Source organism: Caballeronia sp. LZ032, assembly GCF_031451315.1.
Taxonomy (GTDB): Bacteria; Pseudomonadota; Gammaproteobacteria; order Burkholderiales; family Burkholderiaceae; genus Caballeronia.
The window spans coordinates 742279-786635 of sequence record NZ_JARUXP010000004.1; the positions used below are offsets into that span (position 1 = coordinate 742279).

Genomic DNA, 44357 nt, shown 5'->3' on the forward strand with positions numbered 1-44357 from the left:
GTTCGAATGCGGGATCTTGCGCGGCCCTGCTACTTCCCGCCAACCCATGCTTCAGCGATTGGCGTCGTTCCGTAATAGCAGATTTCACCGTCGAATTCGAGCGACACTTCGTCGGAAGGTCTGCAAAACAGCACCGGGGCAGCAGGAAATGTGCCGCGACGAAACGGGCGTTCACATTGAAGCGCAGTGACACAAGGCCACACGAAGCGCAAGGGCTTTGGAAGCCGGGAGCGCAGGCCCGGCGTCGCGCACTATAATCGGCGTGACTGTGGCATTTTCAGTGTTTCAACCCGGAAACCATTCTTGCCGCATGCAGAATGTTCACCGGTTCTTTCTATATGTGGAGATTTGATATGGCTATTCGCATTGGTGATGAAGCGCCCGATTTCACGGCAGAAACGACCGAAGGCACGATCCGCTTTCACGAGTGGATTGGCGACCACTGGGCGATCCTGTTCTCGCATCCGAAGGACTTCACACCGGTCTGCACCACCGAGCTTGGCTACATGGCGAAGCTCAAGCCCGAATTCGACAAGCGCAATACCAAGGTTATCGGTCTTTCCATCGACCCCGTCACGAATCACGCGCAATGGGCGAAGGATATCGAAGAGACGCAGGGCAGCGCGGTCAACTATCCGATGATCGGCGACGCGGATCTGAATGTCGCGAAGCTCTACGACATGATCCATCCGAACGCGAGCGGCGGCAGCCCGCGCACCGCCAACGACAATGCAACGATTCGCGCCGTGTTCCTGATCGGTCCGGACAAGAAGGTGAAGGCGACCTTCACGTATCCGATGAGCGCGGGCCGCAACTTCGACGAAGTGCTGCGTCTGCTCGATGCATTGCAACTCAACGCCAAGCATACGGTGGCCACGCCGGTGAACTGGAAGCCGGGCGATGACGTGATCATCCCCACTTCGGTGTCGGACGACGATGCGAAGAAGAAATACCCGGACGGCTTCAAGACACTGAAGCCTTATCTGCGCACGGTCGCGCAGCCGAAGTAAGCGTCGTTCACCTGGCATCCTGAAAGCGCCGGCCGCTGCAAGCGGCGCCGGCGCTTGTTGTTTCAGCTTGTGTTTTCAGAAAGGCATTGCTCAGTGGCGGCCCGTGCGGCGCTCGGGCGTGGTATCCACTTCACCGGGCCTGCGCAGCATCTTGTCGACTTCGCCCGCATGCAGCTCTTCGACCTGGATCATCTGCCGCGCATATTCCTCCAGCGCGACCGACCGGTCTTCCACAATCCGCAGCAATTCGCGATAGTGACCGAGCGCAACCTGCTCGGACTGTAGCGATTCGCGAAGGATGGTGGAGATGTCGAACGTGTGGGTATCGAGCAGCGGTCCGATGGTCAGCGACGGATACGCGCCGAGCGTGGTGATCCATTCGCCGGCCTGATGCGCATGCATCAGCGACTCGTCGGCTTGTGCGCGCAACCACGACACGATGGGAATACGGCCGAAGCCGAACACCAGAAACGAGTAGTGGGTATAGCGCACGACGCCTGCGAGTTCGGATTCGAGAATCCGGTTCAGGACGCCGACGACCTGTTCCTTGTCGAGTTCTGCCATTCCTGCCTCCGTGTCTTGAACGTACGTCAGCGCACGAGCGCACCGCAGGGCGGACGCGCATGCGTCCTCGCACACGAAGCTTCACCCGGGGCTTCACTCATTGTAGTCACGCGAACGGCGCATGCGAGGCGAAAGCGCTGACCCAGGGCTCGTAGAGTCGCGCAAGATGCGCTCCCGGCTTGCAGGAGCGTCTTTGCGGCAGTGCGGGAAGAACAGCTTGCTAGCGGGTGTCAGACGAGAACGTGTCAGACGAGCTCTTCGGTCCACAGCGAAGCACTGCGCGCGAGCACTTGCGTCATGGCCTCGCGGGCGGCATCGCTGTCATTGAGTTCGATCGCGCGCACGAGCCGGCCATATTCGCCGAGCTGGCTCTCCGGCACGCGTGGCAGCGCATGCGGCTGCGTGCGCAGCGCCGCCTTCATCGTCTTGATGCCGATGCGCACGACGCAACCCATCTGCCGCAGCAACTCGTCGCCGCTGGCATCGACGATGGCGGCCTGCAAGGCATCCTCCGCCGTGGATTGCAGCGCTTCGGTCGGGCTCGTGTGCAGCAGCTTCTGGAACGCCGCGTTGATGGCAATGCGTTGATGGCGGTTCGCGCGGGTCGCAGCCAGCGCGGCGGCGGGCGGATCGACCAGTGTGCGGAACTCCATGAGGCGGCGCACGAAGTCCGTATCGGGCTGGACGCGCAGACGCCATTCGGCAACCTCGGCATCCATCACGAGCCATTCGCTGACCGGCTTGATGCGCGTGCCGGTCTTGGGCCGCACGTCGAGCATGCGTCGCGAGATCAGCACGCTCAGCGCTTCGCGCATGATGGTGCGGCTCACGCCGTGCTTCTTCGAAAGCAGCACTTGCGGCGGCAGGACATGGTCCTGGTATTCACCGTTCACGATGCTTGCGACGAGTTGATTCACCACGCGCTTGACGAGCGATGCTTCATAACCATGATTCATGTTTTTTGTTCTCGTGAAATCGCCCACGCTTCAAGGCTTCCGGCCGCTCATCCCCGAACGGTTGATCCGCGCCTTTTCGAATTCCGGCAGCGTGCACCCCGCGCCCTTCCCTGCGCTTCCATGCGCCCGCGACGTGCCTGCCCTGCGGCCTGCCGTGTATTGATCCCCGGGATCACTGTCGACGATGCGCTTCCGAATGCGGCCAGATTCTGGCGCTCGGCTCCCCTGCGGACGGCATCGTCAATCCACTGAAAGAAGCGTATATCCGTATGGCCTGATTTAACAATATGGTTCACCGCGAATTCGACTGACTATGGTGCGTCCGCACACAAAGTTGCGACGATAGCCAACATCACGCGATTTGCTTCGACAAGCGCAAGCGTTTGCGCATCTTCGCTAGCGTTGCGCGTGGACCGGCCGCTTCGCTGTGTTACCGTGGCGAGCCAATGCAACGCCATGCAATGAGGAGAAGGCGAGATGAAAGTCGCGGTGATGGGCGCGGGCGCGGTTGGTTGTTATTACGGCGGCATGCTGGCGCGCACGGGTCACGAGGTCGTGCTGATCGCGCGGCCGCAACATGTCGAGGCGATCGAACGTGAAGGACTGCGGCTCGACACGCAACAGTTCGACGAGCGCGTGCACGTCGCGGCCAGCACGCACGCGAACGCGGTGCAGGGCGCGCAACTCGTGCTCTTCTGCGTGAAGTCCACCGATACCGAGAGCGCCGCTCGCGAACTCGAGCCGCATCTCGAACGCGACGCGTTGTTGCTCTCGCTGCAGAACGGCGTCGAGAATGCGGCGCGTCTGCGTGAGATGCTGCCGCAGGAAGCGGCGGCCGCCGTCGTGTACGTCGCGTCCGAAATGGCCGGTCCCGGACATATCCGGCATCACGGCCGCGGCGAACTCGTGATCGAGCCATCGACACGAAGCGAGGAAGTGGCACGCGCGTTCATCGAGGCGGGTGTGCCCACCGAGATATCAGACAATGTACGCGGCGCGCTCTGGGCCAAGCTCGTGCTGAATTGCGCTTACAACGCACTCTCGGCCATCACGCAATTGCCGTATGGAAAGCTGGTTCAGGGCGAGGGCGTCACGCGCACGATGCGCGACGTGGTAGATGAGTGCCTGGCCGTCGCAAAGGCCGAAGGCGTGACCATTCCCGGCGACGTGGATGCCGCAGTGAGCCGTATCGCGGAAACCATGCCGAGCCAGTTCTCCTCCACGGCGCAGGATCTTGCGCGCGGCAAGCTCAGCGAGATCGATCACCTGAATGGTCTGATCGTACGGCGCGGCGAGGCGCTGGGTGTGCCGACGCCGGCGAATCGCGTACTGCATACGCTCGTCAGGCTGGTTGAGAGCAAGGCGTCATAGGGATTTCCCTAGCGGTCTGGCACGCTCGATGCTGAGTATGAAGCACGCGCAGAAAAATCTCTGCGCGATGTCTACATACCGGAGGATCACCATGAAATCCTTGATCAAGGCCGTGGCCATTGCCGCCGTTGTGGTGGCGCCGGCCCTCTCATTCGCGCAATCCGATTCGACCGTGACGCGCGCCCAGGTGAAGCAGGATCTGCGGCAAGTGGAAGCAGCGGGCTATGACCCGTCGCAGTCGGATCAGACTTCGTACCCGCAGGATATCCAGGCCGCGGAGGGCCGTGTGCAGCGTCAGAACGGCAATGGGTATAACGCCGATATGAATGCGTACGGCGGAACGCGGGCCGGCACGTCGGCGTCCGGCATGCGCTCGATGCGCCCGATGGACAACGACGGCACCAAGCCGGTCTATTTCGGCCACTGATCCGTCATTGCCCCGGCAGCGGGGCTGCCAGGCGAGGCGCAGTCGCGGAAACGCGGCTGCGCCTTAGTCATTTGAGCAGGGATCACGCGAGGGCGCTACCATCATTTCGATCACGCGCATTGGGCGCGCCCTGCGAGGCTGAGACTCATGGACAAAGCCGTAAAGATTCCCGGACCGGATCATCCGATCACCATCGAACGCAGTCCCTTGCGCGTCATCGTCAAGGCAGGCGGCCGCGTGATCGCGGACACGACGGAAGCGCTTGGACTTCGCGAGAGTACGTATCCGGAAGTGCTCTATGTGCCGCGCAAGGATGTGGACATGGCGCAACTCGAACGCACACCACACAGCACCTATTGCCCTTACAAGGGCGAGTGCAGCTATTACAGCATTCCTGCGGGTGGACAGAAGTCGGCCAACGCGGTGTGGACCTACGAGACACCGTATGAAGCGGTCGCGGCGATCAAGGACCATCTCGCGTTCTACAAGGATCGCGTGGACTCGTTCGAAACGCTCGAGCGCTGAAACTCGCGCAGGCGAATCTCAGTCGAGTAACAGCCTGGCATGACGCTTCAGCACCGCGCTGAAGTCGTCCAGCCAGCCCACCGCCAGGCGCCAGCTTTGCCAGTGCAGATCGACATCGAAGCGCACGCCCGGCGACATCTCCACCAATTCGCCGCTTTCCAGTTCGCGCGCGACCAGGCGCCGCGGGCACATGCCCCAGGCCATGCCCGCGGTACACGCGCTCACGAAGCCCGCGCCGTGCGGCACCACGTGAGCGGGCGGATGGATGTCCGCGCGCGTCACGCGCCGGATGAAACGCCGCTGCAGCTCGTCCTTGTCGTTGAAGTTCACGCACGGCGCCTGACGGAAGGCATCGCGTGTGAGACCGCGCTCGAAATGCCGCGCGAAATAAGCAGGCGCGCACACTGCGCCATAACGCATGCGTCCGAGCTTCATGGAACGCCAGCCGGGCACGGGCTCGGCCAGCGTCGTCACTGCACCTTGCACGTCGCCATCGCGGATGCGCTGCGCCGTGTGATCCTGATCATCGACGACGAGATCCAGCAGCACCTCCCGCTCGACACAAAACTCCGCTGCCGCCGCGAGAAACCAGGTGCTCATGCTGTCGTCGTTCACGGCGATGCGCAGCCGCGCGCGCCGTTCGCCTGAAGTACCGGGCAGGGCCGGCATGCGGCCGCCGAGTTCCGCTTCGAGCAGCTGGACGCGTTCCGTGTGACGACACAGCAGCGCACCGGACGCCGTGGCCTCGCAGGGCTGACCGCGCCGCACGAGCAGACTGCCGACGCGCTCTTCCAGAAGCTTAACCCGCTGCGATACCGCCGATGGCGTGATGCTGAGTTCGCGCGCGGCACGCTCGAACGAGCCGGTGCGGACCACGGCCAGCAGCGCGTTCAGAAGGGCATAGTCCAGCATTAGCGTTCCTTGATCGGGATTAGCAAAATGAGCTTTGTTAAGGCCTGTCGAACGCGCAGACTACGGCTTTCTTCGAACCCGATCAAGCCACGCATCATGCAACCGACGCCATTCAAGCTGGAACGCTACTTCGCGCAACACGAGTTCACCGCGCGCCATCTGCTGTGCAGTTCAGATCCGGAATCGATGTCGGTCGGCGAACTGCTCGAATTCGAACCGGACGCGCTCGACGGACTCCGCGACACCTGGCTCGGCTATACCGAGTATCCCGGCGCGCCCGCATTGCGCCGTGAACTGGCGTCGCTGTATGACAGCGTGAGCGCGGACCAGATCATCGTGCATACCGGCGCGCAGGAAGCCATCTATTCGTTCATGAGGTCGATGCTCGCGCCGGGCGACCACGTGATCGTCCAGATGCCCGGCTACCAGTCGCATTATTCGGTGGCGGAGGCATCGGGCGTGCGGGTGTCGGCGTGGATGGCGCGCGAGACGCATGGCTGGGCGCCTGACATCGACGCACTGGAAACACTCGTGACGCCCGCCACGCGCGCGCTCGTGATCTGCGCGCCGCACAACCCAACCGGATATTTGCCATCGCGCGAAGCGTTCGAACAGATCGTCGATTTCGCCCGGCGGCATCAGTTATGGCTGTTCAGCGACGAGGTGTACCGCGGGCTGGAGCTCGATCCCGCCGATCGCCTGCCGGCCGCCTGCGACGTGTATGAACGCGCCGTATCGCTCGGTGCGCTTTCGAAGACGCACGGACTGGCCGGCCTGCGGCTCGGCTGGGTGGCGACGCACAGCGCCGAGGTGCTCGAACGCATGAGCACGTTCAAGGACTATCTCACCATCAGCAACAGCGCGCCGAGCGAATATCTGGCAACGCTTGCCGTGCGGCATAGCGGCGCGCTGCTGGCGCGCAACCTCGAGATCGTGCGCGCCAACCTCCGGCTGCTCGACGACTTCTTCCTGCGTCACGCGCAACGTGTCGAATGGCAGCGCCCGCGCGCGGGGACGATCGGCTTCGTGCGCCTGAAGCAGGGCGCTGCCACGCGTTTCTGTTCAGAACTGCTCGAACGGACCGGCGTACTGCTGTTGCCTTCCACGCTGATCGATCATGGCGATGCGCACGTGCGTCTCGGCTTCGGCCGCCGCAACCTGCCCGAGGCGCTCGCCATGCTCGACGCCTACTTGGACGCGACCGTCACCAGCACCGCATCCTGACGCCAGACACCCGGGAACATCTGCTTGAGGTTGCCCACCTTGGGCAGATCGTTGATCGCGATATACGGGCTTTCCGGGTGCTCCGTCAAATAGTTCTGGTGATAACCTTCGGCGGGATAGAAGCCCTTGTAGTCCTCGACCCGCGTGACGATCTTGCCGCCATAAGCATGCGCGCGGTCGAGCTGCGCGATATACCCGGTGGCAATCTCGCGCTGCGCCGCATTCGTCGGGAACACGGCCGAGCGATATTGCGTGCCGTGGTCGGGGCCTTGATAGTCGAGTTCGGTCGGATTGTGCGCGACCGAAAAGAAGATCTGCAGCAGTTTGCCGTAGCTGACCTGCGCCGGGTCGTAGGTGATACGCACGGATTCCGCATGACCCGTATCGCCTTCGCTGACACGCTCGTATTGCGCTGTGTTCGCCGCGCCGCCCGCATAACCGGACATCACTTCCTTGACGCCGCGGACGTGCTGGAACACGCCCTGAACGCCCCAGAAACAACCGCCGGCGAACACGGCGGTTTCGCTATGCACCGCGCCGGCGGTTTCGTCGTGCGCGGGCGGCGGAATCTTTACCGCTTCCTCGCTCGAATGCGCGACACGCTGCAACGCAAAGGCGCCCGCGAACAGCACCGCCACGCTCGCGACCTTGAAAGACTTGCTGGTTTTCAACATGGACTGCTCCTGGTGACACACGCTGTATCCGCTGATGCGGGAATCAACCGAACGTGAACGCGTAGGCTTCGACGCCGGGATCGAGAAATTCGATGGTGAACGTGCGATCCGCAACCGGACCGGTCTGCCGCACGAGCTGATACAGGCGCTGTTCCTTCACGGTACCACTGCCGTCGGCCTGGATGTCGCTGCCGTGCGATGCGCCGGGCGCCGCGCCGTCGATGCTCACGCGAAACCGCACCGGCTTGCCGTCCTTGGACGGCCCGAGCACGAGATGCAGGTCACGCGCATGAAAGCGGTAGACGATGCGCCCCGACGCGCCTTCCAGCGTGGCATGCTCCGCGCCCACCTTCCAGGCGCCGGCGAGGCCCCAGTCGTTGGTATCGAGCGCCTTGGGCGCGGCGTAATCGTGCAGGCGATCGGGCGTCTGTCCGCCGGGCGACATGAACTGCGATGCCCGTTCGTAACCAACATAGGTTTCCGGCGAGCGCATGTCCGCGTTGTCGGCCTGCATCATCGCGCCCTGGCCGGCGGCGGCGTCGTGCTGCGGGGCGGCTGTCATGGCAGCCGACGGCGGCGCGCCATGTCCCGCTTCGGCAAGCAGCTCCTGAATGACGCGCTCGGACTCCGCATATTCGCCTTCGCCGAAATGGTGATAACGGATGTTGCCGTTGGCATCGACGAAGTAATGGGCCGGCCAATACTGATTGTCGAGCGCACGCCAGATCGCGTAGTTGTTGTCGATGGCCACCGGATAGTCGATGCCGAGATCGTGCGTCGCCTTCTTCACGTTGTCGATATTGCGCTCAAAGGCGAACTCCGGCGCATGCACGCCGATCACCACCAGGCCCTGATCGCGATACTTCTGCGCCCACGTCTTCACATACGGAAGCGTGCGCAGGCAGTTGATGCACGAGTACGTCCAGACATCGACCAGCACCACCTTGCCCCGCAGCGCTTCACGCGTCAGCGGCGGCGAATTGAGCCACTGCACCGCGCCATCCAGCGGCGGCAGCACGCCTTCCACAGGCAGGCCGGACGCGGCGGTTTTTTGCATGCCAGTGCTGGCGCGCATCATCGCTTGCGGTGCTTCGCCGGCATCCTGCTTCTGCACAGGAACAGGCTTCTGTGCCGACATCATCATGGCGCCATTGCCCTTCGAGAACTTGTCGACGAGCTGCTGTTCGATGCCCGCGGTGGCCACGGTCGAGACGCGGGCGAGTGCGCCCGTATCGAGACCGAGTGCGATCGCGACCACGCCCAGCAGCATGGCCGCGCCGAGCCCGCGCCGCACCCATTCGCCGGCGCCGAGCGAGCGCTTCATCGCCGCGAACACCCGTCCGCCGATCAGCAGCGCCACCGCCAGCGAAGTCGCCGCGCCGGCCGCATAAGCGAGCAGCAGCAGGGTCGTGCCGACGCTCGCGCCATGCAGCGCCGCGCCGGTCAGCACGAGGCCGAGGATCGGGCCGGCACAGGGCGCCCACAGCAGGCCCGTCGCGATGCCGAGCACCACCGAGCCGCCGATGCCCGGCTTGCCGTCGCCATGCTGCGCGTAGGCCGTCAGACGGTTGCCCAGCGTGACCAGCGGATGCATCACGCGGTCGGCGAAGCGCGGCAGCAAAAGCGTCAGGCCGAACACGGCGAGCAGCGCGATGGCGGCCCAGCGGCCATACTGGTTCGCCTGTGTCACCCAGCCGCCGCCCACGGCGGCGAGCGTCGCGACGCCGGCGAACGTCAGGCCCATGCCGGCGAGCAGGGGCAGGCCGCTACGCACGAACGACTGATCCGCGCGCGCAAACACGAAAGGAAGGACCGGCAGGATGCACGGGCTGAGAATCGTCAGCGCGCCGCCGAGATAGGCCAACACGATCAGCAACATGATGAGCTCGCGTAGAAAGGTTTCTTGGGTAACAGCGCGTCAGGCCGCGCCGGGATTGAACGTCATCGCCACGCCGTTCATGCAGTAGCGCAGTCCGGTGGGCTTCGGGCCGTCGTCGAACACGTGGCCGAGATGGCCGCCGCAGCGCCGGCAATGGACTTCCGTGCGCAACACGCCGAACGAACCGTCCTGACGTGTAGCGACCGCGTGATCGAGCGGCGCCCAGAAGCTCGGCCAGCCGGTGTGGCTCTCGAACTTGGTCTGCGACGAAAACACCGCGAGCTGGCATCCCGCGCAGCTGAAGGTGCCGGCGCGATGTTCGTCGTTCAGCGGGCTGGTATAGGGGCGCTCGGTGCCCTCGCGGCGCAGCACGTCGAATTGCGCGGGGTTCAGCAGGCGGCGCCATTCGTCGTCGCTGTGGACGATCTCGAAGCGCTCCGGCGCGGCAGCCTGCACTGCACCCTGCGGCGGCGTGCCGGCGAGGGCGCGGAAGCGGCCCGACAGCGCGAAAACTGAGGCGGCGGCCGCGGTGCCGGTCAGGAGAAAGCGGCGGCGAGTCGGCATGGCGTGATCCTGGTCGTGGACTGGAATGGCCTCATGCTAATCGCGCGCGCATCTCCGAGTCCTCACCGAAAGTTAAATTAAATGTGATACTTGGCCGCGCGCTTTTCTGCACAATGACGGCAGGGCGCGCCTCATCGTCATGCGGTTTCGCGCCAATCCGCCACGCACCTTCCCATGGACCAACCGAAACGCATTCTGATCGTCGAAGACGACATGCATATCGCCGACGTGCTGAGTCTCAACCTGCGCGACGAACGCTATGAAGTCGTGCATTCCGCCGATGGCGCCGAAGGCCTGCGGCTGCTCGAACAAGGCGGCTGGGACGCGCTGATTCTCGACCTGATGCTGCCGGGCGTCGACGGCCTCGAAATCTGCCGGCGCGCGCGCGCCATGACGCGCTATACGCCGATCATCATCACCAGCGCGCGGTCGAGCGAAGTGCATCGCATCCTGGGCCTCGAACTCGGCGCGGACGACTATCTCGCCAAGCCTTTTTCCGTGCTGGAACTCGTGGCGCGCGTGAAAGCGCTGCTGCGCCGCGTCGATGCCGTCGCGAAGGATTCGCGCCTCGAAGCGGGGCGCATCGAGGCCGCCGGCATCGCGATGGATCCGCTCGCGCGCGAAGCCTGGGTCGATGGTGCGCGCATCGAGCTCACGCCGCGCGAATTCGACCTGCTGCATCATTTCGTGCGCCATCCGGGCAAGGTCTTTTCGCGCATGGATCTGCTCAATGCCGTGTGGGGTTATCGGCATGAAGGTTATGAGCACACCGTCAACACGCATATCAACCGGCTGCGAGCAAAAGTGGAGCGCGATGCGGCCGATCCCCAGCGCATCCTCACCGTGTGGGGACACGGTTACAAGCTTGCGGCACAGAACGCCGGCGAGCCGGGAGCCGCATCGTGAAGCTCACGTTGTCGCAACGGCTCTTTGCGGTGTTCTGCGGGCTGCTTCTGGCGTGCTGCGGCGCATCGGCGTGGCTGCAGATCCGGGCGAGCGACCTGCGCGAGAAGGAAGTCATCCAGAGCCTGTCGCGCAGTCTCGCCACGCATGTTGCGCACGACGGCGCGCTGGCGGACGCGAAGGATATCGACGCGCCCGCGGTGCGCCGTCTCTTCAGCCAGTTGATGGTGGTGAACCCGAGCGTCGAGGTCTATCTGCTGGACAACACGGGCCGTATCCGCGCCGATGATGCGCCGCCGGGCCATCTGAAACGCGAACGTGTCGATCTCGCGCCCATCGAACGTTTCCTGAAGGGCGACGCGTTGCCCATTCTCGGCGACGATCCGCGCAGCGCTGACAAGCGCAAGGTCTTCAGCGCGGCGCCGCTGGGCGTGGCGGGCCAGCCGCCGTTCGGTTATGTGTATGTGGTGCTGCTCGGCGAACAGCACGATGCGCTGGCGGCGAAGGCGTCGGCAAGTGCGGTGCTGCGTACCACGCTTGCGTCGATGGGACTCGTCACGCTGCTCGGACTGGTGGCGGGCGTGGTGGCGTTCGGGCTCGTGACCCGGCCGTTGCGGCGCCTGACCGAAGCGATGCGCCGCTTCGATGCGAGCGCCGCGCCCGGCGAGCCGCCGCTTGCCGCGTTGCCGGCGGCTGTAGTGGCAGACGAACGCGACGAGATTGTCGTGCTGGAAAGCGCGTTCGCGCAAATGGCGGCGCGTATCGGCGAGCAATGGCGCGAGTTGGGACGGCAGGATCGCGAACGCCGCGAGATGGTCGCCAATATCTCGCATGACCTGCGCACGCCGCTCGCGTCGCTGCATGGTTATCTGGAAACGCTGACGCTCAAGTCGGAGTCCCTTGCCGCCGCCGAGCGCCGCCGCTATCTGTCCATCGCGCTGGCGCAGAGCACCAAGGTCGGTCATCTCGCGCAGTCGCTGTTCGAACTGGCTCGGCTCGAACATGGCATGGTCGCGCTCGAGCGTGAAGTCTTTTCACTGCCGGATCTTCTTCAGGACGTGTTCGAAAAGTTCGAGTTGCCCGCCCAGTCGCGTAGCGTGCAGCTGAATGCACACCTCGCGCCGCGGCTGCCCAGCGTCACGGGCGATCTCGGCATGATCGAACGAGTGCTCACCAATCTGCTCGACAACGCGATCCGTCATACGCCGCCGCAGGGCGCCGTGAACGTCACGCTCGGCAACGTGGACGAAGAGGGCGGACGGGTCTGCATCACGGTCAGCGACACCGGACCCGGCATTCCTCCCGACATGCAGGATGCGCTGTTCCAGCGGCCATTCACGTCTGGCGGAACACATCGCGGCGGTCTGGGCCTGCTCATCGTGCAGCGCATGCTGCAACTCAATGGCAGCCAGATCAGGCTGATCGACACCGGCCCGCACGGCACCACGTTTCGCTTCGATCTGCCGGCGGCCAGCGCGCGCATGCGGGAAGACCCGGCGCCGGCGCGGCCGGCATAAAAAAAGCCCGGCATGTGACTGCCGGGCTGAATGGGATGGTCATCACCTCGCCTGTAGCGCCGTTGGGATGCGCATGAAGCGGTGCCCGGTCAGACCATCCGCGTGGACGTGCGGATCTGAAGCGTCGCGCGGTTCGCTCCTCCCGATGCATTGAGACGATTGCTTGCTCGCGCCACAAGAAACGTTTTAGTCTCTTCGCCTTAAACCAGTCTTAAGGAATGCATGGACGGTGCATTGCATTTTTCGGCTTACGCTTTTAACGGCGGTGCTGTAGAGGACCGTCCTGCACGGCAATCGAAGTGAAATCGCGGCCTTAAGCGCGAAAGCAATAAGTGCAAGGCACGTCTCCTTACGGAAAACTCTCCTTGGATTCCCGATGTATGTTTGCTAGCATGTAAGCGAGTTGCAGGCCTCGGACCGCGGCCCTGATGTCAAACAACAGCGGTCAAACAACAGCGTCCCTAGACGTTTTCCATGCCAGGCTGGGCTTCAGCGCGCAGGGCTCTTCTGCGTAAAGCTGTTTCGCATCGTCGATTACTTGCTGGAACTATTGCTTGCATTGTTCCAGCTCGGGAAACGGGTGGTTATCTATCGGTGCATCACAAGCCGCACGAGTCGCGAAAGTCACGAAGTCACAATAGGGCGACGCTTACGTTCAAACATCGCCGGCATTACACGACACGCTTCAGATCAGCACGGCTTCTTGGCGATATGCGCAAAGCAGGGCTCGCTTGGATGTGGAATGTCGCGCGTATCTCCTGACGTTGCAGGTGAATTCCAGGGCAATCGGTCATCGTCATTGCAGATCCGGATGAAGGTGGAGTTGTCGCACGCATACGATCCGCTCAACCAGCGGGAGGAAACGTGGAAACGGAACTCAGTCAGCGGCTCGCGAAAGCTTTATGGCGTTGTGCATCGCACGGACACGTGCTGCCCTATCAGCGCTTTCATGCACTCTGCGAGCGAAGCATTCCACTGGCGCAACGCTATGCCGCGCTCGAATCGGCCATCAAGACCCTGGGCGATGTGCGCGAGATCGACTATGGCGTCCTCATGGCGCTGGACAGCGGCCTGCCCGGTGCGGAGTTCTTCCAGCGCTACTTGCGCCATCGTCACAGCGAATACGTACAGCTGATGGGCGACCCGAAATATCACCGGCAGACGCTCGCGCACAAACGCACGCTCGTGGCAGGTGAACGAGACCGGGTGTATGCGCATGCACGTCTTATCGGCGAGGAGCGGGGGCGACAAGCGGCTTGACCTCGCGTGTGACCTTCGAACAGGGCCCTGAGTCTTGCCTCGACGCGGGGCATACGTCGTAGTGCATTGCTCCGCTCAAATCATCGGAGCGGCCAAGCGCTTTGCTTGTTTTGCGAAGGCCTGCCATCTGCTCCGTGCTCATACCGGACCTTTATCCGGTTCAGTGTTTACCATGATTTCCCAAGCGGACCACGTTACAGCACTCGCTGTTTCCTCATGCGTCTCACCATGGCTTGCCTGACGATGAAACCCATTCGAAAGCCAGGCATCGAAAGGCTTACTGATCTTCATGCGTGAATGAGCGCTGCCAAACACAAGCCCCCGCGTTAAGCGCCATTTGATAGCTTCTTTGGGCACAATTTGCGGACCGAATGTCGTGATAGCGGGAGCGATTCATATAATCGCCTCAATACCTCGCGAACCCGCGACAAGTAAAGCCGGCTGGAATCCATGAGATGGCACTCCTGGATCGCCCGTGATCCGGCTCGACATGCAGCGGGCCAATTTCGCATCCGGGAACGTCGATTGCGCACAAACACCTCCACGGTTGTGTGCGCAGGGACGTTGACGGCCTGACATGTCAAGGCGAGACTTGCCGGCGGGAGACATGACTGGCCGAATTGCGCGCCACCAGAGACGAGGAAAAGATCTAATGAGACCGGTTGTATTCGGGAATCGCTTCGGATGGCTGCATGCAGGGACTGGCACGCGCGGCGTGCTGCTCTGCAATACATACGGCCACGAATACGTATGGACATACAGCGGCATGCGGCACCTTGCCGATGCCTTGTCCGCGCGCGGCTTGTGGGTGCTGCGCTTCGACTATCGGGGAACGGGTGACTCGGCAGGCGCCGATGGCGCGCCCGACCAGTTCGCTTCGTCCGTCGACGACGTCGAAGCGGCCATCGACTGGTTCAAAGAGACTACGGGTATCGAGCACCTGACCTTGTGCGGCTTTCGCGTCGGCGCGGCATTTGCGCTCGAGGCCGCCTTGCGCAAGCCGGTGGACGATCTGGTGTTGCTCGCTCCGGTGTCGAGCGGGCGCATCTACATGCGCGAGCTGAACATCGTGCGCAAGACCTGGCTGGATCAGCTTGCGCCGCCGTTGCGCGAGATGCAGCAGTCCGCCGAGCCGCTCAACGTGCTGGGTCAGATCTATAGCGACGAATTCAAGCGCTCGCTGGAACAGATCGATCTCGTCGCCAGCGTGAAGCGTGCTGCTGCCGTACCCGCGCGCCGGGCACTCATCATGAATGTGCGGGCGGGCGGCAAGGATCCGTTGCGCGATGCGCTCGCGGAACGCGGCGTTGAAGCCGATGTGACGCCATTCGAAGATCTCCTCGGCTTCATCCAGGAAACGGCCTTCAATGCGTTGCCACGCGCGGCCTTTGAAGAAGCGGTGCAATGGATCACCCGCGACGCCGCGCAGGAGCAGGGCACAGCGTCTGAAGCCGTGATGCAGCAGGAAGCGTGGCCCGACCTGACGATTGAAACGTCAGAAGCGATCGAGCGGCCGGTTTGCATCGGCGAAGAAGGGCTCTTCGGGGTGCTGTGTGAACCGCGCACTGGCCTGTCGCGCGGCTCGGTATTCCTGATCGCCAACACATCGGCAAGCTCACGGGTGGGCGACAGCAGGCTCTCCGTACGCATCGCGCGTGAACTCGCGCGCCGCGGGGTAGCCTCGTTGCGCTTTGACGCGCGCGGCCGCGGCGATAGTCCGGCGGCCTCCGGTATCGTGCAATCGGATACGGCGTTTGGCCGGATCTATAACTCCGTCGCCACCGACGACACCGCCACGGCCGCCCGCTGGCTTTCGCGCCAGGGATACAAGTCGATCTTCTCGTTCGGCGTGTGCTCGGGCGCCTATCACGCGTTGAAGGCCGCGTTGATCGAGGACTCGATCACCGGCGTGGTCACGGTGAATCTGCCGACCTTCAAGAAGCCCGCCGATATCGCGCCCGATGCCTTGCGCCAGTCGACGCGCAATTCGATGGCAGGCTATGCGTTCTCGATGCTCGATCCGCAGAAATGGAAAGCGATCCTGCGCGGTGAAAAAGATCTGAAGCGGGTACTGCGTTTCGTGTCGGGCTACATGATGACGCGCGTACGTTCACGGGTCGTCGATGTCTTGCGGCTCGACCGCCTGACGCAAACGCCGCCCGAACTCGCGACCGAGCCTGGCCCGATGATCCGTGCGCTGGATGCCCGGCACGTCAAGACGGTGCTCATCTACGGCGCCTACGATGCGGGCATGGACCTGATCGCCGCGAACTTCGGCAAGGGCGGCGCGCGCCTGTCGCGCTTTCCGTCCGTGCGCATGGCGGTGTTCTCCGACGCGGATCACTCGCTGTTCATGCCGAGCGGTTCGAGCCAGGTGGTGGCGCTGTGCGAGAGCGTCGTCAAGGAAACGAGGGCGACCGTCGCGGATGCGATGTTTCCCGGGCGAGAGCCGGTCGTGCTCTGATTCCTGACTGTTCTTTTCTTCTTCTGCACCATCCTTCCCCGCGCGAAGCTCCAGCGAGCTTCGCGCGTCTTGCGTATCCTTCCATAGCAGAACCCGCCTGATGCGGCGGCGTTCCTGTTCCATCGAAATCCCTCTCGACGAAGCTCGCGTGTTTGCAGCGTGCGCGAGGCTCGCTTCGCTTCCCAACTCAGGAGTCTGATGATGTCGATCGAAAAGGTCTTATACCGCGCCCATGCCCATGTCACCGGCGGCCGCGATGGACGCGCCAACATCCCTGACAGCAATCTGGATCTGCGCCTAACCACGCCGAAGGAACTCGGCGGAGGCGGCGGTGACGGCACCAATCCCGAACAGTTGTTCGCCGCCGGCTACAGCGCATGCTTCATCGGCGCGATGAAGTTCGTTGCCGCGCGCGACAAGATTGATTTGCCGAAAGACCTGGCTGTCGACGGAAACGTCGGCATTGGTCAGATTCCGAATGGCTTCGGCATTGAAGTAGCGCTGAAGATCTCGCTGCCCGGCATGGATCGCGGCGCCGCTCAGGCGTTGATCGACAAGGCGCATATCGTGTGCCCTTATTCCAATGCGACGCGCAATAACATCGATGTCACATTGACCCTCGCCTGAGGTTGACTCACAGGTCCATTCGGGGCGTTGAGGCAAGGCGCTCATGAGCGGGATGCCGGCCTCGCCCCGATCATCCGGAGGAAGCGATGACGCTGACGCTGACAATCGGGATTGATCACATCGGACTGACCGCGCGCCATCTCGAGGCGACGCGCGATTTCTTCGTTGAATGTCTTGGCTGGAAGGTCGTGGGCGAGAAGCCGGATTACCCGGCGGTATTCGTCTCGGATGGCAGTGCGCTGCTGACGTTATGGCAAGCCAAGGAAGAACCGCCGACAGCCTTTGATCGCCGCAAGAATGTCGGACTTCACCATATTGCCTTGCGCGCCGCAAATGAAGCCGCATTCAACGAGATTCTCGAACGCGTCTCGACGTGGCCGGGAGTGATCGTGGAGTTTCCGCCTGAACTGCTTGGCACCGGACCGAAACGGCACATGATGATTCATGAGCCTGGCGGCATAAGGGTGGAATTCGACTTCGATCCGCGCGTTCAATGAACGTTGAAGCAGTCACGTACCGACTGGCCGCTTGAAAGCGGGCCACTTCGAAAAAGAGACGGCCGAACAATCGAGTGAACTCTGCGATTGAACTCGGCCGTCTCCCAAACCATGCCGCTGCAATTCCGCTTCAGTGAATAAAGTCAGCCGATAAGAAACGGCGTACGGTCTTCAGCGGATGCCAGCCATGCCGGTGCACGGCCGCGACCGCTCCATGTGGCGCCGCTTTGCGGGTCACGGTAAAGAGCAGGCTGCGGACCGCGCGGTTGCCCCTTGCCATTGGCTTTGCCTTTCGTCTTCGTGGGCGCGCGCTTTTTGCCCTTGCTTGCGCCCGAGGCCGCGCCTGCTACCGCGAACTTGCTGCGGTCCCGCGCCTTGGCAATCCATGCGGGCGCGCGGCCTCGTCCGCTCCACGTGGCACCCGTCTTCGGGTCTTGATAAGCCACGACAGAGGCTTTGCGTGATGAAGCGGCACGTCCTGACTTCTTGCGTGAACCCGCGAATTTCTCGATGTCCGAAATTGTCAGATTATGGCGCGTCATCAGATCATGAATCTTTTGCAGCGCGCTTTCCGATTGCGTGGCAAGTAGCGATTCGGCTTTCGCCTGCAGTGCCTCGATACGTGCCTGAATGTTCTCGAGCGTTGGCATGGACTTTCCTCTATCGATTTGTATTTTCGAACTATGCCATGCGCATGCGTCATACGCTAGAGGCAATAGACTTCGATCGCATGAAAAGAATCATTTAAAGATATAAGAAGCGGACTTGTTAAAGCTTTTGGCAGGCCAACTCGCTGCATCTTTTTTTGCATTCCGTACTTCGCGGCTATCCGGTCCTGGAGGGGTCGAAGGTGCATGAAGCAAAGATAAGAAGCGACAAGGCGCGAGTCGCCGGCTTTCAACGAGCAAGCGCGTGCTTGACGAAAGCTTGGCAGATCAGGGCTTACCGCATGCGGGACTGACGCCTCGAAAGTTATCGAAACCAGGTGCCGGCGCCGTGCTGCCAGGATCTTGCCATGGCTGACCGGACAGACCGCGCTTTGTTTCTCTTTGCGGAATTCAGAAACAATCCAGACCCGATTACGCTTGCACGACTATTCGCGAGCCACGCCCCGCCCGTGCCGCTACGCTACATCCGGAGCATCCCGAATACCTCACAATTCATTACGCATCGTTACGGTGTTTAACACCTGAGGAAGCAGACTACGGGAAGAACACAAAGCAAATGCGGTAATCATTTAATTGGCAAGGCAAGGCACAGCGCGGCCAATGAATCAAAGTGCAGTGCATCCGCGTGGCACGCGATGGAAATTGCGGTCGAAATAAATCAGGCTATCGCCGTCGCCACGCGCGCGTATCGCCGTCGTTTCGACGAACATCACCGAATGGGAGCCCACTTCCTTGGCTTCCACGATCGTGCCTTGCAGGCTCGCAAGCGCATCGCGCAATACGGGGACACCGTGCGCGCCTTCATCCCATACCGGCAGCGAGAAGCGCTCTTCCATCGTAAGTCTTGTGAGGCCGGCAAAGTGCCGGGCCATTTCCTCGAAGTGACCGGGCAATACATTCACGCACACGTGCCGGTTTCCCGCAAAGGCCGCGTGCATCGAACTCGACCGGTTGATGCAGACCAGCAGCGTGGGCGGGGCATCGGTGACCGAACACACCGCGCTGGCCGTGATGCCGCAGCGTCCATGTGCGCCTGCTGTCGTGATGACGTTCACGGCCGCGCCGAGATGCGCCATGGCCTGGCGGAATTGCTTGCGGACCGGGTCGATTTCATTGCTTGCTGCTCGGCCGGGCTGAGCGGACATGACGCCTCTCCTGTTCGTTTCGTCTTGCCTGTGTGTATAGCAAGCGGCATCCGGGGCGTCCGCGCTGAGCCGCACACATGCGCATGGAGATCCGCGCTTGCTACGATCACGGCATGAAACTCGATCTCTTTGGCATCGACGGTTGCAAGGCGGGATGGTTCGTCGTCCGGCAGCACGCGGGCACCGGCGACATCTCGACCCATGTGATCGATCGCCTCGACCTTCTCATCGACTGGGAACGCGAGCATGCGATCGTCGCCATGGATATTCCGGTCGGTCTGTCGGCCGACGGCGTGCGCGCCTGCGACCGACATGCGCGCCGCCTGCTCGGACGTCCGCGTGCAAGCTCGGTATTTGCACCGCCGACGCGCGCGGCGCTAGCAGCGTGTACTTACGAAGATGCCTGCGCGATCAACCTCGCCGAATGCGGCAAGCGCATTTCCATTCAGGCCTTTCATATCGGCAAGAAGATCAGTGAAGTCGATGCGCTCCTGCTTCGCCATGCCGCCGCGCGCTCGCGCCTCTTTGAAGTTCACCCCGAGTTGAGCTTCATGCACCTGTCGATGCAGCATGGCGGCCCCGAGCACGGCTTGCGCGAAAGCAAGGCGCACGCGGCGGGATTCGCGCAGCGTCATGCCTTGCTGGTCAAATGCTTCGGCAGCGCCGTCGATGCCGCGCTGGCCGCGAGGCGTCCCGCGCAGGCATCGCGGGACGACGTGCTCGACGCCTTCGCGGTCTTGTGGAGCGCGCGCCGTATCGCGGCGGGACAGGCGCTGTGCTTGCCCGAACCGCCTGACACGGATGCATCCGGCATCCCGATGGCGATCTACTGCTGACCCGTGCTTCTCCGATAGCTCGCCACGTGCAATGCCTTCACACGCTCGGCGAAGGCTTCGACGGGACCATCGACGGTGATGTCATCGATCACATCCTGGATCGCCAGGGGACGCACGCGGCCGGGCGTCGCACCGAGTTCCGCGCGCCAGCGCGTGAACTGCTCCGCCGACGCCGCATAGACGATGCGCGCCAGCCCAACCCACGCGTGCGCCGCCGAACACATCGGGCAATGTTCGCCGGAGGTGTACACCACCGCGCCGCGCCGCTGCGCTTCCGGCAGGTTCTCCGCAGCCCAGCGGGCAATGGCGAACTCGGGATGACGCGTGTGATCGCCGCCGCTCACACGATTGCGGTCCTCGAACAGCACGCGGCCATCGGCTGCCACGAGCATCGAGCCGAACGGTTCGTCGCCGGCATCGAGCGCTTCCTGCGCGAGGTCGATGCAGCGAAGCAAATGGCGCTTGTCGGTATCGTCGATCATGCGAAGTTCTCCCTGAATTAAAGCGTGCAAGCTTAGCGAAACGCGCGCATATGGGCGGTCATGAGTTGCAGCATCTTGTTGGACGCCACTGAAAGCCTTCTGCCGGTACGCGTGACGAGATGCGCTTCGGCATCGGCGAGAATGGGGTGAGGAATGTCGATGGCGAACAGTTCGCCCGCTTCCATCTCGCTCGTCACGGCAAAGGCGGGCAACACGGTAATGCCCAGTCCCGACTTCACGAACTGCTTGAGAATGGCAATGGAGTTCGTCGTCACCACTGGATCGAGCCGAAGCTTCTCCGCATATTCGATGGCCTGCAACATCTGCCGCGTGCCGTAGGACGCATGCGTGACGGCCAGCGGAAATTGCGCGAGCTCCTGCACGCTCAGCGACTTGCGATCGCGCCGTGGAAAACGGGCGCCGACGATCGCCATCATCGGCTGGCGCTTGATCGCGCGCGACACCAGCTTCGGTTCCTGCGGCGGATTGTAGACGAGCCCGATCTCGCCCTCGTCCTCGGAGATCTTGCGGATCACGTCATTGGTGCCGCCGAGATCGAGATTCACGTTGATGCCGGGATGCTGCTTGCAAAAGCGCGGCATCGGCCCTGACAGCAGGTCCGAGACGAAGCCCTCGCCGAGCACGATGTTCACATGCCCCGTGCGTAGCCCGCGCAATTCCTGCAGCCGCGAGAGCAAATCGTCGCGATGCGCGAGTTGTTCCCGGAAATATTCGATCACGCACTGGCCGGCCTCGGTCGGCTTCACGCCGCGTGCATGGCGTTCGACCAGCGCGGCGTCCAGCTCCTTTTCCAGCAGGCCGATCTGGCGACTCACTGCCGATGGCGCCACGTTGAGATAGTCGGCGGCCGCGCGGACCGTGCCGCAGCGGACTGACTCGAAGAAATAGACGATGCGGCTGTCGGTGAGATTGTCGGTCATGGCATCCAGGGCTTCAGCGAGATTGCGCGGCACGTGCCGTTCTAAAAATTAGAACACATGCAATATTGGCGCTGATTGGTTATACGGCTTGCCGGGCGGATCATGGCATCCATGCACAACGCGCGGAGCGGCGGGCAGAGGGCTGCCTCGCCAGGCGCCGCGCATCGGAAGGGGATTTCGCGGATGAAGACGGTAGGTGTGATCGGACTCGGCAACATGGGGCGCGGCATGGCGCGCTCGGCGGCGCGCGGCGGGTATCGCGTGCTCGGTTTCGATGCGGCGCCCGGCGTGGCCGCGGCACTCGCCGAAGATGGCGTGGAGGCGCGCGACTCGATCGCGGCCATCGCGGGTGAGGCCGACGTGCTGATTCTCTCGCTGCCGACCTCCGCGGTCGTCGAGGAGGTCGTGCTCGGGAAGGGCGGCGTGGCGTCGGGCGGCAAGGGCGGCCTGATCGTCGTGGATACGACCACCGCCGATCCCGACAGCACCCGCAAGGTGGCGGCGGCGCTCGCGGAATGCCGGATCGGTTTCGTCGATGCGCCCGTCAGCGGCGGCCCGAAAGGCGCCGCGACCGCAACGATGACCATGGTGCTCGGCGGCTCGGACGCGGACGTCGCGGCCGTCGAGCCGATCCTCGCCGTCATCAGCGCGAAGCGCGTGCATGTCGGCCCGGTGGGCGCGGGGCACGTGACCAAGATCATCAACAACATGCTGACGGGCGTGCATCTGCTCGCCGCCAGCGAAGCCGTGCGTGCGGCAAAGGGCGCGGGCGTCGACCCGGAGAAACTCGTGGAGGCGCTCAACGGAGGCTCGGGACGCAACAGCGCGACGCTCACCAACTATCCCACCTGGATCTTCAACGACAAGTTCGATTCCGGCTTCACGATGAAGCTCATGCGCAAGGACGTGCGCCTCGCCATGGCGCTGCTCGACAACGTTCATGAGGACGCGCCCATCGCGAAGGAAGCAGGGCGGCTGTGGGCGGCCAGCGAGGCGAGCATTGGCGACGCCGAGGATTTCAACCGCATCGTGCAGTTCATCGAATCGAAGTAAGGGGACTTGACGGACATGGAACACAACGCAGCAGAACAACTTCTCGCGGCCTTCGCGCATTTCTTCCCGAATGCGAAGACCATCGGCTCCTATGTGGACGGCGAACTGATCGAAGGCGCGGGCGAGCTCATCCAGCTTCACGACGCGGCCACCGGCAAGCCGAGCCTCGCTTATCGCGATGGCGGCGCGGCCGTGGTCGAACAGGCCGCCACGGCCGCCGCGCGTGCGCACAAGCAATGGTGGGCGCTCACGCACGCCGCGCGCGGCCGGGTGATGTTCGAGATCGCGCGCGAGGTCAGGAAGGAAGCCGAGGCGATCGCGCGGCTCGAATCGCTGGGCTCGGGCAAGCCGATCCGCGATTGCCGCGGCGAAGTGGCGAAGGTCGCCGAGATGTTCGAGTACTACGGCGGCTGGGCCGACAAGTTCTATGGCGACGTCATCCCGGTACCGACCTCGCATCTCAACTACACGCGTCGCGAGCCGGCCGGTACGGTGCTGCAGATCACGCCCTGGAATGCGCCGGTGTTCACCTGCGGCTGGCAGGTTGCGCCCGCCATTTCGATGGGCAATGCGGTGCTGCTGAAGCCTTCCGAACTGACGCCGTTCACCTCGCTCGTAACGGGCCTGCTGGCCGAGCGCGGCGGCGCGCCGAAGGGGCTCATCAACGTGCTCGCGGGGCTCGGTCACACGGTGGCGCAGGCAGCGATCGCCCACAAGGTGGTGAAGAAGGTAGTGTTCGTCGGTTCGCCGGCGACGGGCGCGCGCATCGCGGAAGCCGCGGCGAAGCGAGTGCTGCCGTGCGTGCTGGAGCTGGGCGGCAAATCGGCCAACATCATTTTCGCGGACGCCGATCTCAAGCGCGCCGCGCTGACCGCACAGGCCGCGATTTTTGCGGGCGCGGGGCAGAGCTGCGTGGCGGGCTCGCGGCTGCTGGTGCAGCGCTCGGTCTATGACGAGTTCGTCGCGATGGTCGCGGCGGGCGCGAAGAAGATCAAGGTCGGCGCGCCGCTCGACGACGCCACCGAAGTCGGCCCCATCAACAACCTCAAGCAGTACGAGCACGTGATGTCGATGATCGGCAAGGGCGTCAGCGCGGGCGCGACGCTCGCGGCGGGCACGGTCGAACGCTCTGATGCGGGCTACTTCGTTCCGCCGACGGTGCTGGCCGGCGTGACGAACGACATGGAAGTCGCGCGCATGGAGATCTTCGGACCCGTGGTCGCGGCCATTCCGTTCGATACGGAAGAGGAAGCCGTCGCGATCGCCAACGACACCGAATTCGGCCTTGCGGGCGCAGTGTGGACCACCGATGTGGGGCGCGCGCATCGCGTGGCGGGACAGGTCGATGCCGGCACCTTCTGGGTCAACGGCTACAAGACCATCAACGTGGCGTCGCCGTTTGGCGGTTACGGGCTCTCGGGGTATGGTCGCTCGAGCGGCGTCGAAGCGCTCTACGAATACACGCAGACCAAGAGCGTATGGGTGGAAACCGCAAAAGAACCGGCCACGACCTTCGGCTATCTGTGACCTTGCAGCCCGTGCCGTGCAGACGGCACGGGCCAATATGAACGAACGACGCACACGGGAGAAGCGCATGCAAAGCACAATGAGCGCGGACAGCGCACAAGGCAGTGGCCTGAGAACCGCGAAGCTGTTTTTCTATGCGGCAGTGATTCTGCTGATCGCCGAGTTCATTGGTTCGTTCACGTTCAAGATCGGTCCGGGCAAGGTCATCCTGCTGCCGATGATCTGGGCGCTGCTCCTCGGCGCTGCGCTCGGACTCGTCTCCGAACGCTGGAACAGCGAGGCGCGTCTCGACGTGCGCAGCCAGTTCTACGCGGCAGCGATTCTGCAGCCCGCGCTGTTGTTGTTCGTCGCGAAGCTCGGTCTCATGGTGGGCAGTGCGTTGCCCAAGCTCGCGGCGGCCGGCTGGGCACTGGCGTTCCAGGAACTCGGGCACTTCGTCGGCACAATCCTGCTGGGCCTGCCGCTCGCGCTGCTGCTCGGCATCAAGCGCGAGGCAATCGGCGCGACATTCTCCGTGGGACGGGAACCGAGTCTGGCGATCATCGGCGAGAAATACGGCATGGACTCTGCCGAAGGGCGCGGCGTGCTCGCCGAATATCTGACGGGCACCGTGTTCGGCGCGGTGTTCATCGCGATCTTCGCGGGCTTCGTCGCAAGCTTGCATATCTTTCATCCGCTCGCGCTCGCCATGGGATCGGGCGTCGGGTCGGGCAGCATGATGGCGGCCGCCTCCGGCGCGATCGCCGCGCAACAGGACCCGGAAACGGCCAAGTCGGTGCTGACCTTCGCGGCAGCCAGCAATCTGATCACGACGACCATCGGCACCTATTTCACGCTCTTCATCTCGCTGCCGATGGCGGTTTTTGGCTACCGCGTGCTCGAACCGCTGATTGGTCGCAAGACCCGGGCCTCCGACGCGAGCGAGGCCGTCACGGCGGCGCCGCGACTGGGCGACGTGAAGACCGCCGCGCCCGAACTCGGTTACGGCGGCAAGCTGCTCGCGTGGGGCGTGACCGCGGCGATGGCGCTCGTCGCCGACTGGATCACGCACGGCACGACACCGCTGCAAGCCTTGCCGGGCATGGCGATCATGGTGCTGGCGACGATCGTCGGCGACGCCGTCGCGCAGGCCACGGGCCGCAAGATTCCGGCGGTGTGCTGGGTGTCGATCGTCGCGATGTTCCTGACCTCGCCGTGGTGCCCCTGGGGCGCGCAGATCGCGACGCTCAGCGCGCAGAACGATTTCCTCGGCGTGACCACGCCCATGCTGACCTTCGCGGGCCTGTCGATTGCCAAGGACATTCCGGCGTTCAGAAGGCTTGGCTGGCGCATCGTGCTGGTGTCGTTCGTGGCGAATGCGGGAACGTTTCTCGGCGCGGCGCTCGTGGCCCAACTCTTTCATATCTGAGCAGGAAGCCGGGACAGCAACGGATACGGCAGCGGGCAGGGCGGTATAAAATTGAGACGTCTCTTACCGCGCCTCAAAGCGCCTGCTGCCATGGAAACTCACTCGGGCAAGGAAAGCTCCAGCAAGATCTCGCACCGCATGCTCAACGTGCTCACGGCGCTCGTCGGCCTGGCCACGCTTGCGCTCGGCGTGGCGTGGCTGATCTACACGTGGATCGTCCATCTCGAAGTCCCGTACTTCGCCATTCCGCTGGTGCTCACCGTGCCGGTCATCGTCGCGGTCGCGTTCCGGAATTGCTGGGAGTAAAGAGCGCTGGATCTCGCGTGTACGGTAAGTGCCTGGCGCGAGTGCCAACGAAAAAAAAGCACCACCGCGATGAAGATCGCGGCGGTGCTTTTTTTCGGGAATGTCGTTGGTAGGCTCGATTGGATTCGAACCAACGACCCCCACCATGTCAAGGTGGTGCTCTAACCAACTGAGCTACGAGCCTACAGAAGGCGCGAATTATAGAGGAAGCTTTCGCGTTGTGGGAAGAGCCGCGCAAAAATATTTTCCAGAAACGCGCGGCAGGGCTGCGGAACGGAACGCTTGAGCCGTTCGTTGATCGAGGGCGCCTTCAACGCGGCGGTTCGATCTTCCAGCCCATTATTGCCTCACGCAATATCGGTATTAAATCCATTGCATTGTCAGCATGTCTGCACGGCCGTATCTTCGTCTCCATTCAAGGAGACATTCATGAAGATTGCATTTCTCGGAGCCGGCGCCCTGGGCTGCGCGATCGGCTCGGCGCTGACGGAAGGCGGCCACGAGACCTGGCTGGTGGACCGGTTTGCGGCGCACGTCGAGGCCATGTCGCGCGACGGCCTGCAAGTGGATGACGAGCGCGGCACGCGTCGCGTCAAGGTGCGCGCCACGATGGATCCGGCGGAAGTCGGCCCGGTCGATGTCGTGATCGTGCTGGTCAAGTCCTTTCACACCGACGCCGCGATGCGCGGCGCGCTCGACCTCGTGGGGCCGGAAACGGTCGTGCTGTCCTTGCAGAACGGCCTGGGTCACGAAGACGTGCTGAGCGGGATTGTCGGCCGTGAGCGCGTGCTTGCCGGCAAGACCTATGTCGGCGGCGTGTTGCGGGCGCCAGGGCATATCCAGTCGGGCGTGACCGGGAAGCTCACGATCATCGGCGAACTGGATGGCCGGATCACGAGCCGCGCACAGGCAATCGCGGAAGCATTCAACAGCGCGGGCCTGACGACCACGGTCAGCGACAACATTCTCGGCACGATGTGGGACAAGCTGCTGATCAACGTGGCGACCGGCGCGATCACGGGCATTACACGTCTCACGTACGGGCAGCTCTACGACGAGCCCGTGCTGAAGGCGACTTCCATCGCCGCCATCGAGGAAGCGATGGCCGCCGCCAAGACCGCCGGCGTCAGGCTGTCCATCGAGCAAGCCGAAGATGCCTGGAACATGGCCGCTGAAGGACTCTCGCCGGAATTCAAGACCTCGATGCTGCAAAGCCTCGAAAAGTCCTCGGTCACCGAAATCGACTTCATCAATGGCGCGGTAGTGCGTTGGGGCGAACGCCTCGGCGTGCCGACGCCGGTGAACTCGACGCTCGTTGCCTGCATCAAGGGCATCGAGCGCGCGATGACGGATGGTCAGAAACAAGGAGCCTTGGCATGAGCGTTCCGAAAGCATATCTGGAGCACGTTGCCATCTGGGTGAAGGACATTCACTGGCATATCCGCTTCTTCGAGGACGTCCTCGGCATGACGATGCGCGAGGTCGATGGCACGCGCGAAGAACCACGTCAGTACTGGACCCTGGGCGGTTTGCAATTCATCCACGAGCCGCGCTTCGAAGGACCTGAAGGCCGTCTCGGTCATCTCGGCGTGATGTGCGAAGACCTGGAGGCGGCGCTTGCCGCCGCACAGGCGTTCGGCGTCACTGAAATGCCGCAAGGACGCAACTGGCTGCGTCTGCCCGACGGACTCGCCGTCGAACTCATTCAGGCGAAACCTGCTGCGTGCGTCGCTCAGGCGCTGGCAATCAATCCCCGCGTGGAGGCGTGAGCATGAGCATCATCGAAAAGTACTGGGACGACGCGCAGGAAGGCGACGAATGCGCGAGCCCGACCTACACCGTCACCAAGGCACGCATCCTGGCCTATGCCGACCTCACGGGCGATCACACGCCGGTGCATGTGGACGAGGACTACGCCAACGCGAGCCATTTCGGTTCGATCGTGGCGCACGGCCTGTTCGGATTGTCGATTGCCGATGGCCTCAAGACGCAAAGCGACTATCGCTTCCTGCCCGGCATGTCGCTCGGCTGGACCTGGGACTTCCTGCTGCCGATCAAGGTCAACGACGTGCTGCACGTGAAGTTCCGCGTCGGCTCCATGCGGGCGAGCAAGAGCAAGCCGGAGTGGGGCATCGTGGTCCTGCCGTCCGAGCTCATCAATCAGAACGGCGATGTCGTTCAACGCGGCGAACATCGCCTGATGATTCCGCGTCGTCCGGGAGCCAACTGATGCAAGCCCGTCCTCTCGAAGGTATTCGCGTCGTCGATTACAGCCATTTTCTTGCGGGTCCGTATGTGGGCCGCTGTCTCGCGGCACTCGGTGCGGAAGTCATCAAGGTCGAACGTCCGGGCAGCGGTGATGCGGGACGCCAGCACGCCACCATTCTCGACGACCAGCAAAGCGCCTACTTCCTGCAGCTGAACATGGGCAAGCGCGGCGTGAGCGTCAACATGAAGGATCCGCGCGGCAAGGCGTTCATGGAGCGTCTCTGTGATTCGGCGGATGTGTTCATCGAGAACTATCGGCCCGGCGCGCTGGACAAGCTTGGCCTGGGTTATGCCGCGTTGTCCGGGCGTAACCCAGGACTCGTCTATTGCTCGATCTCGGCATACGGACACACCGGACCGGACGCGCATCGTGCGGGCTTTGGACTGATTGCGGAAGCGAAGAGCGGCATCATGCAGATGATCGGCAATCCGGGCGAGCCGCCGCCGCTCATGCGCATCTCGCTCGGCGACATGTACACCGGCATTCACGCGGTGGCCGCGATCAACGCCGCGCTGCTGGGCCGCGTGAAGAGCGGGCGCGGTCAGCATATCGACATGGCGTTGTATGACACGCTGTTCTCCATGCATGAATACGCGGTCCAGTGCTACACCATGCAGGGCGTGGTGCCGGAGCAGACCGGCCACGACATGCCGACTTCCACGCTGTACGGCGTGTTCCGCGCGGCCGATGGCGATCTCGTCATTGCCGCCCAGGTCGACGATTCATGGAAGCGCTTCGCGGCGATCGTCGAGCAGCACGGCGGTCCCGCGGGCTTTGCGTCCGATAGCCGGTTTCACAGCCTGAACGGGCGCAACGCGAACCGTGAAGCGGTGCTTGCGGTCGTGAAGCAGTGGGTGGCCGCGCGTTCGGTCGCGGAGGTTCTGGCGCTGCTCGACAGCGTGGACGTGCCCTGCGCGAAGGTGCAGCGCATCGATGAAGTCGTCGCCGATCCGCAGATCGTCGCGCGCGGCATGGTGATCGAGCAGGAGCATCCGCGCCTGGGCAAGCTGCGTCTGCCGAACCTGCCTTTCCGCTTTTCCGACTGCGATACCTCCATTCGCGAAGTCGGCCCCGATCTCGGGCAACACAATGCGGAAGTCGCGCAATCGCTGGGCTTCAGCGCCGCCGAGATCGACGCGATGCAGACCGACGGCGTGCTGTTTTCGAAAGGACCCGCGTCATGAGTGACTCCTACGCGGTCATCGGCAATCCGATCGGGCACACGAAGTCTCCGCTGATCCACGGGCTCTTCGCGCAGGAGACCGGGCAGGACCTGACTTACGTTGTGATCGAGGGTCCGCTCGAACCGGCGCAGGCTTTCGCCGGGACCGTCAGGAACTTCATTGCAGCCGGTGGCAAGGGCATGAACGTCACCGCGCCCTTCAAGCTGCAAGCGTTCGCCATGGCCGATGAACGCAGCGAACGGGCGACACTCGCCGGCGCGGTCAACGCGATGAAGTTTCACCACGGGCGCGTCATCGGCGAGAACTTCGACGGCGTCGGGCTCGTGCGTGACATCGAAGTCAATCTGCATCAGCCGATGGCAGGCAAGCGCGTACTGCTGCTCGGCGCAGGCGGCGCGGTGCGCGGCGCGTTGCTGCCATTCATGGCGGCGCGGCCGGCGCAGCTCGTTATCGCCAACCGACATTTGGACAAGGCAACGTCACTCGTCGAACAGCTTGCGTCAGGCGATTCGTTGACAGCATGCGGCTATGCGGAACTGGAGTCGATGGGCCCTTTCGATCTTGTCGTCAATGCCACATCCGCAAGCCTGACCGGGCAGTTGCCGCCTGTTCCTCAGAGCGTCTTCAGCCCCCACGGCACGGCCTATGAACTCGCCTACGGCAAAGGCCTCACGCCTTTCCTGCGGCTCGCGCGCGATGCGGGCGTGCAAGGCATCGCGGATGGCGTCGGCATGCTGGTCGAGCAGGCGGCCGAAGCCTTCACGTGGTGGCGAGGCGTTCGCCCGGAGACGCGCGCGGTCATCGACCGGCTGACCGTTCCGTTGAACTGACGCGTGCGAGGAAACTTCGAATGCAACCTGGAACGTATTGCTATTGCCGCTATGAAGTGGCAGGGCCGTTGCTGACGCTGACCCTCGACCGGCCCGAGGTCCTCAACTCGCTGCATCCCGATGCTCACCGCGAACTGGCCGATGCCTTCGACCGCTACGCCGCGGATCCCGCCTTGCGCGTGGCGATCGTGACTGGCGCGGGCGAGCGGGCGTTTTGTGTCGGCACGGATCTGAAAGCGCTCGATGCAACGGGAGACCACACGAAGCCGTCGACGGGATTCGCGGGCATCACGCATCGCTTCGACTTGTGGAAGCCGCTGATTGCCGCCGTAAACGGCCTGTGCCTCGGCGGCGGCATGGAGATTCTCGCGGCATGCGATATCGCGGTCGCGTCCGATCATGCGCAATTCGGCTTGCCGGAACCACGCGTCGGTCTGGCGGCGCTGGGCGGCGGCTTGCTGCAGCGCTTGCCGAGACAGATCGGCATGAAGGACGCCATGGCGCTGGTGCTGACCGGCAAACGCATTTCCGCCGATGAGGCGAGACGCGTCGGGCTGATCAACGAGGTCGTGCCCGCAGCGCAGTTGATGGCCCGGACGCGGGCGCTTGCCGACGACATTCTCGCGTGCGCGCCGCTCGCCATCCAGGCATCGAAGCAGGTCATGTTGATGAGCCTCGCGCAGGCCAGCCTTGCCTCGACCATGCACGAGGACTATCCGCTCGCGCAGCGCATGCTCGCCAGCGACGACGCTCGCGAAGGCCCGAAGGCGTTCGCGGACAAACGCCCGCCGCACTGGACCGGGCACTGAAGCTTTCATCGAACCGCTCGGAGAAGCGGGCCGATACCACTTTCCAGGAGATGCACTTGACACCGCAAGAACACGCAATCAACGGCGACCGCGCCGTTCCCATGGAGCACGCCGACGAAAAGCAGATGGCGAACCGCGCGGCACTCAGCAGCATCGCCGGGTCCGCGCTGGAATGGCTGGATTTTGCGGCTTACGGGGCCATTGCCGCCACCGTGTTGCCGCAACTGTTCTTCTCGAAGACCGATCCGACGACCGCATCCCTCGCAGCCTTCGCGACCTTCTCCGTGGGCTTCATCGCGCGTCCGCTCGGAGGGCTGACCTGCGGCTACTTTGGCGATCGAGTCGGCCGCAGGAACATGCTGGTCTTCACGTTTCTGCTGATGGGCATTTGCTCCTTCCTGATCGGCATACTGCCCACTTATGCATCCATTGGCGTGCTCGCGCCGGTTGCGCTGGTCACGCTGCGCTTCATGCAGGGCTTCGCACTCGGCGGCGAGGTCACGGGCAGCCAGTTGCTCACGATGGAACATGCACCGACGGACCGGCGCGGTTTCTACAGTTCCTTCATCGCCATGGGATCGCCGCTCGCACAGGTGCTGGCCAATGCCGTGCTGTTCGGCGTTGCCGCGCTCGTCACGAATGACCAGTTCCTGCAATTCGGCTGGCGCATTCCGTTCCTGTTCAGCTTCCTGCTGGTGGCCATCGGCTTGTTCATCCGGATGCGCATCTCCGAGACGCCCGCGTTCGAAGCGGAGATGAAGAGGAAGCGCACGGGACACTCGCAACCGGCGGGCGGATTTGCAAAGCACGGAGCAACGATCCTGCGCCTCACGTTTGTCTGGGCCGCCGTCTCCATTGCCTACTTCATCGCGACCGTGTTCATCCTTTCGTATGCCACGACGGAGCTCGGTGTATCGAAGCAGACGGCCTTCGCCATTCTGATCGTCGCGCATCTTTGCTCGATGTTCGCGATGGGTCTCGGCGGCGTCTTGTGCGATCGTCTCGGACGCCGTCGCGCCATGCTGGTCGGATCGCGTTCGATGCTGGCCGCCTTCATCGTTTTCTTCCCGCTGATACTGAGCGGACACATCGTCCTGATGGGCGTCGCCATCGTGTTTCTTTTGTGCGCGGCGCAGTTTCATGCCGGCGTACAGCCCGCCTATTTCGCCGAGGCCTTCCCGACCGAGTTCCGCTATCGCGGTTCGGCCGTGGCCTATAACCTTGCCGTGGTCATCGGCAGCAGTGCGCCGTTTGCCGCGACCTTGATCCAGGCCGAGACCGGCGGCGCAACCTGGCCCATCGTTGCGGTGGGCATCGTGTTCAACCTGATTTCCATGTGGGCGATTCACGCGGGCCCGGAAGGCTGGCAGAAGCGCAGCTGATCCGACTCGAAGATATCAACATCAAGCTGGATGAAACGATGAAAACCTTTCTCATGCTGCATGGCATCAACCACAACATGTTCGGCAAGCGGGATCCCGTTCAATACGGAACGGCGACGCTCGAGGATATCGATGCTCAACTGCACCGGCTCGGCCGGGAGCTGGGCGTTGCGGTCGAAAGTTATCAGACGAACAGCGAAGGGGACATGTGCCAACGCATCCATCAGGCTTTCGTCGATCACGTCGATGGCGTGCTCATCAACGCCGGCGCGTGGACGCATTACAGCTACGGCATCCGGGATGCGCTTGCCATCCTGACCGTGCCCGTGATCGAGATTCACATGTCGAATATCCACGCGCGCGAAGCATTCAGGCACAAGTCGGTTTTCGCCGAAGTGGTGAAGGGGCAGATTTGCGGCTTCGGTATCGAAAGCTATTCGCTTGGGCTTCGCGCGGCCGTGTCGGCGGCTTGCTGACACGGCCGGTCCTCACCGTCAGGCCTTCACGCGTATCACGCGTCGGTCCAGGCACGGCGAAGACACGCCGTGCTGTCCCGCATCGATGCGACCGGATCACCTTCGATGCCGCACTCGCTGCTGAGCAGCCCGTCATAGCCGGCCGCCTTGAGGTGGCCGAAGAACGTCGGATAGTCGTATGATCCCGTTCCCGGATTGAGTCGCCCCGTATCGGCGAGGTGAATATGCGCCAGCGACGGCCCATGTTCGCAAACCCCGCCCGAGCGGTTCCGCCTCTTCGTCCATGTGACAGAAATCCGCGAGCGCACGAACTTCCGGTCGATTCAGCACGTTCACAAGCCGGGCGGCGCCGGCGACGCTGTTGACGAGCGTCGACTCCTTCCGGTTGAGCGGCTCGATGACGAGCGCCGTGCCGCAGCCTCGTAACCCATCGGCGCAGCAGTCCAGCGCGCGCAGGAAATCGTCCTCGGCATGTTCGAGCCCATCTGGAAGCGGCAGCCGCGTGCCTGAACCGATACAGACTTCAGAAGGCAGGGAAGGGCTCGGGCCTGCAACCCATCGGAACAACGACGGCGTCTATGCCGGCGTGATCGAACCAGGGGTTGTAGATCATTGGCGCCTTGAAGCTATGCGTTGGAAATTCGATGTAGGCGATGATGGCTGTATTGCCGGTGATCATGCGTGCCTCCGGGCGCTGCTGAAGCGTAAGGAATCAAATGGGGAGAGGATAGGGAACGCGTGGGCTCACGATAAGAGTTTGAACCCGCACGCGCAATGCAATGGTTACAATGAGAGCATTGCGACAGGCAATACCGTGATGAGCCTTTCCGAACTCCCTGACCTGAAACTGCTGCAATTGTTCGACCTGCTGTATGACGTGCGAAGCGTCACACGGGCGGCGGAACAACTCGGCCAGAGCCAGCCCACGGTGAGCATCTGGCTGGGGCGTCTGCGTGAGCATTTGCAGGATCCGCTGTTCGTCCGCACGCCAGGCGGCATGACGCCGACGCCTCAGGCGGATGCATTGATCGGACCGTGCAGGGAAATCCTGGAGTCGCTGCGCCGCTTTGCCGCCTGGGAAATCTCCTTCGATCCCGCCACGGCCAAGCGGCGCTTCCGGATCTGCATGACCGACGCCAGTCACATCACGCTTCTTCCGCGTCTGCTGGCGCATGTTCGGGCCCAGGCTCCCGATATTCGGCTGGAAGCGGCAAGGATCGACGGGAATACGGAACGGGCGCTCGAATCCGGTGAAGCCGATCTTGCGATAGGGCATGTTCCATGGCTTGGAGCCGGCATGTACCAGCAGCAGTTGTACATGCAGGATTGGGTATGCCTCGCCAATCCGCACCATCCTCGCGTGCGCGCCAGGCTGACGCTCAAGCAATATTGCAACGAAGGGCACGTGATCATCGCGGCCGGCACGGGCGCGCAATTGCTGGAACAAGCGTTGTTACGCGAGGCTATCGAGCGCGATGTCGTGCTGGAACTGCCAGGCATGCTCGGACTGGGATCGATCATCAAGTCGACGGATCTTATCGCTACGTTGCCGCGAAATATCGGCGAGACACTCGCGAGAGTGAATGACATCGCGGTTCATGCGTGTCCCTTTCCGGTGGACAAGTTCGCGGTGCGACAACATTGGCACGCGAAATATCATCATGAGGCGGGCAATCGGTGGCTTCGCTCGGTCGTGGCCGAACTGTTCCTGAGCAGAAGCTAGCCGCCGTCCGGTGGGTTGAAAAAATTCCCGCTGCACCCCGACATGAACGCACAGGCGTGGTGGAGGTCGCGCTCGATTCGACGATGGAAGGCATCGTCATGATGCTGGGCGCCGGCGCGCTGTATTGCATGCTCGCGGTTCTCGGCATGGGGTCACTCAGATCCAGGTCGCAGGGGACCAATGAGTCACGCTTCAATTCTGGCTCGACGAACCGGAGGGCGACTGATCTGTGTGCGCATCCAGGCTGGATCACCCTCGGCCCGACAAGGCTTCGCTCTCTGACGCCATAAAACGCCTACCGATGGTCAGGACACTTGCTTCTCGCGCGAAGCCGCGTTGGAAGTGTCATGCGCGGGCAATGCCATCCACGCCCTGATGGTTGGACAAGCAATTTTTTCTGTGCAGTTCTCGTCAATCGCCAGAGGAATCGACAGGAAAGGCCTATCCAATTCGTATGAATGCTTTGTCAACCCGAAATCGCAAAACTGCTGTATTGGTAGAGCCGAGCAGCATTTAGATCAGCTCTCAAAGGGGGAACGACGTGGACAGTGTTCTGGAACCGGTCATTCACGTGGTCGAGGACGACATTTCCTTTCGTCGAGCGCTTACACGCATGTTGTCGTGCTCGGGCTACGTGGTCAGAAATTATGGCTCCGCGGGTGAATTCCTGGTGAGCGCCTCCGATTCGAAAGCGGGATGCATCCTGCTTGACCTCGAACTCGGTGGGCCCGACGGGCTTGAAGTCCAACAGGCCATCCTGCGTCAACATCATGCATTGCCGATCGTCTTCATGAGTGCATACAGCGATGTGCCGCGCACCGTTCGGGCGATGAAATCCGGCGCGATTGACTTTCTCCTCAAGCCATTCGATCGGCAAACGCTGCTGGACGCCATTCAAACTGCGCTTGGTACACACGGGACAGTCCCGGCGCAAGCAGCGAGCGTCGATAAGCCCGCGCTCCTGGATCGCGAGCAGTCTGTCCTCAACGGCATCTTGAAGGGCAAGCGGAACAAGGAAATTGCTGCAGAGCTGAAGTTGTCAGAGCGGACAATCAAGTCCTCTCGAGCAAGCCTGATGCGACAGTTCGGCGCGACGTCCTTGGTCGAGCTCGTCCGTCGCGCCGAGGGCGCTTGATGGCCGGCGGTTGCAGGGTGAACTCAGCGATGTCGCCGCTTTGCAGATCACCGAAATGAACCTGCAGCCTGAGCAGGCTCTGATGAAGGCGCGCTTACACCCAGTGGGCGTCTGTGCCCATGTGGTGCAGGTGCGCCCCGCCTGCACCATTCGACGACGCATTTCCATGCGCAAGACATCGTCACGTTGCGTTCCGAACCTCGTCGTCTGGCTTTCCTTGACCGTCTGCGCGCTGGCGCCGATTGCCGCTCCCGGTGCCGAGCCCGCGCGCGTCGTCTTGCTGACCGGCACCGATCCGATCCAGCCTGCGGCACTCGTGCAGATCCGGGCGATCCGATCCGTGCTGGAAGCGTCTTCTCCGCGGGGCGCCGAAGTGTTCCTCGATGCCATCGATGGATTTCGCTTTGGCGCGGAGAACATCGCACCCGAATTTCTTGCGCTTTTGCAAAAGAAATACCGGGCTCAGCGCATCGATCTCGTCATCGTTCTGGGAAAACCCGCGGCAGATTTCGCGTTAGCCAACCATGCCCGCATATGGCCAGGCGTACCCGTTTTGCTGTCGAGTGTTCCCCAAGAGTGGTTCACGGGTCGACTCCTTCCGACAGATTTTGCCTATCTGCCTTTTCGCATCGACGCCGCACAGACCCTCGCCGTGGCGGAGCGACTCCAGCCCGATGCGCATCGACTCATCGTGGTGGGCGGAGTGACGGAGGTCGATACCAGCATGGTCGACAGAGTGGTCAAGGCGGCCGCGACACGTCCACACTGGACCGACGTAGCCGCCTGGATCGGGCTGCCGCCAAGCGAGTTGCAAGCCCGTCTTTCCGCGCTCGATCGCCACACCGCCGTCGTCTACACGACCACGTACCGCGACCGTCTTGGGCATCGCTACTTTCCGGTACAACTTGTTGCGCCCATGGCTCACGCATCGCGCGCACCCATCTACGCCTGGTATTCGACGTACGTCAATGCCGGAATCACGGCGGGTGCGATGTACGATCTCGAGGAAAACGGCCGCCTGACGGGTGATGCGGCACGCGCGATTCTGCATAACGGAGGGAATTTGAGCGGGCTCTTGTTCCAGCCATTGCTGGCGAGATGCACCGCGGATGTCAGCCAGATCGAACGCTACGGGCTGTCAACGTCCGCGTTGCCGCCCGATTGTATTCTGGTGAATGCGCCCCGCTCGATGTTTCGCGAGTATCGTGCGGCCATCCTGAGCCTGTCGAGTGTTCTGGTGATCCAGGCGATCACGATCCTCGCGTTGCTCGCGCAACGTCGCAGCCGACGTCTCGCTGAAGCGGACGCAACTGCGCGGCGCGGTGAACTCGCTCGCGCCGCGCGATTCGCGACCGTGGGCGAGCTGAGTGCATCCATTGCACACGAAGTCGGGCAACCCTTGAGCGCTATTCTGAGTAACGCTGAGGCGGCAGAGTTGCTGGTCGGGGCGGCTCACCTGGATCACAATGAGCTCCAGGAGATCCTGTCCGATATGAAGCGTGATGCGCTGCGTGCCAATGAAGTGGTTCAACGGTTACGCATGCTCTTGCAAAAGCAGACTGTGTCGTTCCATACGATCACCTTGGACGAGGTCATCGAGAGTACCTTGTCTTTGATCAAACCCGAGGCAACGCGCCGAGGAATCGTCCTCGACGTCGATCTGAAGGCGTTCGGTGGCGAGGTCCTGGCCGATGAAGTCCAGCTTCAACAGGTCCTTCTGAACCTGAGTCTGAACGGCATGGATGCCATGGCCGACACGGAGTCCGCACACCGAATCTTGTCCATCAGCACGGTCCTCCTTCCTGAGGGAGTGGAGTTCACCGTGACCGATCGAGGTTCTGGATTCGGTCACGTCTTGAGCGACACGCTTTTCGAGCCGTTCTATACCACCAAGCCGCATGGGATGGGGCTTGGACTATCGATTGTGCGATCCATCGTCGAAGCGCATCAGGGACGCGTGTCAGCGGCACCGGGAGGGCGGGGTGGCTCGGTCTTCTCCATCTGGCTTCCTCGCATAACCCCGGTGCGGCCACGCTTTGCCTCCACGGCATCGTCCGGGAGCAGGACATTGCAGATTCGTCCAGTCATGACGAGCGGGACCGCTGATGGCAGCCGAAAATCATCGTCTTGAGATTGCCGCGACCGAGCGCACGAAGTACAGCCGCTACAGATAGCGAATGACGAGTGCGACCAGCGCATTCATCAAGGTTGAATGACAAGAGCGAGATTGTCGCCGACGGAGCCTTGGCGAACTCCTTCCTGATTCTGGCGAACGCCGAATTTATCGAGCTCATTGTCTCCCGAGATTTCTGGTTGGCCCGGCCCGTCACGGCATGGATGAGGAGTGCTCGGACTACGTTTGAACAACGACTCCCATCGTGAACAAGCGGCTTCGCCTGATGCTTGAGCCTCGTCGGTCCCGCCCAATGCCGGCGCGGCGTGCATTGCCCCAAGGGGCAATGATTTTTGCCCCGAACCCCAATGGTCACGTTCCTTGGTCTGCACAACAATGTGCAGCACACGACCGTGTCCGACGCATGGATGAGACCTTACCGCTTATCGTGATCATTGAGGACGACGCTGGACTTCGGCGCGCGATCGAACGGTTGCTGAGGCTGTCCAAAAGCTTCGATCCGAAGCCGTTCGAGTGTGCGGACAATGCAGACGTTCGACGGCATGCAATGGCCGCGAAATGCCTCATCCTTGACATACAACTGCCGCGACTGTCCGGACCTTCGTTCTATCTGGCGCTTGCGGAACCACGACCGCCCGTGATTTTCATCACGGCTTTTGACGGACCCGCCACGCAGCGGGAGCTCTCTGCAGTCGGGCAATACGCGTTGATCATCAAGCCGTTTCTAGGACAGGACCTGCTGGCGGCGCTCAATACGGCTATGCGCCAGCGGCCGTGACATTGAATATCGACTAGCCATCGAATGATCGCTGGGGGATCTTTCATGCGATTTTCCACAAGACTCACGAGTCTCGCCAAGCCGGTCGTGCGAGCCCCATTCGTTCTCGCCACGGCAGGCCTTCTCGGCCTTGCGGTCAATGCGCAGGCGCAGTCCGATACCCAACAGTCGTCCCGTCCGAACATCGTCTTGATTGTTGGCGACGATGTGGGATGGGGTGATCTGGGGGTATATGGCGGCGGGGAAGGGCGTGGAATTCCCACGCCCAACCTCGACAGAATGGCTGATGAAGGCATCACCTTTTTCGACTTCTACGGACAGCCGAGCTGCACGCCGGGCCGTGCAGCCCTTCAGACGGGGCGCAACCCCAACCGCAGCGGCATGACCACTGTCGCGTTCCAGGGACAGGGCGGCGGCTTGCCGCATGCGGAGTGGACGCTTGCTTCAGTGCTGAAGCTCGCTCACTACAATACGTATTTCACCGGCAAGTGGCATTTGGGCGAAGCCGATTACGCGCTCCCCAACGCACAAGGCTATGACGACATGAAGTACGTGGGGCTTTACCACCTCAACGCGTACACCTACGCGGATCCGAAGTGGTTCCCTGAAATGGACCAGCCTACCCGCGACATGTTTACCAAGGTGACAACCGGGATGCTGTCAGCCAAGGCCGGAGAGAAGGCGCACGAAGATTTCAAGCTCAACGGCCAATATCAGAATGAACCTGACAAACGGATCGTCGGCATCCCGTTTGTGGATCGGTACATCGAGAAGGCCGCGCTCGACGATATCGACGAGGCCGCTCAAAAGGGGCAGCCGTTCTTCATCAACGTGAATTTCATGAAGGTCCACCAGCCCAACCTTCCGGACCCGGACTATATCGGCAAATCCCTCTCGAAATCCAAGTATGCGGATTCGCTCGTCGAACTCGATGCGCGAGTCGGCCACATCCTGGACAAACTCCGCGAGAAGGGGCTGGACAAGAACACGCTCGTTTTCTTCACCACCGACAACGGTGCGTGGCAGGACGTTTATCCCGATGCGGGCTACACGCCGTTCCGCGGGACGAAGGGCACGGATCGTGAAGGCGGGACTCGCGTGCCCGCTATTGCCTGGTGGCCGGGCAAGATCAAGCCGCACTCGCGAAATTACGACATCCTGGGAGGCCTCGATTGCATGGCGACCTTCGCCGCCATTGCGGGCGTCGAGCTACCGAAAAACGATCGCGATGGCAAGCCGATCATCTTCGATAGCTATGACATGTCGCCCGTCCTGTTCGGCACGGGAAAGAGCAAGCGTAATGCATGGTTTTACTTTACCGAGAACGAGTTGACGCCGGGAGCCGTGCGCGTCGGCCAATTCAAGGCGGTGTTCAACCTCCGCGGCGATGCGGGTGTGAAGACCGGTGGCCTCGCGGTCGATTCGAATCTTGGATGGAAGGGACCCGAGAGTTACGTGGCGACCGTTCCACAGGTTTTCGATCTGTATCAGGATCCGCAGGAGCGCTACGACATCTTCATGAACAACTACACGGAGCATACCTGGACGCTTCCCGCGCTGAGTGGCGCGGTGAAGGAAGAAATGCAGACGTACGTGAAGTTTCCGCCGAGGAAGGCTCAGAGCGAGGCATACTCGGGTCCGATCACGTTGAGCGCGTATGAACGTTTCAAGTATGTTCGTGATGAATTGCAGAAGAATGGCTTCGAAATTCCGCTCCCGACGGGAAACTGATTGACAGATCGTGTGCGCTGGCCGACAGGCGTCGGCCAGCCGTGCGAACGTGCTTGATCTCTGCGGAGGTGTCGGAAAATGCGTCTCGTCAACCACTCAATGCCGCCAAGTAGCGTGTCACGCGGCCTGTTGCGCTTCGTGGTTGCCCTGTGCGTGACGCTGACATCGTGTGCCAGTCAAGACCCTGCAACGCAGCCCGCAGCCGGTTTCGACCAACCAGTCGCAAGCGCGGATGCATCCGCAGGCCCACTGCCTTCCTGGCGCAACGGTGCTGCACGCTCGGCCATTCTGGATTTCGTATCTGATGTCACTCGTGAAGGGAGCGCGACCTATGTTGCGCCCGAAGCGCGCATCGCTGTATTCGACAATGACGGCACTCTGTGGAGCGAGCAACCGGCGCCGTTTCAGCTGTTGTTCATGATCGATCAGTTGAAAGCGGCAGCGCCTCAGCACCCGGAATGGCAGCGCAGCCCCGCTTACAAGGCTTTGATGACGCACGATTCAAGCGCGCTCGGACAAAACAAACGTGCATTGCTCCAGTTGCTCTCCGTCGCCAACAGCGGCATGAGCACGGACGACTACGATCGCGCGATTCGCCAGTGGCTGGCACAGGCACGACATCCCACGCTGAATCGGCCCTACACCGCGCTCGTCTATCAACCGCAGCTCGAACTGCTTCAATTGCTCAAGGCAAACGGCTTTACCGTGTGGATCGTATCGGGCGGCACGGCTGACTTCATGCGGGTGTGGGTGACTCAGGCCTACGGCATTCCGCCAGAGCACGTCGTTGGTACGCAGGAAAAGCTCAGCTATGTCGTACGCGACGGCAAGCCGGTGTTGATGCGTGAGCCCGGTTTCGATTTCATCGACGACGGGCCAGGAAAGCCCGTCGGGATTTTTCGCGCGATCGGTCGTCGTCCGATTCTGGCGGTCGGAAACTCCGACGGTGACCGCGAAATGCTGGAATACACGGCCGGCGGGCCCGGTAAAACGCTCGCGCTGCTCATTCATCATGACGACGCCGAGCGCGAGTTCGCCTACGACCGCGCATCGCCTACTGCCAGGCTAGACACCGCTTGGGACGAGGCCATGACACGCGGGTGGGTTGTCGTCAGCATGAAGCAGGACTGGCAGATGGTTTACCCCGCGCCGAAGCCCTGATTCGTCTTGCAGAGAGTTCATATGCCCCCCATCGACCACAGCACATCGGAGTATCCGATAAAGTTTGTTGCCAAGCGTCCCGCAGGGGAGCCCGTCGCGCCGCGGCAGAAGGGCCGCTTCCACGCGATGGCCAAGCCGATCGGATCCACCTGCAATATCGATTGCAGCTACTGCTATTACCTGTACAAGGAACATCTGCTTCAGCAGCATCGGGGCCGTCGCATGGAATCCTCGATGCTCGAGCGCTACATTCGCCAGTACATCGAGGCCCAGAATGGCGATGAGGTTATTTTCTCCTGGCAAGGCGGTGAGCCGACCATGCTTGGTCTCGATTTTTTTCGCAACATAGTGGCGCTGCAGACTAAATACCTTCCGCAAGGGCGAAGCATCTCGAACGACCTTCAGACCAACGGAACACTGCTTGACGACGACTGGTGCCGGTTCCTCAAGCAACATGATTTCCTGGTGGGCATCAGCATCGATGGACCGAGAGAGCTTCATGACGCGTTTCGTCGGGACAGAAAGGGGCAGCCGACGTTCGACAAGGTCATGCGTGGAATATCACTCCTGAAGGCTCACGGTATCAGCTTCAACACGCTCACTGTCGTCAACCGCGTGAACGCCAGGCGGCCACTGGATGTTTATCGGTTTCTGCGCAAGGAGGTCGGGTCGACATACATCCAGTTGATTCCCTGCGTCGAGCCGAAGGAATTTCACACGGTAGCGCCGCAACACTGGGCCGACGACACGATGCCGATCATCGGGAGTAATGCCGCGCGTCCCGGACACAGCGATTCGGTCGTCACCGACTGGTCGGTCGATCCCGACGACTGGGGCTACTTTTTGTCGCGAACATTCGATGAGTGGAGCAAGAAGGACGTCGGATGCGTGCTCGTCAACATCTTCGAAACCGCTGTCGTGCAGACGGCGGGACGGCCAGCACAGACCTGCGTATCAGCTGAGTTTTGCGGCAAAGCGCTGGCCATCGAGCATGATGGTGAAGTCTATTCTTGCGATCATTACGTTTATCCCGAGTGGTCCCTTGGAAACATTGCGCGCACACACTTGGGGGAAATGGCATTTTCTTCCCAGCAGCAACGATTCGGCTTTGCGAAACGGGATTCGCTGCCCGCCTTCTGCCGACAGTGCAAGCATCTGAAACTGTGCTGGGGAGAGTGTCCGAAGAACCGCTTCGTGCGGAGCCCGGACGGCGAACCGGGCTTGAATTATCTGTGCTCAGGATTACGTCGTTTTTACGATCATGCTGGCCCGGTGCTCAGGAAACTCGCAATGCAAATGGCTTAGGATCGGGCCGTGGGCGCGTTCGTCGATCACCCGGAGGTTCTCTTCCTCATCTTGCTCGTGCTGCGGGTCGCAGCGGTGGCCTTTGGCGCTTATTGCCTCAAGGCGCATGGTCCCATTGCCAGACGCCGAACGTGAGGACTTCAATGTCGTTCAAACCGCCATGCCAACCTTTAATTTTACATAACACAAATTAGAGGAAGATTTGATGTGTCACGGCTTTTTAGATGGAATGGTCGCCTCCCGCCATCACGGTCATCCGTCGCCGCAGCTCCGTTGACCGGGGCGTGCGACATTGCTGGTTCGGCATGTCCGCCGCAAAGGAGAATCAGATGGAATCCTTGACTGTCGCCATCGATCTGGCCAAGCGCGTCTTCCAGATTCACTACGTCGATCCTGAGACCGGCGCAATTCACAGCAAGGCGCTCAAACGTGCACAGCTCGTACCGTTCTTTGCGAATCGACCGGCATGCCGAGTTGTCATGGAAGCTTGCGGCAGCGCTCATCATTGGGCCAGAACTCTGGCACGACTCGGCCACGACGTGCGGCTGATAGCGGCCCAATTCGTGCGGCCGTTTGTGAAGTCGAACAAAAACGACGCGGCTGATGCTGCAGCAATCTGGGAGGCCGCCCAGCGCCCTGGCATGCGGTTCGTCGCAGTCAAGACCGAAGATCAACAGGCCATGCTCGCGCTGCACCGGATCCGTCAGCAACTAGTGCGAATTCGCGTCATGCAGATCAATCAGCTTCGTGGATTGCTCTACGAATTCGGCGTCGTACTGCCGCAAGGCCGTCGCCCATCGATTGAGGCGGCGAAAGCGGCCCTGACGTCAATTGATGACCAGTTCCCCGTCATGCTGACGGACAGTCTGCAAGATCAACTCTCGCGACTTCGTACGCTCGACGAGCAGATCGAACTGCTCGAACGTCGCATTCAGGAATGGCGACGCAACGACGAAGCTTGTCGCCGCATCTCCGAGATTCCTGGCGTTGGCGTTCTTACCGCGACCGCTGCGGTTTCGGTGATCGGACAGGCGAAGTCGTTCCGCTCCGGGCGCGAGTTCGCGGCCTATCTTGGTCTGGTGCCCCGACAGAATAGCTCCGGAGGCCAGACCAAGCTTGGAGGTATCAGCAAACGCGGTGACGTCTATTTGCGAACACTGCTGATTCATGGTGCTCGATCGGTGATCTCAAGCTCAACGCACTTGCCGGAACGATTGCGCCTGCTGTTGACCCGGCGTCCAACGAACGTCGTTGCTGTCGCTCTCGCCAACAAGATGGCCCGTACGATCTGGGCGCTGCTTGCGTACGGACGAACATATCAAGCCTCGCCAACACCGTAAGCAAGCTACGCAACTTAAAAACCTATCCACGGTTGCACAGGTAAATTGAACGATGGCAAGACAGGTTGGACCGCGCAAAGGCAAGCCTGAGACATTACTCGGACCTCGAGTCCGCTTTTTAGATTAGGACCTTTGCGGCGAAATCCATCGGGGCCGGCGGGCACGCCCGCGATCGAGTCCGGATATAAGTCCGCAACCACCCTTCTCGTCACGCGCAATTGCCTTGCAAAAGGGAGGCGACCATATAAGTAATGTCGGATCTGGGCTCATTAGAAATGTCCGGTTTTGCCCTGTAAGGCGCACGCTGACGATGGCGCGTCTTCCAGGGGCTCACCATGAACGAGCGTGGTTTCATCACGG

Annotated in this window: 43 protein-coding genes, 1 tRNA gene and 2 pseudogenes; 32 read left to right on the forward strand and 14 right to left on the reverse strand. The window is 62.2% G+C overall.

Features of this window, described 5'->3' with window-relative positions:
• The first annotated feature begins 353 nt into the window (after positions 1 to 353).
• On the forward strand, positions 354 to 1010 hold the full coding sequence (locus QCE69_RS31175) for a peroxiredoxin (protein ID WP_309838052.1): 657 nt from the start codon (positions 354 to 356) through the stop codon (positions 1008 to 1010).
• A 90-nt stretch (positions 1011 to 1100) separates the two neighbouring features.
• On the opposite strand, the gene QCE69_RS31180 is transcribed toward QCE69_RS31175, so the two are convergent.
• Together QCE69_RS31180 and QCE69_RS31185 are read right to left on the reverse strand one after the other, a co-directional pair.
• A complete protein-coding gene (locus QCE69_RS31180; RefSeq protein WP_309926287.1) occupies positions 1101 to 1574 on the reverse strand; it encodes a ferritin-like domain-containing protein in 474 nt (157 codons plus the stop codon).
• 245 nt (positions 1575 to 1819) lie between these two features.
• On the reverse strand, positions 1820 to 2530 hold the full coding sequence (locus tag QCE69_RS31185) for an FCD domain-containing protein (protein ID WP_309934767.1): 711 nt from the start codon (positions 2528 to 2530) through the stop codon (positions 1820 to 1822).
• A gap of 477 nt (positions 2531 to 3007) precedes the next feature.
• Between QCE69_RS31185 and QCE69_RS31190 the strand changes: the two genes are divergently transcribed.
• The 3 genes from QCE69_RS31190 (at position 3008) to QCE69_RS31200 (ending at position 4853) form a co-directional block, all read left to right on the forward strand.
• Complete coding sequence (locus QCE69_RS31190; RefSeq protein ID WP_309926291.1) at positions 3008 to 3901, forward strand: ketopantoate reductase family protein; 894 nt, start codon at positions 3008 to 3010, stop codon at positions 3899 to 3901.
• Positions 3902 to 3992: 91 nt separating this feature from the next.
• A complete protein-coding gene (locus QCE69_RS31195) occupies positions 3993 to 4328 on the forward strand; it encodes a DUF4148 domain-containing protein (RefSeq protein WP_309926294.1) in 336 nt (111 codons plus the stop codon).
• 147 nt (positions 4329 to 4475) lie between these two features.
• Entirely contained in the window at positions 4476 to 4853 is a 378-nt protein-coding gene (locus tag QCE69_RS31200) for a DUF427 domain-containing protein (protein ID WP_309934769.1), read from the forward strand.
• An 18-nt stretch (positions 4854 to 4871) separates the two neighbouring features.
• Here the strand turns inward: QCE69_RS31200 and QCE69_RS31205 are convergent, their stop codons facing one another.
• On the reverse strand, positions 4872 to 5765 hold the full coding sequence (locus QCE69_RS31205) for a LysR family transcriptional regulator ArgP (RefSeq protein WP_309934771.1): 894 nt from the start codon (positions 5763 to 5765) through the stop codon (positions 4872 to 4874).
• Positions 5766 to 5861: 96 nt separating this feature from the next.
• Here QCE69_RS31205 and QCE69_RS31210 point away from each other — a divergent pair, with 96 nt between their 5' ends.
• Positions 5862 to 6989: an aminotransferase class I/II-fold pyridoxal phosphate-dependent enzyme gene (locus tag QCE69_RS31210; RefSeq protein WP_309934774.1), complete on the forward strand. Its 1128-nt coding sequence runs from the start codon at positions 5862 to 5864 to the stop codon at positions 6987 to 6989.
• On the opposite strand, the gene msrA is transcribed toward QCE69_RS31210, so the two are convergent.
• From msrA to msrB, 3 genes are read right to left on the reverse strand one after another with little or no spacing between them, the layout of a single operon-like run.
• Entirely contained in the window at positions 6953 to 7663 is a 711-nt protein-coding gene (gene msrA / locus QCE69_RS31215; protein ID WP_309934776.1) for a peptide-methionine (S)-S-oxide reductase MsrA, read from the reverse strand. The genes QCE69_RS31210 and msrA overlap by 37 nt on opposite strands.
• 43 nt (positions 7664 to 7706) lie before the next feature.
• Complete coding sequence (locus QCE69_RS31220; RefSeq protein WP_309934779.1) at positions 7707 to 9542, reverse strand: cytochrome c biogenesis protein DipZ; 1836 nt, start codon at positions 9540 to 9542, stop codon at positions 7707 to 7709.
• A gap of 39 nt (positions 9543 to 9581) precedes the next feature.
• On the reverse strand, positions 9582 to 10106 hold the full coding sequence (gene msrB / locus QCE69_RS31225) for a peptide-methionine (R)-S-oxide reductase MsrB (RefSeq protein ID WP_309934781.1): 525 nt from the start codon (positions 10104 to 10106) through the stop codon (positions 9582 to 9584).
• 174 nt (positions 10107 to 10280) lie between these two features.
• On the opposite strand from msrB, the gene QCE69_RS31230 reads away from it, so the two are divergent.
• The 6 genes from QCE69_RS31230 (at position 10281) to QCE69_RS31255 (ending at position 17374) form a co-directional block, all read left to right on the forward strand.
• Positions 10281 to 11012 carry a response regulator transcription factor gene (locus tag QCE69_RS31230; protein ID WP_309934783.1) on the forward strand — a complete coding sequence of 244 codons (732 nt, stop codon included), beginning with the start codon at positions 10281 to 10283 and terminating at the stop codon, positions 11010 to 11012.
• Positions 11009 to 12526, forward strand: coding sequence for a HAMP domain-containing sensor histidine kinase (locus tag QCE69_RS31235; RefSeq protein WP_309926309.1), 1518 nt, complete (start codon positions 11009 to 11011; stop codon positions 12524 to 12526). Before QCE69_RS31230 ends, QCE69_RS31235 begins: the two co-directional genes overlap by 4 nt.
• 927 nt (positions 12527 to 13453) lie before the next feature.
• Positions 13454 to 13786 carry a hypothetical protein gene (locus QCE69_RS31240; protein WP_309934785.1) on the forward strand — a complete coding sequence of 111 codons (333 nt, stop codon included), beginning with the start codon at positions 13454 to 13456 and terminating at the stop codon, positions 13784 to 13786.
• A 652-nt stretch (positions 13787 to 14438) separates the two neighbouring features.
• On the forward strand, positions 14439 to 16250 hold the full coding sequence (locus tag QCE69_RS31245) for an alpha/beta fold hydrolase (protein ID WP_309934787.1): 1812 nt from the start codon (positions 14439 to 14441) through the stop codon (positions 16248 to 16250).
• A 201-nt stretch (positions 16251 to 16451) separates the two neighbouring features.
• Complete coding sequence (locus tag QCE69_RS31250; protein WP_309927511.1) at positions 16452 to 16877, forward strand: organic hydroperoxide resistance protein; 426 nt, start codon at positions 16452 to 16454, stop codon at positions 16875 to 16877.
• An 86-nt stretch (positions 16878 to 16963) separates the two neighbouring features.
• On the forward strand, positions 16964 to 17374 hold the full coding sequence (locus QCE69_RS31255) for a VOC family protein (protein ID WP_309926313.1): 411 nt from the start codon (positions 16964 to 16966) through the stop codon (positions 17372 to 17374).
• Positions 17375 to 17517: 143 nt separating this feature from the next.
• Here QCE69_RS31255 and QCE69_RS31260 read toward each other — a convergent pair whose 3' ends face one another.
• Together QCE69_RS31260 and hpaC are read right to left on the reverse strand one after the other, a co-directional pair.
• Positions 17518 to 18024 carry an H-NS family nucleoid-associated regulatory protein gene (locus tag QCE69_RS31260; protein WP_309934790.1) on the reverse strand — a complete coding sequence of 169 codons (507 nt, stop codon included), beginning with the start codon at positions 18022 to 18024 and terminating at the stop codon, positions 17518 to 17520.
• 623 nt (positions 18025 to 18647) lie between these two features.
• Positions 18648 to 19187 (reverse strand): 4-hydroxyphenylacetate 3-monooxygenase, reductase component, encoded by a 540-nt coding sequence (gene hpaC / locus QCE69_RS31265; protein ID WP_309934791.1) that lies wholly within the window; start codon positions 19185 to 19187, stop codon positions 18648 to 18650.
• A gap of 113 nt (positions 19188 to 19300) precedes the next feature.
• Here hpaC and QCE69_RS31270 point away from each other — a divergent pair, with 113 nt between their 5' ends.
• Positions 19301 to 20023, forward strand: coding sequence for a DUF429 domain-containing protein (locus QCE69_RS31270; protein WP_309934793.1), 723 nt, complete (start codon positions 19301 to 19303; stop codon positions 20021 to 20023).
• Here QCE69_RS31270 and QCE69_RS31275 read toward each other — a convergent pair.
• Together QCE69_RS31275 and QCE69_RS31280 are read right to left on the reverse strand one after the other, a co-directional pair.
• On the reverse strand, positions 20014 to 20505 hold the full coding sequence (locus tag QCE69_RS31275) for a nucleoside deaminase (RefSeq protein WP_309934795.1): 492 nt from the start codon (positions 20503 to 20505) through the stop codon (positions 20014 to 20016). The genes QCE69_RS31270 and QCE69_RS31275 overlap by 10 nt on opposite strands.
• A gap of 32 nt (positions 20506 to 20537) precedes the next feature.
• Positions 20538 to 21446, reverse strand: coding sequence for a LysR family transcriptional regulator (locus QCE69_RS31280; RefSeq protein WP_309926321.1), 909 nt, complete (start codon positions 21444 to 21446; stop codon positions 20538 to 20540).
• Between the two features lie 75 nt (positions 21447 to 21521).
• Between QCE69_RS31280 and QCE69_RS31285 the strand changes: the two genes are divergently transcribed.
• From QCE69_RS31285 to QCE69_RS31300, 4 genes are all read left to right on the forward strand, one after another.
• Complete coding sequence (locus QCE69_RS31285; RefSeq protein WP_309934796.1) at positions 21522 to 22499, forward strand: NAD(P)-dependent oxidoreductase; 978 nt, start codon at positions 21522 to 21524, stop codon at positions 22497 to 22499.
• Between the two features lie 15 nt (positions 22500 to 22514).
• The gene (locus QCE69_RS31290; protein ID WP_309934798.1) at positions 22515 to 24026 is read left to right on the forward strand and encodes an aldehyde dehydrogenase family protein; all 1512 of its coding nucleotides are present in this window, start codon (positions 22515 to 22517) and stop codon (positions 24024 to 24026) included.
• Between the two features lie 67 nt (positions 24027 to 24093).
• Complete coding sequence (locus QCE69_RS31295) at positions 24094 to 25434, forward strand: DUF3100 domain-containing protein (RefSeq protein ID WP_309934799.1); 1341 nt, start codon at positions 24094 to 24096, stop codon at positions 25432 to 25434.
• Between the two features lie 90 nt (positions 25435 to 25524).
• Positions 25525 to 25740 carry a hypothetical protein gene (locus tag QCE69_RS31300; protein WP_309926327.1) on the forward strand — a complete coding sequence of 72 codons (216 nt, stop codon included), beginning with the start codon at positions 25525 to 25527 and terminating at the stop codon, positions 25738 to 25740.
• A 107-nt stretch (positions 25741 to 25847) separates the two neighbouring features.
• Here QCE69_RS31300 and QCE69_RS31305 read toward each other — a convergent pair.
• A tRNA-Val gene (locus QCE69_RS31305) sits at positions 25848 to 25924 on the reverse strand.
• Positions 25925 to 26169: 245 nt separating this feature from the next.
• On the opposite strand from QCE69_RS31305, the gene QCE69_RS31310 reads away from it, so the two are divergent.
• From QCE69_RS31310 to aroQ, 8 genes are read left to right on the forward strand one after another with little or no spacing between them, the layout of a single operon-like run.
• On the forward strand, positions 26170 to 27120 hold the full coding sequence (locus QCE69_RS31310) for a ketopantoate reductase family protein (RefSeq protein WP_309934801.1): 951 nt from the start codon (positions 26170 to 26172) through the stop codon (positions 27118 to 27120).
• Positions 27117 to 27509, forward strand: coding sequence for a VOC family protein (locus QCE69_RS31315; protein WP_309934802.1), 393 nt, complete (start codon positions 27117 to 27119; stop codon positions 27507 to 27509). Before QCE69_RS31310 ends, QCE69_RS31315 begins: the two co-directional genes overlap by 4 nt.
• Positions 27510 to 27511: 2 nt before the next feature.
• Entirely contained in the window at positions 27512 to 27970 is a 459-nt protein-coding gene (locus QCE69_RS31320; RefSeq protein ID WP_309934804.1) for a MaoC family dehydratase, read from the forward strand.
• Positions 27970 to 29193: a CoA transferase gene (locus QCE69_RS31325; protein ID WP_309934805.1), complete on the forward strand. Its 1224-nt coding sequence runs from the start codon at positions 27970 to 27972 to the stop codon at positions 29191 to 29193. The genes QCE69_RS31320 and QCE69_RS31325 overlap by 1 nt, the downstream gene beginning before the upstream one ends.
• A complete protein-coding gene (gene aroE, locus QCE69_RS31330; protein ID WP_309934806.1) occupies positions 29190 to 30023 on the forward strand; it encodes a shikimate dehydrogenase in 834 nt (277 codons plus the stop codon). Before QCE69_RS31325 ends, aroE begins: the two co-directional genes overlap by 4 nt.
• A gap of 20 nt (positions 30024 to 30043) precedes the next feature.
• A complete protein-coding gene (locus QCE69_RS31335; RefSeq protein ID WP_309934807.1) occupies positions 30044 to 30832 on the forward strand; it encodes an enoyl-CoA hydratase-related protein in 789 nt (262 codons plus the stop codon).
• A gap of 56 nt (positions 30833 to 30888) precedes the next feature.
• Entirely contained in the window at positions 30889 to 32214 is a 1326-nt protein-coding gene (locus tag QCE69_RS31340) for an MFS transporter (protein ID WP_309934809.1), read from the forward strand.
• 38 nt (positions 32215 to 32252) lie between these two features.
• Positions 32253 to 32690: a type II 3-dehydroquinate dehydratase gene (aroQ, locus tag QCE69_RS31345; protein ID WP_309926342.1), complete on the forward strand. Its 438-nt coding sequence runs from the start codon at positions 32253 to 32255 to the stop codon at positions 32688 to 32690.
• Positions 32691 to 32725: 35 nt separating this feature from the next.
• On the opposite strand, the gene QCE69_RS31350 is transcribed toward aroQ, so the two are convergent.
• From QCE69_RS31350 to QCE69_RS31355, 3 genes and pseudogenes are all read right to left on the reverse strand, one after another.
• Complete coding sequence (locus QCE69_RS31350) at positions 32726 to 32998, reverse strand: TIM barrel protein (RefSeq protein ID WP_309934811.1); 273 nt, start codon at positions 32996 to 32998, stop codon at positions 32726 to 32728.
• A 25-nt stretch (positions 32999 to 33023) separates the two neighbouring features.
• Positions 33024 to 33257 (reverse strand): annotated as a pseudogene (locus QCE69_RS39615) (hypothetical protein); the annotation flags it as partial.
• Positions 33217 to 33369 (reverse strand): annotated as a pseudogene (locus QCE69_RS31355) (shikimate dehydrogenase); the annotation flags it as partial. The pseudogenes QCE69_RS31355 and QCE69_RS39615, both read right to left, overlap by 41 nt.
• Positions 33370 to 33507: 138 nt before the next feature.
• Between QCE69_RS31355 and QCE69_RS31360 the strand changes: the two are divergent.
• The 8 genes from QCE69_RS31360 to QCE69_RS31395 all read left to right on the forward strand — a co-directional run bounded on the left by QCE69_RS31360 (position 33508) and on the right by QCE69_RS31395 (position 43997).
• Positions 33508 to 34413, forward strand: a complete 906-nt coding sequence (locus QCE69_RS31360) for a LysR family transcriptional regulator (protein ID WP_309927512.1) — start codon at positions 33508 to 33510, stop codon at positions 34411 to 34413.
• Between the two features lie 541 nt (positions 34414 to 34954).
• The gene (locus QCE69_RS31365; RefSeq protein ID WP_309926349.1) at positions 34955 to 35548 is read left to right on the forward strand and encodes a response regulator; all 594 of its coding nucleotides are present in this window, start codon (positions 34955 to 34957) and stop codon (positions 35546 to 35548) included.
• A 10-nt stretch (positions 35549 to 35558) separates the two neighbouring features.
• Complete coding sequence (locus tag QCE69_RS31370; protein WP_309934812.1) at positions 35559 to 37679, forward strand: ATP-binding protein; 2121 nt, start codon at positions 35559 to 35561, stop codon at positions 37677 to 37679.
• Positions 37680 to 38085: 406 nt separating this feature from the next.
• Complete coding sequence (locus tag QCE69_RS31375; protein ID WP_309934814.1) at positions 38086 to 38460, forward strand: response regulator; 375 nt, start codon at positions 38086 to 38088, stop codon at positions 38458 to 38460.
• 45 nt (positions 38461 to 38505) lie between these two features.
• Positions 38506 to 40191, forward strand: coding sequence for an arylsulfatase (locus tag QCE69_RS31380; RefSeq protein WP_309934816.1), 1686 nt, complete (start codon positions 38506 to 38508; stop codon positions 40189 to 40191).
• A 78-nt stretch (positions 40192 to 40269) separates the two neighbouring features.
• On the forward strand, positions 40270 to 41352 hold the full coding sequence (locus QCE69_RS31385; RefSeq protein ID WP_309934817.1) for an HAD family hydrolase: 1083 nt from the start codon (positions 40270 to 40272) through the stop codon (positions 41350 to 41352).
• 21 nt (positions 41353 to 41373) lie between these two features.
• Complete coding sequence (locus QCE69_RS31390; RefSeq protein WP_309934819.1) at positions 41374 to 42657, forward strand: anaerobic sulfatase maturase; 1284 nt, start codon at positions 41374 to 41376, stop codon at positions 42655 to 42657.
• Between the two features lie 329 nt (positions 42658 to 42986).
• Complete coding sequence (locus tag QCE69_RS31395) at positions 42987 to 43997, forward strand: IS110 family transposase (protein ID WP_309927973.1); 1011 nt, start codon at positions 42987 to 42989, stop codon at positions 43995 to 43997.
• Positions 43998 to 44357 lie beyond the last annotated feature (360 nt).

Bases quoted from the DNA above. Each gene is read 5' to 3' on its own strand.
- QCE69_RS31300 (WP_309926327.1), top strand. From the start codon at position 25,525: ATGGAAACTCACTCGGGCAAGGAAAGCTCCAGCAAGATCTCGCACCGC.
- QCE69_RS31385 (WP_309934817.1), top strand. From the start codon at position 40,270: ATGCGTCTCGTCAACCACTCAATGCCGCCAAGTAGCGTGTCACGCGGC.
- QCE69_RS31195 (WP_309926294.1), top strand. From the start codon at position 3,993: ATGAAATCCTTGATCAAGGCCGTGGCCATTGCCGCCGTTGTGGTGGCG.
- QCE69_RS31270 (WP_309934793.1), top strand. From the start codon at position 19,301: ATGAAACTCGATCTCTTTGGCATCGACGGTTGCAAGGCGGGATGGTTC.
- QCE69_RS31290 (WP_309934798.1), top strand. From the start codon at position 22,515: ATGGAACACAACGCAGCAGAACAACTTCTCGCGGCCTTCGCGCATTTC.
- QCE69_RS31210 (WP_309934774.1), top strand. From the start codon at position 5,862: ATGCAACCGACGCCATTCAAGCTGGAACGCTACTTCGCGCAACACGAG.
- QCE69_RS31320 (WP_309934804.1), top strand. From the start codon at position 27,512: ATGAGCATCATCGAAAAGTACTGGGACGACGCGCAGGAAGGCGACGAA.
- aroQ (WP_309926342.1), top strand. From the start codon at position 32,253: ATGAAAACCTTTCTCATGCTGCATGGCATCAACCACAACATGTTCGGC.
- QCE69_RS31245 (WP_309934787.1), top strand. From the start codon at position 14,439: ATGAGACCGGTTGTATTCGGGAATCGCTTCGGATGGCTGCATGCAGGG.
- QCE69_RS31315 (WP_309934802.1), top strand. From the start codon at position 27,117: ATGAGCGTTCCGAAAGCATATCTGGAGCACGTTGCCATCTGGGTGAAG.
- QCE69_RS31390 (WP_309934819.1), top strand. From the start codon at position 41,374: ATGCCCCCCATCGACCACAGCACATCGGAGTATCCGATAAAGTTTGTT.
- QCE69_RS31175 (WP_309838052.1), top strand. From the start codon at position 354: ATGGCTATTCGCATTGGTGATGAAGCGCCCGATTTCACGGCAGAAACG.
- QCE69_RS31230 (WP_309934783.1), top strand. From the start codon at position 10,281: ATGGACCAACCGAAACGCATTCTGATCGTCGAAGACGACATGCATATC.
- QCE69_RS31310 (WP_309934801.1), top strand. From the start codon at position 26,170: ATGAAGATTGCATTTCTCGGAGCCGGCGCCCTGGGCTGCGCGATCGGC.
- QCE69_RS31250 (WP_309927511.1), top strand. From the start codon at position 16,452: ATGTCGATCGAAAAGGTCTTATACCGCGCCCATGCCCATGTCACCGGC.
- QCE69_RS31275 (WP_309934795.1), bottom strand. From the start codon at position 20,505: ATGATCGACGATACCGACAAGCGCCATTTGCTTCGCTGCATCGACCTC.
- QCE69_RS31295 (WP_309934799.1), top strand. From the start codon at position 24,094: ATGCAAAGCACAATGAGCGCGGACAGCGCACAAGGCAGTGGCCTGAGA.
- QCE69_RS31255 (WP_309926313.1), top strand. From the start codon at position 16,964: ATGACGCTGACGCTGACAATCGGGATTGATCACATCGGACTGACCGCG.
- QCE69_RS31335 (WP_309934807.1), top strand. From the start codon at position 30,044: ATGCAACCTGGAACGTATTGCTATTGCCGCTATGAAGTGGCAGGGCCG.
- aroE (WP_309934806.1), top strand. From the start codon at position 29,190: ATGAGTGACTCCTACGCGGTCATCGGCAATCCGATCGGGCACACGAAG.
- QCE69_RS31220 (WP_309934779.1), bottom strand. From the start codon at position 9,542: ATGTTGCTGATCGTGTTGGCCTATCTCGGCGGCGCGCTGACGATTCTC.
- QCE69_RS31185 (WP_309934767.1), bottom strand. From the start codon at position 2,530: ATGAATCATGGTTATGAAGCATCGCTCGTCAAGCGCGTGGTGAATCAA.
- QCE69_RS31375 (WP_309934814.1), top strand. From the start codon at position 38,086: ATGGATGAGACCTTACCGCTTATCGTGATCATTGAGGACGACGCTGGA.
- QCE69_RS31190 (WP_309926291.1), top strand. From the start codon at position 3,008: ATGAAAGTCGCGGTGATGGGCGCGGGCGCGGTTGGTTGTTATTACGGC.
- QCE69_RS31325 (WP_309934805.1), top strand. From the start codon at position 27,970: ATGCAAGCCCGTCCTCTCGAAGGTATTCGCGTCGTCGATTACAGCCAT.
- QCE69_RS31380 (WP_309934816.1), top strand. From the start codon at position 38,506: ATGCGATTTTCCACAAGACTCACGAGTCTCGCCAAGCCGGTCGTGCGA.
- QCE69_RS31395 (WP_309927973.1), top strand. From the start codon at position 42,987: ATGGAATCCTTGACTGTCGCCATCGATCTGGCCAAGCGCGTCTTCCAG.
- QCE69_RS31200 (WP_309934769.1), top strand. From the start codon at position 4,476: ATGGACAAAGCCGTAAAGATTCCCGGACCGGATCATCCGATCACCATC.
- hpaC (WP_309934791.1), bottom strand. From the start codon at position 19,187: ATGTCCGCTCAGCCCGGCCGAGCAGCAAGCAATGAAATCGACCCGGTC.
- msrB (WP_309934781.1), bottom strand. From the start codon at position 10,106: ATGCCGACTCGCCGCCGCTTTCTCCTGACCGGCACCGCGGCCGCCGCC.
- QCE69_RS31280 (WP_309926321.1), bottom strand. From the start codon at position 21,446: ATGACCGACAATCTCACCGACAGCCGCATCGTCTATTTCTTCGAGTCA.
- QCE69_RS31360 (WP_309927512.1), top strand. From the start codon at position 33,508: ATGAGCCTTTCCGAACTCCCTGACCTGAAACTGCTGCAATTGTTCGAC.
- QCE69_RS31205 (WP_309934771.1), bottom strand. From the start codon at position 5,765: ATGCTGGACTATGCCCTTCTGAACGCGCTGCTGGCCGTGGTCCGCACC.
- msrA (WP_309934776.1), bottom strand. From the start codon at position 7,663: ATGTTGAAAACCAGCAAGTCTTTCAAGGTCGCGAGCGTGGCGGTGCTG.
- QCE69_RS31180 (WP_309926287.1), bottom strand. From the start codon at position 1,574: ATGGCAGAACTCGACAAGGAACAGGTCGTCGGCGTCCTGAACCGGATT.
- QCE69_RS31260 (WP_309934790.1), bottom strand. From the start codon at position 18,024: ATGCCAACGCTCGAGAACATTCAGGCACGTATCGAGGCACTGCAGGCG.